Here is a 54723-nt window from a genome sequence, read left to right on the forward strand (position 1 = left end):
CGCGGTAGTCGGCCAGCCATTGGCTGGATACGTTCACATGCGCCGATTGGTTGATCCCGCCCGTCCAGACCCCGTCGGCAAACGCGCCTTCCTCATCGTCATCGAAGGTGATCTGGCCACCGCTGGTCACTTCCACGAAGCGCACGCCGATGACGTCCGACCACAGCTTCAGCGCTTCGCGCGCAAAGGTCTTCCCCTCGGTCGTCAGACCGGTGAGGTTCACGGTCAGGCTGCCGCCCTGGCTCACCGCGAAATGGTGGGAGTCGCCGTACCAATAACCGCTTACGAGCTGGTCGGAAAATTGGTCAACGGTTCCCGTCGGGGGCGGCGTGTAGTTGTTGACCGCGAGTTGATAGGGGCCGACCTCGAGCTGATCGGCCTCGTCGTCATAAGCCGCCACATCGATATAATAGGTGCCGCTCGCCGGGACGGTGAACGCAACGCGCGAGTCCATCGTCCCACCGCTGTCGTCGTTCTCGAACAGCACGTTCCCGGAGGCATCCAGGATCCGTAGGTAGCAGTCGATGGTGGCGGAGGTCAGGGTAACGGTGATCGACTGACCCTGGCTGAGGCTGATGCGGTACCAGTCATGGTCGCCCGCCACTTCCAGGGTGTTGGAAGCTGTTCCGCCGACGGAAATGACGGCCGTGGTTGTTCTGTCCCCCGCGATATCCGCCAACGCCCTTACTCCCGTCCCTGTTGTTGCTGCCCTGCCGCGAGCTCCGCCGCGATCGCCGTGGCGAGCATCCGAAGCGAACGCGCGCCAAGTGGCCGGTCGGAGCTGCCAACGGTGACCGTCCGCAGGCGGCTGCCATCGGCAGCGGTAACGTCGGCTTTAACAAGAAAAGGTGAACGAACGCTCACCGCCACCACCCGGGGCGAGAACTTGCCAAGGTGCGCTTCGAGGATGGAGCACACGGCATCGGCGCCGTTCAGCTCGGCCGGCAGCTGCTCCGCGCCCTGAATCTGGCACCAATCCCCGTCACTTGCCCGATCCATTGCCCAAGCACTCCGGGGAGGTCCGTCGGCGGCGGCCCATAGCAGGGCTGCGGCCGGGCCGATCCATGTGCTCCCCTTTATCATTCCGCGTGGCCTCGGCAGTGTCCGGTGGCAATCACCTTCAAGCTGTTGAGATTAACCGGATCCTAATCGCCCGCTGCCGCACCGTCCAGTGTCGCCTTGACTTCGCCCGGACCCTTCAATAGGGGCGCGTCCGAGCTTTCGAGCATCAGCCAACATCTTTTGATCAGAAACGGGCGGTCCGGCCATGAAGATTCGCAACTCGCTCAAGTCGTTGAAGGACCGCCACCGGGACTGCCGCGTGATCCGCCGGCGCGGGCGGACCTACGTCATCAACAAGACGAACCGGCGCTTCAAGGCGCGGCAGGGCTAAGCTCCGCCGGCAAGGCATGCCGCTGCGGCCTGTCCCAACTCGGTTCATCGCTGGCGTTAAACATCTCGCCGTCATTGGCGGTTAAGCTCTTTGCGTCTATATGGAGGATGCAAGGAGTTGTTCGATGATTACCGTTGTTCGTGCATTGTCGTTGGTGGCCGCTTCGGCGTTGCTCGCCGGTGCGGGTGCGTCTGCGGCATCGGCGCAGAAGACCCCCAACAACTTCCGTTACGAGATCAGGGACGGCAAGCGGGTGCCCAAGCCCGGCAACCGGCTGGTCAAGCCCGACGGCAGTTGGCGCGAAGAATCCCGCCAGGGCTCCTGCGTGACGATCAAGGAAAAGAGCGCGACCGGCGAGTACAAGGAAACCCGCCGCTGCGACTGATCGTCCGGCGGCACTCGGGCGCGTGAGGGCTGGCGCCGTCTAGCCGCTGGCGGGCCTTCTCGGGCTCGGGTTTATCCGGCATCCGGGCAGGCCAAGCTGTTGCATGTCCTTGCACGGCCGGACCTGCGCGCTGCCGTCGGGGCCCACGAAGATCGCCCAGCTGCGGCCGTCGTCGCAACTCGCCGTCCACAGCGACAAGCGCCGATACTCCTGCACATAGCCCGACTGGGTCACCCGGCGGCAGCGCAGGCCGCTGGCCAGGATCGCGCGCTTCAGCCCGATGTCGCGGCCCATGTCGTCGAGCTCGTGCAGCCGGTCCTGCTCGGGCGAGCGCACCACGATCTGCGGTTCGTTGACCGGCTGACCGGGCTCGCCGCGCTCGCCGCCGCACCCCGCCAGGCTCATCGCCAGAACCACGCCCAAGCTGTTCCGCATCGCTGCGCCTCCTATCTTCAATCGTGGTAACGAAGCCGCACGCAGGCGGCTGCATCGCTGGCCCGTCGGCGCGCGTCAGCCACGCTCTCGCCGCGGGCCAGCGCCACGCCCATTCGCCGGTTGGGGAGCGTGCGCGGCTTGCCGAACAGCCGCAGCTCGGCGCCGGTCGCCAGCGCGTCGGCCACGCCGTTGAAGCCGAAAGCATCGCTGTCCTGGGTAGCCAGGATGACTGCGGAGGCGGCCGGGCCCGCGGGGACGATCGGCGCCACCGGCAGTCCGAGGATGGCGCGGAGGTGCAGTTCGAACTGGGTGGGCGACTGGCTCACCAGCGTCACCATGCCGGTGTCGTGCGGGCGCGGGCTGAGCTCGGAAAAGATCGCGCGCTCGCCGGCGATGAAGAACTCGACGCCGAACAGGCCCCGCCCGCCGAGCGCCTCGACCACCCGGCGCGCCTGGTCCTGCGCCGACTGCAGGGTCGCCGCGCCGATCTCCGCCGGCTGCCAGCTCTCGCGATAGTCGCCGCCCTCCTGCCGGTGGCCGATCGGCGCGCAGAAGTGGACTCCGTCCGCCGCCGCCACCGTCAGCAGCGTGATCTCCGTATCGAAGCGGATGAACTCCTCGACGATCACCCGCGGCCGGTCGCCGCGCATGTTGGCAACTGCATGGTCCCAGGCCGCGCCGACCTCCCCAAGCGTGTGCGCGGTGCTCTGGCCCTTGCCCGAAGAGGACATGACCGGCTTGACGACGCAGGGCAGGCCGACCGCTTGCCCGGCCGCCAGCGCCTCCTTCCGGCTCTCGGCAAAGCGGTAGCGGCTGGTCTCAAGCCCCAGCTCCGCCGCAGCGAAGTCGCGGATGCCGTCGCGGTTCATGGTCAGCTGCGCCGCCTTGGCCGACGGCGCAACCCGCCAGCCTTCGCGCTCCAGCGCAGCCAGCGTATCGGTGTCGATCGCCTCGATCTCGGGCACGATCACGTCCGGCCGATGCTTCTCCACTGCCGCCCGCAGCGCCGCGCCGTCGAGCATGGAGAACACCTCCGCCGCATCGGCGACCTGCATCGCCGGCGCGCGGGCGTAGCGGTCGCAGGCGACCACTTCGCAGCCCAGCCGCTTGGCAGCGATGGCGAACTCCCGTCCCAGCTCGCCCGAACCCAGCAGCATCAGCTTTGCGATGAACATGGATGGGCGTTAGCAAGGGTCCGCACCCTCGTCATCCAGGAGCATCCATGCGCCGACTGCTTTGCCTGTCCGCTCTTCTCACCACCGCCGCGGCTCAGGCGCCCAAGCCGCTGACGCCGAGCGAGATCGTTGCCCAGGCGCCCGCGGCCGACTGGCGGACGATCCCGGCAGAAGACCTGCTGGTCATCGATTTCGAAGGCGGCGGGCGGACGATCGTTCAGCTCGCCCCGCAGTTCGCGCCGGTGCACGTCGCCAACATCCGCGCACTGGCTGGGGCTGGCTACTGGCGCGGTGCGTCGGTCTACCGGGTGCAGGACAATTACGTCGCGCAATGGGGGACCAACGACGAGAAGGCGGCCCTGCCGACCGGCGTGGTGAAGCGTCCGCCCGCCGAGTACACCCGTCCGGTGCGCGGGCTGACCATCCGCCGCTTCCCGCATGCCGATCCTTATGCATCGAGGGTCGGGCACGCGAACGGCTGGCCGGTGGCGGTCTATGCCGGCGATCAAGCCAGTCTCACCCATTGCTACGGCACCGTCGGGGTCGGCCGCGACCTCGCACCCGATACCGGCATGGGCGGCGAGCTCTACGCGGTGATCGGCCACGCGCCGCGCCACCTCGAGCGCAACATCGCGACAGTCGGCCGGGTGGTGGAAGGCATCGAGCAGCTGAGCGCCTTGCCGCGCGGAACGGAAGCGCTCGGCTTCTACAAGGAAGGCGCAGTGGCCAAGCGGATCACCGCGGTACGCCTGGCGTCGGCACTGCCCGGCGCCGAACGGCCGAGCTTCCAGTACATGGCCGAGACGGGCCCCAGCTTCGCCGCCTATCTGCAGGCCCGGGCCAACCGCCGCGACGACTTCTACCAGGTACCCGCCGGCGGCGTGGACATATGCAATGCGCCGGTGCCCGTCCGTCGGACACCGGCGCGCTAGGCGTCGCTCGGGTTAGTCTCCCCCTCCGGCCTGGTACGCTGGCCGCACAGGGACTTCGCTGTACGCACCCCTCGAGAGGGCGCCGGGGGGAGAGTGGGGTTAGGCCGCCCAGGCCTGTCCTTGTTCGCGATTGCGATGCTGAATGATGACCGGCGCGCTGTGATGGCGCATGCTGGCTTCGGCCAGCGGCAGGGCCGTGGCGCAGAAAGCACACTCGGCGGAAACCCGCCCGATGATCCAGTGGGTCCGCCCGCAGCCGGGGCAATGGTTCACGTCATGCTCGCGGTACACGGCATGATAGCCGCGGCCGGCCGGGTCGTGCTTCAGCCCCAATTCGCCAAGACTCGGGAAGTTCGACATCGCAGTTATTCCTTTCGGACCCTTTAACGATGGATCGTTCCGGAAAGTTGCAAGGTCCCGGCGCGGGACGGGCGGCTACAAGCTCCGCAACGCTTCGGCCGGACGGGCCCGCAAAGCCGGCCAGGCCGCCGCCACCGCCGTCAGGATCGCGACCGCAACACCGACCAGCGGCAGCGCGGCCAGCCCCGCCCAGCCGGGCCGGAAGGGCAGTTCGAACAGCTGAGTCACGGTCGCCCAGGCGGCCGCGGTGCCGAAGACGAAGGCGGCCAGCGCGACTGCCCCGCTCATCGCGCCGAACTCGATCAGCTGCGCGGTCAGCACCTGCCTTCGGGTCGCGCCGACCAGCTTCAGCAATATGCTTTCGCGGGCACGGCTGGCCCGGGTTGCCGCCACCGCGCCGGCCAGCACCGCCACCCCGATCAGGATGGCGATCGCGGTCGCCAGGGTAATCGCGGCGTCCATCGCCCGCAGGATGGTGGCGACCCGCTCGACCACCTCGGCCACCCGGATGGTGCTGACCATCGGCAGCTCGGCAGCGAGCGCCCGCTCGAACGGCAAGGTCGAACGGCCAGCCCCGGGCGAGACCGTGGCCATCAGCGTATAGGGCGCCTGCTCCAGCGCACCCGGCGCGAAGATGATCGCGAAGTTGAAGCCGAAGCTGCGCCAGTCGATCTCCCGCAGCGACGCGATCCGCGCCTCGATCGGCCGGCCGAGCACCGCCACCGTCATGCTGTCCCCGACCTTCAGATTAAGCGCCCGCGCCGCTTCCGCATCGAGCGAGATCAGCGGCGGCCCGCGATAGTCGGCGGGCCACCAACTGCCGGCGACGACGCGATTGCCGTCCGGCAGCCCGCGGGCGAAGGTCAGCCCGCGGTCCCCGCGCAGCACCCAGGCGCCCTCGGGGATGGACTTCAGCGAAGCCACCGGCTGGCCGTTGAGAGCGGTCACCGGGCCGCGCAGCGACGGCACCATCCGCAGCTCGGCGCCAGGCAGAATGCGCTGGGCCAGCCCGCTGAACTGCCCTTCCGCGCTTGCCGGAATGTCGAGCGTGAACAGCGCGGGCGCCTGTTGCGGCACCGTTCCCCGCAGCTCGGCCGACAGGCTGCGGCCGATCCCGCTCAGCGCGACCAGCAGCGACAGGCCGAGTCCCAGGGCGACGCTCAGCCGCACGGTGGCCGAGCCCGGGCGATGCAGCGCGGCGACTCCCAGGCGGGTGATCGGACCGCCGCGGCCTGCCGACCCGCGCGCGACCCGCCCGACCGCCCAGCCGAGCAGGGCGAAGATCGCTCCCAGCGCCGCTGCCCCGATCAGCGCCTGCACCGTCAGCCAGCGGTCGCCCGCGCTCCATAAGGCCAGCGCGGCGACCGCCGCCGCTGCGAGGGCGGGTACCAGCCACCCGCGCCAGCTCGGTCGGTCCTCGCCGCCGGCATCGCCGCGCAGGATGCGCGCGGGCCGCTCGGCGATCGCGCCGGCGATCGGGCGCCAGGCCGCGGCCACAGTGACTAGCGCACCAAACGCAGCCGACAGCAACAGTGCGCCCCATTGCGGCGCCGGGTCGACCGCGACCGGCAGCAGGTCTCCGGCCGCTCGCCCGACCAGCGCAGGCACAACACTGCCGATCGCCAGGCCAAACGCGATGGCCACCGCCGCCAGTGCCGCCACCGACAGCCCCAGCATCAGCGCCAGGTCGCGCCGGCGCGCGCCGAGGATCTTGAGCACCGCGATGCTCTGCCGCCGCGATGCCGCGAAGGCCGCGGTGGCGCTGGCGATGCCGATGGTGCCGATGCCCAGCGCGCCCAGCGCAATCAACAGCAGCAATTGCCCGACCCGGTCCACGAACCGCCGGGTCCCGCCCGCCGCATCGCCCTTGTCCAGCGCCCGCCAGCCGCCTTCGGGAAATCGCGCCTGAAAGGCCTTGCCCACTTCGATGCCATTGGTAGCGGGCGGCAGCAGGAGGCGGTAACTGCTGGTGTAAAGGCTGCCGGGCTGGATCAGGCCGGTCTGCCGCAGTCCTTCAGGCGTGATCAGCACCGGCGGCGCCAGGGCGAAGCCCGACACGGCAGGCAGCTGGCGGAGGACGCCGCTGACCCGGAATTCGGCGAAACCGAGCCGCACCAGCGCCCCGATCCTGAGGTCGAAGCGCTCGGCCAGTTCCCGCCCGATCGCCGCTTCGCCGTTACGCGGCGCTCGCCCGGCGTCGAACAGCAGCCGGCCCGCCGGCGGCCACCCTGCGGGCACGCCCGACAGCTCGACCAGCGCACTGCCGTTCGCGGTCAGCAGGTTGGACCGCAGCGTTTGGCTTTCCGTCACCGGCCCGAGCTCGGCCATGGCGGCGCGTTCCTCGGAAGTGGCCGCCCGCTGCGCCGTGCTCAGCACCAGGTCCGCGCCCAGCAGCTCGCGGCTGTTGGTGTCGATGGTGGAGCGGATCGCGCTGGCGACGCTGGTCACCGCGGCCAGGCCCGCAACCGCGATCGTCAGGCAGACCAGCAGCAACCCCAGCCCGCCCAGCCCGCCCCGCAGGTCGCGCCGGGCCAGCGCCCAGGCGGTCATCCGTGCGCGATCCGGCCGTCGGCGATCCGCACGATGCGGCCCGCCCGATCGGCCACCGCCAGGTCATGGGTAATCACCAACAGGCCCGCGCCCGCCGCCGCCACCCGCTCGAACAGCAGGTCGACGATCGCCGAACCGGTCTTCGCGTCGAGGTTGCCGGTGGGCTCGTCGGCCAGCAGCAGCTTGGGCCGCGGCGCGGTCGCGCGGGCGATCGCCACCCGCTGCTGCTCGCCGCCGGACAATTGGGTGGGGTAGTGGGTCAGCCGCTCGCCCAGTCCCACGGCCGCGAGTTCCGCCTCCGCCCGTCCGCGCGCTTCCGGCTGCCCGGTCAGCTCCATCGGCACCATGACATTCTCGAGCGCGGTCATGGTCGGCAGCAGGTGAAAGGCCTGAAGCACGACCCCGATCGCCCGGCCGCGCAGCCGCGCCAGCGCATCCTCGTCCAGCACGCCGACATCTTCGCCGAGCACCCGGACGCTGCCGGCGGACGCGCGCTCCAGCCCGCCGATCACCGCCATGAGCGAGCTCTTGCCCGAGCCCGATGCGCCGAGGATCGCAACCGTCTCGCCTTCGTCCAGGCGAAAGTCGATGCCGCGCAGGATCTCGGTCGTCGCCGCGCCGCGGCCTAGGGTCAGACGGATGTCGGACAAGTCGATCAGCGGGTCGGCCATGCGCGGCCTTCAGCTAGGGACGGGACCCCTCATCCGCAATGCCGCACGCTTGCCGCGCTCCGCCGGCAAAGATTGAAGCTCGGCCACGACGACCTAGATTGAGCCGATGTTCAACTGGTACATGCTTGCCGCTTTGGCCGCGCTTCCGGCCGCAGCTCCCGCCCAGGCGCCCGTCTCCGTGCCCGCCGGCGAACCCCTGATCCTGGCATTCGGCGACAGCCTGACCGCGGGCTACGGTCTCGGCCGCGGCCTCGGCTTCGCGCCGCAGCTTGAGGACGCGCTCCGCCGTCATGGCATCAAGGCGCACGTCCACGACGCGGGCGTGTCGGGCGATACGACCTCTGGCGGCCGCCAGCGGCTCGGCTGGACGCTCGATGGACTGCCACGCAAGCCCGATCTGGCGATCGTCGAGCTCGGCGCCAACGACATGCTCCGCGGCGTCGATCCGGCGGTGACGGAAGCTAACCTCGACGCCATGCTCAGCGAGCTTCAGCGCCGCGAGATCCCCGTGCTGCTCGCCGGCATGCTGGCGGCGCCCAATCTCAGCCCGAGTTATCGCCGCCGCTTCGAGGCGATCTACCCGACGCTCGCCCGCAAGTATGACGCGACCCTTTATCCGTTCTTCCTGCAGGGCGTCGCCGGCAACCGCGCGCTGGCCTTGCCCGACGGGGTTCACCCCAACTTCGAAGGCGTGAAACGGGTGGTCACCGGCATCCTGCCGACGGTTCAACGGGCGCTCGCCCGCGTTTCCCGCCGCGCCGCGGCCTAGGCGCCGAGCAGCCCTGACAGGTCGACCGGCTGCGCGAACTCGGCGCCGATCCGCTTGCCTTTGACCCAGCGCACCACTGCGTTGGCCCGCTCGCGGCCCGGCAGGATCAGCCACACCCGCGCGCCCGCTGCGAACTCGCCCCCGGTCTCGGCCATGAAGCCGGTGCTGGAGATGTTGAGCACGGTCGCTTCAGCGCCTTCGCTGCCCAGCTCACGCACCCGTGCGTCGACCGCCACCGGGGCACGCGGCGCGATCCGGCGGTCGTCGGCCGAAGCTTGCTGTGCGATCCGGGCGTCGATCATGACCCTGCTAGGCTCCTCGTCCCTGCACGGACGATCCTCCATCTCGGCCGACGGCCGGAATTGAGCGTACATATCCACCGGATGGTTCCCTTCGCCACCCTTATGGTTGCCGGCGCTTAACAATGGGTATCAAGCGCGCTCCACTGTGGCGCGCGCGACACTGGCGAGGCGCATTCATCGGTTGTATTGGTGGAGGCGGGCACAAGCATCGCGGCGGCTCCAGGTCGCTCCGGCGGGACATTCGAACAGGTTGGGCAGCATGAGCACGCGTTTTCTTCTCACCACGCTCCTGGTTACAGCGGCCGCGGTGCCGGCCTTGGCGCAGGTCGCGGCTCCGCCTTTGGCTCCGCCTCCCGTCATCCAGCCTGCACCGGGTCCAGGCACGGCGGTGCCCGCTCAGCCCGATGCTCTCGCGCCTGCGCCGGTCGAGCTGCCCCCGCCGGCCTGGCCGCTCCCGGTCGCGCAGGAGCTTGCGGCCTACATCCGCACCGTCGGCAGCGAAGGGCTCGACCCGCGCGATTACGGGCCCGACCGGCTCGACGCGGCCATCCGCAGCGGCAATCCGCAGCTGCTGGCCGAGGTCGCCACCCGTACCTTCAGGCAGCTCGCTTCCGACCTCGCGCTCGGCCACGTCCGCGGCTCGGCCCGGCACCAATGGTTCGTGACCGACCCGGACCTGGCGGGCGGGCGCCTCGACCAGCTGCTGATGCAGACCGTGACCCGCGGGGGCGTAACGGAGATGATGCGCGGCCTGCTGCCGACCCATCCGCAATATGGCGCGCTCCGCCATGCGCTGACCGTGGAGCAGGCGGGCGGCGCGGCGGCGATCGGCAAGATTCGGCTGAACATGGACCGCTGGCGCTGGCTGCCGCGCGACCTCGGGCAGCGCTACATCATCGTCAACGTCCCGGGCGAGCATGCCACGCTGGTCGAAAATGCGCAGACCCGCTGGAAGCACCGGGCGATCGCGGGGGCGGTGAAGACCCCGACACCCCAGCTGTCGGTCAACGCCACCGGCGTGATCCTCAATCCCTGGTGGGAAGTGCCCAAGAGCCTGGCCGGCGAGGTCGCGGGCAAGCGCGGCTACGTCGCGGTGAAGGGCAAGGACGGCAAGGTCCAGCGCTGGCGGCAGCCGCCGGGGCCGGGCAACGCGCTCGGCAAGATCAAATTCGTGATGCAGAACCCGCACGCCATCTACCTGCACGACACCAACAACCGCAGCCTGTTCGACGCCCGCGCGCGCTTCCTCAGCCACGGCTGCATCCGCACGGAAAACATCCTCGACCTCGCCGCCGAGCTGCTCAGCGACGATGGCGGCGAGTACAATTCGGCCAAGATCGACGAGGTGCTGGCGAGCGGTAAGACGCTTCAGGCCAACTTCGTGCGACCGGTGCCGGTGTACATCGTGTACTTCAGCACCGCCGCGCTGACCGACGGCCAGCTCGTCCAGTACAATGACCTGTACAAGCGCGACGGGCGGGTGCTGGCGGCGCTGAACGACACGGGCTCGCCGGGCAAGCCGGCGACCAAGACTGCGGCGAAATAAGAATCTCCCTGCCGCGCAGCGGTGGGGAGGGGGACCGTCAGCCGAAGCCGCAGGCGTAGGTGGATGGTGGAGGGGCCAACGCCGGTTCCGACTGCATGACCTTGCCGTCACCCCGGACTTGATCCGGGGTCCGCCTTGTACTTTCCATCAGCGAGGGGAGCCGTCACGGGAGTAAATCCCGTGACGTCGGTCCTGTCGCTCCTACCGTCGCGCAGGCCGGCCGTGGATTCGCGTCTCTCGCCTAAGTCGACGGTCGCTGCGCAACCGCTGCCTTACGCTCGGCGCTACGCCAATTTATCCGCGTAGATCAGCCTTTGCCCGGCCAGCCGGTTCATCACCGCCCACTGGCTCTGCTTGCTGAAGGCGAAGCAGCCCTCCGACCGGCCGAGCTTGCCGTGCTGCGCGACCACGTCGGGCTCGGCGTACCAGGCGTTGTGGATCACGATCGCGCGCGCCTCGGCGTTGTTATTGGACCAATCGAGCCCGCGGACCCGCATGGAGAGGCCGTACTTGCCGTGGTAATAGTCGCTCGTGGCATAGGCGCCATTGCTGCTCGCCTCGGAGCCGGGCGTGTTGGAGAAGCTTTCCAGATACCCGCTGTGCGCCGGATCGGACCCGCGGCCGTGGGCGACCAGGTGGCTTTCGACGCTGCCGTTCAGCATGTTGACCACATGGAAGCGTGCTTCGCGGCTCTTCTGCGAGAAATCGACAATGCCGATGAAGTCGCGGGCGCGGACAGTGCCGCGGGCGAATTCGCGGTCGAGCGCGGCCTTGGCGCGCCCGAACAGCTGCGGGTCGATCCCGGCCGGCGCGGTCGGCGCGACGGGAACGGGCGGCGGCGGCAGGATCGGCGCGGCGGCGAAGATCGCGGCAGGCAAACCGGCGGGATTGGCGGCACTCGAAAGCGTGGCGGCGCCCGCCCCGATCGTGCCCCAGCGCAGCATGTCCCGGCGATTCATCGTCATCCGTGGCCCTCCGTTATTGGAAGAACTCTTTATCTCACAAAGGGTTAACAGGCGATAACCATTATCGGGAGTTGGGCGATCCCGGCGCAGGGAGCGCACAGTTCATCGCAGCACGACAGCTCAAGGCTGGCTTGATCATGCCGGATCACGCTGGTAAGGGCCGCGGCTTCGGTGTGAGCTCTGCTCGCGACGGCAATGTTTGTTGGGCGGTCTCCGCATGCCTCGCGCGTTCCGCCCTGCCGCCGGCACCTGGTCGGCAAACGATCAAAGGAGTTGAACGACTTTTTATGCAGATCATCGTTCGCGACAATAATGTCGACCAGGCGCTGCGCGCGCTCAAGAAGAAGCTGCAGCGCGAGGGCGTCTATCGCGAGATGAAGCTGCGCCGTCATTATGAAAAGCCGTCGGAGAAGCGCGCCCGTGAGCGTGCCGCTGCCATCCGCCGCGCCCGCAAGCTGGAGCGCAAGCGGGCGGAGCGCGAAGGCGTCCGCTAAGCGGCTCGCGTCCGGCGCTTGAGCCGGGCGAATCCACTCTCCTCGATAAGGACCAGCGGCTGATGAGCGCAACCCAGGTGCCGATTCGTCCGGTCGCGCGAGCTACCCGCGTCCGGGTTTTCGGCGGGCTGGTCCTGCTGGTTCTGCTCGGCATCGCGCTAGCCTGGTTCGGCGCGGGCCGGCTGCGCGGCGAGACCACCGCCAGCGGGCTCCAGATCCGCACGGTGGAAGCGGGCAAGGGGCCGCTCGTCCAGGCCAACGACGGCGTGCTGATCGAATATGAAGCGCGCCTGTCCGACGGTACCGTGTTCGACACCACCGAAGGCAAGGGCCCCGTACCGATGATCCCGGGCCAGACCATCCCCGGCTTCGCGGAAGCGCTGCAGAAGATGCAGGGGGGTGGCCGCTACAAGGTCCACATCCCCTCCGCGCTGGCCTACGGCGCCACCCCGCCGCCGGGCGCGCCGATCCCGCCCAACGCCGACCTCGACTTCGACGTGCATGTCGTCCAGGTCGTGCCCAACGCCGCCGCGATGATGGGCGGCATGGCTCCGCCGCCCGGCCAGTAAGCCTTCGGCGGAGCGGCTTCAGCTCCGCTTGTGCACCCGCAACGAACCCCCGGCGCGGTCGGGGCGCAGCGCGCCGAACCAGCTGGCCGGGTTCAGCACCTCGGTGGTGCCGTCCAGGCTGAAGGTGATGAACTCGGCCCGCCCGCCGATATTCTCCCATGGCACCGCTCCACCAAGCCCGTTGACACCCGCGCCCGTCTGAAACCGGCTGTCGGCGCTGCGGTCGCGGTTGTCGCCCATCAGGAACACATGGTCGGCAGGCACGCGCACCGGGCCGTAGTCATCGCCCGGGCTCTCGCCCACGTCGATGGTGTCGTAGGTCGCGCCGTTGGGCAGCGTTTCGCGCACGATCGGCAGGCGGCAGTAGCGCTTGCCGTCAGCGGCCTGCACCCCAAAGCCCATGAACTCGATCCCGCACGGCGCATTGGGGTCGACCGGGATCATGGCATCGGGCCGGATCTCGCGGCGGACGGGCTGCCCGTTGAGGATCAGCCGGCCGCCGCGAACCTCCAGCGTGTCGCCCGGTAGGCCGATCACCCGCTTGATATAGTCCTCGTTGGCGCCGGGCGGAGTGACGATCACGATGTGGCCGCGCTCAGGCAGCCGGCCGAACAGCCGGCCCTCGGTAAAGGGCAGGGTGATTCCCCAGCTTTCGCCCGGCCGGCGCAGCACCAGGCCGCGGAAGATCGCCGCCGGGTTGGGGATGGTGGGCGACACGTACGACCAGCCGTACGGATATTTGCTGACCACCAGCCGGTCGCCTTTCAGCAGCACCGGCATCATCGATTCCGACGGGATGTAGAAGGGCTTGGCGACGAAGCTGTGGAACAGCAGCACGGCCAGCAGGACCAGCGCCAGTCCCTTGATCTCCCGCCACAGGGCGGAGCCCTTGCCGCCGCGCTGCGAAGTTGCGACCGGGCCAGCGGCCGGGGCGTCCATGGTGAGGGCTTCGTCGGGCAATCAACGCTCCAGCTTGCGGGCTTCCAGGATGACAAAGGCCTGCGCCCAGGGGTGATCGTCGGTCATGGTCAGGTGGACTTGGATGGCGTGGCCCGGCGGGGTCAGAGCGTCAAGCCTGGCCCGCGCCCCGCCGGTCAGCGCCAGCGTCGGCTTGCCTGAAGGTTCATTAACCACACCGATATCGCGCATGAACACGCCGCGCTTGAAGCCGGTGCCGACCGCCTTGCTGAACGCTTCCTTGGCCGCGAAGCGCTTGGCTAGCGTCCCTGCGGCGGTGAACGGCCGCCGCGCGGCCTTGGCCTGCTCGGTCTCGGTGAACACGCGGGCGAGAAAGCGCTCGCCAAAGCGGTCGATCGACGCCTGGATCCGCTCGATGTTGCACAGGTCTGAGCCCAAGCCGACGATCACATCAGTAGCCCGAGCTGCACACTGAGAAAGCTGGCAGCAATCATGGCGATGGAGATCAGCAGCCAGCGAAAGCCCTCTCGAATATGATCTTTCCAGACGCTTCGAAGCGCCCGTTCGAGAAAGTGCAGCGTGAGCGCACCTGGAATCAGGCCATAGTGTAAGAGGATAAGCCAGCTATGGCCCTCCGAACGGGTACCCCAACCGAAGTCGAGCGCAGAGAAGAATATTAGCCACCAGAGGGTGCCTAAAGCGAGAACGGCAAAACTGAGTACTGCGAATACAATTCGCGACACGATGAGCACGTTGCTCACCGCGCGCTGTCCATCAGGTCGCGCATCCGCCGCACGCTCGGCTCTAGCCCGGTGAAGATCGCCTCGCCCACCAGGAAGTGCCCGATGTTGAGTTCGCGCACCTGCGGGATGGCAGCCACCGGCACGACATTCTCGAAGGTCAGCCCATGCCCCGCGTGCGGCTCGATCCCGTTCTTGGTCGCCAGCGCCGCGGCGTCGGCCAGCCGCTTGAGCTCCGCCGCCTGCTCCTCCTCCGCGAGGTGCGCGTAGCGGCCGGTGTGGAACTCGACCACCGGCGCGCCCAGGCGGATCGCTGCCTCGATCTGTGCGGGCTCGGGCTCGATGAACAGGCTCACCCGGATGTTGGCCGCGCCCAGCCGGTCGACGAAGTAGGCCAGGTGATTGTGCTGCCCCGCGGCGTCGAGCCCGCCTTCGGTGGTCCGCTCCTCGCGCCGCTCCGGCACGATACAGGCGGCGTGCGGCCGATGCTTCAACGCGATCGCCAGCATCTCCTCGGTGGCGGCCATCTCGAGGTTGAGCGGCACCGGCAGCTCGGCTGACAGCCGCGCGATGTCCTCGTCGGTGATGTGTCGCCGGTCCTCGCGAAGGTGCGCGGTGATCCCGTCCGCGCCCGCCTCCGCGGCGAGCAGCGCAGCCCGGACCGGATCGGGGTAGCCGGCGCCCCGCGCATTGCGCACGGTCGCGACATGGTCGATGTTGACGCCGAGGCGAAGTGCGCCCGTCACGCCCCGGCGCGGCTCCCGGGCTTGACCGCCGGCATCGCCTGCAGCTCGGGCGGCAGAGCGGTCGGCTCGAAGGTTGGAACGTCCAGCCGGATCAGCGGCGTGAACGGCACCCCGAGGTCCGCCGTCCCGCCCGAGCGATCCACAAGCGCCGCCCCGCCGATGACGCGTCCGCCCGCCGCCCCTACCGCCGCGATCGCCTCGCGCGACGATAGCCCGGTGGTCACCACATCCTCGACCAGCAGTACGGCGGCACCCGGCGCCAGGCGGAAGCCGCGGCGCAGCTCGAAGCTGCCGGCCGGCCGCTCCACGAACATCGCCGGCTTGCCCAGCGCCCGCCCCAGCTCATGCCCGATGATCACCCCGCCCATCGCCGGGGAGACCACCACCTCCACCGCGTCGCGCACTTGCGGCGGCAGCCGCTCCGCCAGCGCCCGCGCCAGCCGCTCGGCCCGTGTGCCGTCCATCAGCACCCGCGCGCATTGAAGGTAGCGCGGGCTGCGCAGGCCGGACGACAGGATGAAGTGGCCCTCGAGTAGCGCTTCCGCCGCCCGGAACTCGTTCAAGATCTCGTCGTCCGTCATCCGCTTACCCTCCGCCCGGGGGCTGAATAGGCGTGGCGCTGGCCCTCTACAACCAGTTGCAAAAGGGAACAGACAAGCGCTTGAGGGCGCGGCGGTCCGCTCCTATAAGGCCGCCACTTGTCGGCGCGCGGCTCTGCGTTTGCCGAGCTGCTGGATCGCTGTTCGGGGTTGGAATGAAACGGATCGGATTGTTGTTCGCCCTGGCCGCGGCCGGGCTCACCCCGGCAGCGGCGCAGACCCCGCCGGAGGTCGGCGCGCAGTCCAGCGAGGCCAGCGCGACTACCACCACCGCGGCCCCGGCCAACGCCCAGCCGAACCCCGGTCCGGGCGCGGTCGTCGATCCCACGCCGGGTCCGAGCGCGGTCGCTCCGGCCGCGCCGGGCGCCCCGGCGGTTGCCGGACCGGCGTTCCAGTACGCCGCCCCGGTCGCCGGCATCGGCATGCCCGACGGGCGCATGGGCACCCAGGACCAGTTCACCCCGATCGGGCGCGAAGCCGCGGCGTTCCACAACAACTGGCTGCTGCTGCTGTGCGCGGCGATCAGCCTGTTCGTGCTGATCCTCCTGGTCTACGCCATGATCCGCTACCGCCGCAGCGCGCATCCGGTGCCCTCGCGGACCAGCCACAACACCTTTGTCGAGGTGATGTGGACGCTGGTGCCAGTGCTGATCCTGGTGGCGATCGCCATTCCTTCGATCCGCCTCATCCGCCACCAATATTCGCCGCCGCCGGCCGACCTCACCGTGAAGGTGATCGGCAACCAATGGTATTGGACCTACCAGTATCCAGACAACGGCGGGTTCGAGATCGTGTCCAACATGCTCAAGGAGCGGAACGAGGTCGCGGCCGGCGCCCGCTTCCGCACCGACCGCGACGGACCGCGCCTGCTGGCCGCCGACGAGCGGCTGGTGATCCCGGCGGGCCAGACGGTGAAGTTCATCGTCACCTCCAACGACGTGATCCACAGCTTCTCCATCCCGTCCTTCTGGACCAAGATCGACGCCAACCCGGGCATCCTCAACGAGACCTGGGCCCGGGTCGACAAGCCCGGCGTCTACTTTGGCCAGTGCCAGGAACTGTGCGGCGCGCGCCACGCCTACATGCCGATCGCGGTGGAGGCGGTAACGCCCCAACGCTTCGCCCAATGGGTGGCGAGCAAGGGCGGCACCATGCCCGGCGCACGGCCGGTGCCGGCGCCCGACAGCACGGCGGCGACCACCGTCACTCCCAAGAACGTCGCGCCCGCGCCCGCCCCGACGCCCGCGACCGGCAACCCGACCGGCGCTCCGCCCGCAGCGGCGGGCAACGGTCAGCCCGGCGTCGCCCAGCGCGCCACGGACGGCACCAACTAGAGCCCCAGAGCGGACAAGAGAAACACCATGGCGACCACCGCAGACACCCTCCCGCTCCGGGCTCACGAGACCCACGACGCGCACCACGACGCGGACCACAAGCCGGGCTTCTTCGCCCGCTGGTTCATGTCGACTAACCACAAGGATATCGGCACGCTCTACCTGATCTTCGCGATCATCGCCGGGATCATCGGCGGCGCGGCCTCGGGCATCATGCGCGCCGAGCTGGCCGAGCCCGGCATCCAGATCCTGACCAAGGCCTGGCCGCTCGGTTCGGGCAGCGCCAACTTCGACGAAGCGCTGCACCATTGGAATGTGCTGATCACCGCCCATGGCCTGATCATGGTGTTCTTCATGGTCATGCCGGCGCTCATCGGCGGTTTCGCCAACTGGTTCGTGCCGATCATGATCGGCGCGCCCGACATGGCGTTCCCGCGCATGAACAACATCAGCTTCTGGCTGCTGGTCCCGGCCTTCATGCTGCTGCTCGGCTCGTCGGTGGTGTCGGGCGGCACCGGCCTCGGCGCCGGGACGGGCTGGACCGTCTATGCGCCGCTATCAACCTCCGGCTCGGCCGGACCTGCGGTCGACATGGCGATCTTCGCGCTCCACCTGGCGGGCGCCAGCTCGATCCTTGGCGCGATCAACTTCATAACCACCATCTTCAACATGCGCGCGCCGGGTATGACCCTGCATAAGATGCCGCTGTTCGTGTGGTCGGTGCTGGTCACCGCCTTCCTTCTGCTCCTCGCGCTGCCGGTGCTCGCGGGCGCGATCACCATGCTGCTGACCGACCGCAACTTCGGTACCGCCTTCTTCGATGCCAGCGGCGGCGGCGACCCGGTCCTCTACCAGCACCTGTTCTGGTTCTTCGGCCACCCCGAAGTCTACATCATGATCCTGCCGGCGTTCGGCATCGTCAGCCAGATCGTCGCGACCTTCAGCCGCAAGCCGGTGTTCGGCTATCTCGGCATGGCCTACGCGATGGTCGCGATCGGCGTGATCGGCTTTGTCGTATGGGCGCACCACATGTTCACCGTCGGCCTGGACGTGAACGTGAAGATGTACTTCACCGCCGCCACCATGATCATCGCGGTCCCGACCGGGGTGAAGATCTTCAGCTGGATCGCCACCATGTGGGGCGGCTCCATCACCTTCGAGACGCCGATGCTGTGGGCGATCGGCTTCATCTTCCTGTTCACCGTGGGCGGGGTGACGGGCGTGGTGCTCGCCAATGGCGGCGTCGACACCTACATGCACGACACCTATTATGTGGTGGCGCATTTCCACTATGTGCTGTCGCTGGGCGCCGTGTTCGCGCTGTTTGCCGGCTTCTACTACTGGTTCCCCAAGATGACGGGGAAGATGTACAACGAGTTCCTTGGCAAGCTTCACTTCTACGTAATGTTCGTGGGCGTGAACGTGATCTTCTTCCCGCAGCATTTCCTCGGCCTCGACGGCATGCCGCGGCGCTACCCGGACTATCCGGACGCGTTCGAATATTGGAACAACATTTCCACGATCGGCTACATGATCACGATTGCGGCAATGGGCGTGTTCTTCGTGAACCTGTTCTGGTCGCTGGCCGCGGGCAAGAAGGCTCCCAACAACCCCTGGGGCGAAGGCGCGACGACGCTCGAGTGGACCCTCTCGAGCCCGCCGCCCTACCACCAGTTCGAGACCCTCCCGAAGATCGACTAAGCTTGAGGCACCGAGCAGAAGGCCCGTCTTGCGAGAGCAAGGCGGGCCTTCTGCGTAGAGCTGCCGAAAGCCGGCCGGCCTGCGCCGCAAGGCGGCGACAGGACCGACGTCATGGGATTCACTCCCATGACGGCTCAACGCGAAGTTCGCTTTCAACCCAAAGCGGACATTAGGCCCTGTCTAGAGCACCGAAACTATCCAGCGCTATCGGTCTCGGCATGAAGTGTCCCCTCCTCGTCCTCAGCGCATTAGCTGCTCTCGGCGGCTGCGGTCAGTCGCCTCGCTGTGCCTCCTATGATGCTCAAGGTCTTGTTGAGGCGCTCAAACCGAGAGAGCAGTTCAAGTCGATGCTCACAATGACCGTCGAGCGCACGCAGACGGCTGGCATGGCAGCTGCACGCGATGGCTCCAAGGGACGCGAAAAGCTTGCGCAGGCCGTTGATGCGGCTGTCGAACGTCACGGAGCGGAATGGGAGCGAAACCTCGTCGCAAGCTGGCAAACCTTGAGCGCCGCAGAAGTGCAACAAGTATGCACTGCTCTGAAAGCACGTGACCAAGACACGTTCATGCGGTTTACAAAGCGTGTTGGACCTGTGGTGAAATCGCGGAACGAACCGCTGATGCAACGTGCGGCAGTCGATGTTCTAGACGCCGTGTGGTGAGCGCGTCGTTGAATGTCCGCTTTCCACCCACATCAGACTCACCCGTGCACGATAGGATTTCACCTGCTCCAACCGCGGGCTGGCCCGCCGCACGGCTCTTTCACATCCGCAATCACCACGGCAGCCTGCGCGACGACCGCGACCATCGGAACCATTCGCAAGCGCGAGACCCCCGATCCACAGTCAACCGAGCCAACTAAGGCGCCGTCACTCCACCCGCCGCGCGGCCGTGATCTTCACCGTGGGCTCCAGCATCTGCCCCCGCATCGCGCCCGCACCCTTGGTCGGCGACACCGGGCTGGCCAGGATCGCTTTCACCACCTCAAGCCCCTCGACCACCCGCCCGAACACCGCGAAGTCCCTGTCCAGCGAAGGGATCGGCCCAGCCAGAATGAAGAAGTCCGACTGCGCGGTACCCGGCCCCGCATTCGCCATCGCCACCGCGCCTGCCTCGTGCTTGAGGCCGGTCTCGCTGGTCGGCTCATGCTTTACCGGAGGGTAGAGCAGCCGCGCGTCGCGCACGCCGGCCTGGATCAGCCCGTTGCCGCCTCCGACCGGCATCGCTCGGTAGAAGCCCACCCCGTCCAGCCGCTTCGCATCGATGTAGCGGAGGAAGTTGGCGACGGTCGCCGGCGCGCGCCCGCGATCGAGTGCCAACACGATCCGCCCTTTCTCCGTGTCCAGCGCGACGCGGACCAGATCGTCCTGCCGCGCCTCGGCAGCGGGCGGGGCCGGGACGGTCTGCGCCGCCGCGGGCAGCGGCAGCAGCAGGGCGGCGAGAAGGATGGCGATTCGGATGCTCATGGCGCGGAGCATGCCGCCGCCCACGCCCGCTCGCAACGGCTGTCCGCGCCCGCTATAGCCGCAAACCATGCCCGAACCCGCCGAGCCCTTGTCCGAGTACCGCACCGGCTCCGACCCGCGCACCCTGCGCGACGCGCTCGGCTGCTTCGCGACGGGGGTGACGGTGGTCACCTGCCTCGACGGCAACGGCCAGCCCGCCGGGCTCACCGCCAACAGCTTTACCAGCGTGTCGCTCGACCCGCCGCTGCTGCTGGTGTGCGTCGCCAAGAACGCCGCCAGCGCCGCCGCCCTGATCCGCGCCAGCCACTTCGCAGTGAACGTGCTGCAAACACACCAGCAGCCCGCCTCTATCCGCTTCGCCGCCAAGGGCGAGGACCGGTTCGGCGCGACCCCCTGGAGCCCGGGCGAGTTCGGTCCCCCCGTGCTGCGCGACTCGCTGGGCGTATTCGAATGCGGCGCGCACGCTGTGCACGAGGGCGGCGACCACCACATCGTCGTCGGCGAGGTGCTCCGCGCAAGCTTCGACGCAGGGCTCGACCCGCTGCTCTACTTCCGCGGCCGCTATCGCCGCTTGCATTTCGACTAGGGCGGGCCACCGCTCAAGCCAGCAGGAGAAGCGTCGATGAGCACGGAACCGCACAGGCTTGCCGAGCCGCTCGACGCTGCCGACCCTTACGCCCGCGAGAAGCAGACCTTTCCCATCCTGTCGGCCGAGATGGCCGGCCGGATCGCCCGGTTCGGCGCGGAAGAACAGCTGGCGAACGGCGACCTGCTGTTCCGCCGTGGCGAGCGCTCGGTCGACTTCTTCCTGGTGTTGAACGGCACGGTCGACATCATCGACCATGACGAGCGCGCAGGCGAGCGGATCGTCCACCAGCACCACGGGAGCCAGTTCACCGGCGAGCTCGACTTGTTCAACGACCGCACCATCCTGGTGTCCGGCCGCGCCAACGGGCCGACCCGCGTCGTCCGCGTTCGCCGCCCCGACTTCCGTACCATGCTGACCGCCGAGCCCGATATCGCCGAGATTATCATGCGTGCCTTCATTCTGCGGCGCGTCGGGCTGATGCGGCACGAGCAAGGTGGCGTGCACCTGGTCGGCGCTTCGGGCGACCCGGACTTCATCCGCGTGGACGGCTTCCTCACCCGCAACGGTTACCCGCATATCGTGGAGCCGGAGCCGGGCGTCGCGCCCACCGTGCTGCACGACGGCGAGCGTCTGGTCCGCCCTTCCAACCGCTGCCTGGCTGACCGGCTCGGGCTGACCGTCCCGCTCGACCCCGAGCGGCGCTACGACCTGGCGGTAGTGGGGGCGGGGCCGAGCGGACTGGCGGCGGCGGTCTATGCCGCGTCCGAAGGGCTGGACACCGTCATCCTGGAAACGGTCGCGCCCGGCGGCCAGGCCGGAACCAGCAGCAAGATCGAGAACTATCTCGGCTTCCCGACCGGTATCTCGGGCCAGGCGCTGGCCGGGCGGGCGCAGGTCCAGGCGCAGAAGTTCGGCGCGCGGCTGGCGGTCGCGCGGTCGGTCGAGCGGGCCGAGCGGGACGCGGAAGGCTTCGTCCTCACCCTCGACTGCGGCGGCGAGATCCGCACCCGGGCGATCGTCGCTGCGACCGGTGCCCGCTACCGCAAGCTGTCGGCGCCCGGCATCGAGCGGTTCGAGGGCTCGGGCGTCCACTACGCCGCCACCGCCATGGAGGCGAACCTCTGCGCCGGCCGACCCGTGGTGATCGTCGGCGGCGGCAACTCGGCCGGCCAGGCGGCGGTGTTCATGGCGCAGCACGTCGCCCATGTGCACCTGCTGGTCCGCGGCGACGGCCTTGCCGCCACCATGAGCCGCTACCTAATCGACCGGATCGACGCGGGCGAGCGCATCAGCCTGCACCGCTATTGCGAAGTCGAGGAGGTCGGCGGCGAGCGGGGTATGGAATGGCTCCGCTGGCGAGTCCGCGGGCAGGAGCCGGAAACGGTTGAGGCCGCGGCCCTGTTCGTGATGGTCGGCGCCGCGCCCAACAGCGAGTGGCTCACCGGCCTGGCGGAGACCGACGACAAGGGTTTCGTCTGCACCGGCAACGCCGGCAGCCCGTTCATGACCACCGCGCCGGGCCTGTTCGCGGTCGGGGACGTGCGCTCAGGCTCGGTGGAGCGGGTCGCCTCGTCGGTCGGGGAGGGCTCGGTGGTCATCCAGTTCGTTCACCGCTACCTCGAGGAGCTGAGCCGTGGCGACCACCGGACGCACGAAGCGCAGGCGGTCGCGGCGGAGTAGCGTCCGGCGAGGCTCAGTGCGCGGCCACGGTCTCGCTCTTCTTGCGCGGGATCAGGTGCAGCACCCCCACGATCGCGCCGCCGACGATCAGGCCCGCGATAGCGCCACCCAGCGCGTTGCCGAGCCATTCCCAAACGGGCACCCAGAAGCCCAGCGCCTCGGCCATGCCGTGCGCCGCGTCGTGGACCAGGTGCGGGATGGTCCCGAAGCCCAGCTCCTCCATCCCGTGCAGCAGGATCTGCCCGCCGACCCACAGCATCGCCGCGGTTCCCAGCGTGGCCAGCCCGGTCAGCAGCTTGGGCACGGCGCGCACCAGCAGGCGGCCGAACGCGCGGGCGAAACCCGGCCCGCGGGTCGACATGTGCAGCCCGATATCGTCCAGCTTCACGATCAGCGCGACCACCCCGTAGACGCCGACGGTGATGGCGATCGCCACCGCCGCCAGCGCCGCGGCCTGCATCGGCAGGCTGTTCGCCTCCACTTCGGCCAGCGCGATCGCCATGATCTCGGCCGACAGGATGAAGTCGGTGCGGATCGCGCCCGCGACCTGCCGGTCCTCCAGCTCGCCCGGGTCGACCGAATCGAGCAGCTCGACCTTCGTCTGCTCGTGGTGGAACAGCTTTTCCAGGATCTTCTCGGTCGCCTCGAACGCGAGGTAGGCGCCGCCGATCATCAGCAGCGGCGTGATCAGGAACGGCGCAAAGGCGGCCAGCAGCATGGCCACCGGCAGCAGGATCAGCAGCTTGTTCTTGAGGCTGCCGAGCGCGATCTTGCCGATGATCGGCAGCTCCCGCTGCGGCGACAGGCCGGTGACGTAGCGCGGGGTCACCGCCGTATCGTCGATCACCACGCCCGCCGCCTTGAAGCCGGCGCGCCCCGCGGCGGCGCTCACGTCGTCCACCGAAGCGGCGGCAAGCTTGGCGATCGTCGCCACGTCATCGAGCAGCGCAGCTAGTCCGGACGGCATGGTGGCTCCCTGTTGTGTCGCGGCTGGTTAGGCAACTTGCCCCGCGGGCGCAATTCGCGCATCCGCCCGGCCATGCTTGCCATGGACCTGATCCGCCGCGACCGCGAAACCGTTGAACGCGCCATCCGCGACAAGGGTGTCGAGCTCAGCCTCGACGAGCTCCTTGCACTCGATGGCGAGACGCGGGCCGTCAAGACCGAGATCGACCAGCTCCGTGCCGAGCGCAACGCCATCTCCGCCGGCTTCAAGAGCGCCGCACCCGAGGAGAAGGCGGAACTCGGCCGCCGCGCCAAGGAGGCCGGGGCGCGCGCGACCGAATTGGAGCGCACCCTGGCCGACAAGGACGAAGCCCTGCGCGGCCTCATGCTCCGCCTCCCCAACATCCCCTACGAAGGCGCCCCCGTCGGCCCGGATGAGAGCTTCAACCAGGTCGTCCGCATCGAAGGCGCCCCGCGCACCTTCGACTTCGAGCCGCTCGACCATGTTGCGCTGATCGAGCGCAACGGCTGGGCCGACCTCACCCGCATCGTCCAGGTCTCGGGCTCGCGCCAATATTGCCTCAAGGGTCGCTTGGCGCTGCTTGAAGGCGCGCTGATGAATTGGGCGCTGGCCAGGATCGCGAACGCTGGCTTCACCCCGATCACCGTTCCCGCGCTCGCCCGCGTCCAGGCCTTCCTGCAGCAGGGCCAGTTCCCCGGCCACGAGGAAGAGGTCTACCAGCTGCCCAAGGACGAGCTGTGGCTGGCCGGCACCGCGGAGGTGGCGCTGACCTCGCTCCATTCGGGCGAGATCCTCGACCTGTCGAGCGGCCCGGTCCTCTATGCCGGCACTTCCCCCTGCTTTCGCCGCGAGGCCGGGAGCGCCGGCCGCGACGTGCGCGGGCTGCTCCGCGTTCACCAGTTCCTCAAGGTCGAGCAGTACGTCATCTGCGAGGCGGACGAGGCGGTCTCGGCCGAGTGGCACGCCCGGTTGCTCGGCCTGGCGGAACAGCTGCTGCGCGAGCTGGAGGTCCCCTATCAGGTGATCGAGACCTCGACCGGGGACATGGGGCTGGGCAAGTACCGGATGAACGACATCGAGAGTTGGGTACCCTCGCTTGGCAAGTACCGCGAGACCCACAGCTGCTCGACCTTGCACGACTGGCAGGCCCGCCGCGCCAACCTCCGCTACCGCGACGCCGATGGCAAGGTGCGCTTCGCCCACACCCTCAACAACACCGCGCTGGCCTCCCCACGCATCCTGGTGCCGCTGCTGGAGAACCACCAGACGCAGGACGGCCGCGTGCGGCTGCCGGAGGCGATCCGGCCGCTGCTGGGTGGTGCGGAATATCTTTAGCGCTCCTGCGGAAGCAGGAGCCCGATTTTCAACGCGAAGGCGCGAAGCAGAAAGGAAGACGCGAAGAGGATCGCACCCTTCGCGTCTTCCTTTCTGCTCCTTTGCGCCTTCGCGTTGAAACAATAATGGCCTGACTGCGTCGGGCAGACCGATGACCCGCGACCCTGACACCATCCCGCCCTCGCAACTGGCCAAGCTAAACGAACTCGGCGCGCTGCTCCCCCGCATGTGGAAGAGCTTCGGCCACCTCGGGCCGCGCGGCCCGAAGGACGGCCCGCGCTGCCTGGTGATTCCCGGTTTCCTCGCTCACGACCGCACCACCGCCGCCCTCCGCCAAGCGTTCGGCGCGGCGGGCTGGCGCACCTACGGCTGGGCCAATGGCCTCAACACCGGCGCCAAGGCCGGCACCATCGAGCAGCTGCGCGAGCGGCTGCGCTCGCTGGCGGGCAGAGGTCCCGTGCTGGTGGTCGGCTGGAGCCTGGGCGGCGTGTTCGCCCGTGAGCTGGCGCGCGAAGTGGCCGAACAGGTGCTGGCGGTGGTGACGCTCGGCTCGCCCTTTTCCGGCGACCCCCACTGGAACAACGTCTGGCGGCTGTACGAGCTCGTCGCCGGCCACAAGGTCGACGCGCCGCCCGTCATGCGCATCCACGACAAGCCGCCGGTGCCCACCCTGGCGCTATGGTCGCGCAAGGACGGGCTGGTCGCGCCGCGAGCCGCCTACGGCCTGCCGGACGAGAGCGACAAGGCGGTGGAGATCGGCTGCAGCCACATGGGCTTCGCAGTCACCGAGGGCGGCACCCGCCGGGTGGTCGAGGAAACGACGCGCTTCCTCAGCGAGCAGGGGCTGGCGGTTCCGCGCTGAGGATCGCATCGACCGCTGCATCGACCCCGTCGGCCACGAAGTACATCGGCTGCATCGCGTCGTGCCGATAGGGGGTGGCGGTCGCTTCGGCCACGCTGAACCGCCGCCGCTCGATCGCGCCATCCTCCAGGCTCGCCCGCGCTTCGCCGAAGCTCGACGCCAGCCCGGCACCAAGGATCTTCACCTCGCCCCCTTCGCGGCACAGTCCGAACTCGACCGTGTACCAGTAGAGCCGCGCCACCCACTCGCCCCTGCCGGCGGCGATCGCCTGGAGACCCGTCCGCCCGACCTGCTCCATCGCCGCCGCCATGCCGGGGTGCGCCAGCATCGGCACATGGCCGAAGATGTCGTGAAAGCAGTCGGGCTCCTCCAGATAGTCGAGCTGCTCCCGCCGGCGGATGAAGTTGCCGATCGGGAACACGCGCTCGCTCAGCATGGCGAAGAACGCCTCGTCGGGCACCAGCCCGGGCACTGCTACCGTCTCCCAGCCGCTCCGCGCCTGCAGCCGCGCGTTCAGCCGTTCGAGCTCGGGCACGCCCGGCGCTCCCATGTCGAGCAGGTCCAGCCCGTCCAGAAAAGGCATCACCACCCGCGTCCGCAGCAGCTCCACCTGCCGCGCGTAGAGCGTGTCCCAGACCGCATGGTCCTCCGCGCTGAAGCGGTCCCAGCCCTGGTCCACCACATGGGCCTGCCATGCCGGCTTCTCCAAAGTGCTGGTTTCATCGAACTGCTGGAACATGGGCTTAAGTCCTCTCGGGCACAAAAAACCCCGCCGGATTGGTGTCGGGCGGGGCGGTCAGGTCGCGTATGATAAGCGCGCGTCAGCCGGTCCCCACCTCTTGGCGGTAATAGTAGGCAGCGGCAGCAACGGTGCGCGTCATCACCGGCTCCTTATTCGCTCGCGCGGCTGAACGCCAGATGGCGATTTCGCTAGCGCCCCATTCCAGCGGCGAGCGCGTCGAGCGCCCGCGCCAGCTCCCGATCCTTGTCGGTGATCCCGCCGGCATCGTGGGTGGTCAGGCGGAAGTCGACCCGGTTCCAGCGCGAAGTGAACTCCGGGTGGTGGTCGACCTTCTCCGCATGCAGCGCGACTCGGGTGAGAAAGGCAAACGCCGCCCCGAAATCGCGAAAGCGGAAGCTCTTGGCCAGCGCGTCGTCCTGCTCGGTCCAGCCGTCGGGAGTGTCCATCGGCCATGCCTTGCGCCAGTCGGCCAGCCTTGAAAAGCCCGCTTCGGGGGAGCAGGGGAAAGGCAAGAAACAAGGAGTGCCCCGCCATGGCTACCGCCACCGCCGAACTGACCCCGCTTGGGCTCGAGAACCCGATGGGCACCGACGGCTTCGAGTTCGTCGAATATGCCGCGCCCGATCCTGAGCTGCTGCGTTCGCTGTTCGCCAAGCTCGGCTTTCCGGCGATCGCCCGGCACCGGACCCAGGACATCACGCTGCACCGCCAGGGCGACATCAACTTCCTGATCAACGCCCATGACGAAAGCCACGCCGCCGACTTCGCGTCGGAGCATGGTCCGTCCGCCGTGGCCATGGCCTTTCGCGTGCACGATGCGCCCGCGGCCCATGCGCGGGCACTGGAGCTGGGCGCTACCGACATGACGGCGCGCGGCCTCGGCTGGCCGGCGATCGAGGGCATCGGCGGCTCGCTGCTCTACCTGATCGACCGCTACGGCGACGCGGGCAGCGCCTACGAAGACGACTTCACCTTCGAACCCGGCTGGCAGGAGCGGATAGGGGAGGCGCATAGCCACCTCACTTACCTCGACCACCTGACCCACAACGTCCAGCGCGGCCGGATGGCGCACTGGGCCGACTTCTACGAGCGGCTCTTCAACTTCCGGGAGATCCGCTACTTCGACATCGAGGGCAAGGTCACCGGCCTATTCTCCAAGGCGATGACCAGCCCGGACGGCAAGATCCGCATCCCGCTGAACGAAAGCCAGGACGACAAGAGCCAGATCGAGGAGTTCCTGCGCGAGTATAAGGGGGAGGGCATCCAGCACATCGCGCTCGGCTCCACCGACATCTACGCCTCGGTCGACATCCTGTCCGCGCGCGGCATTCCGTTTCAGGATACGCCGGAGACCTATTACGACCTGCTGGACGAGCGGGTGAAGAACCACGGCGAGCCGCTGGACGAGCTGAAGAAGCGCCGTATCCTGGTCGACGGCGCGCCGACCGAAGGACAGGGCCTGCTGTTGCAGATTTTCACTCAGAACGTGATCGGCCCCATCTTCTACGAGATCATCCAGCGCAAGGGCAACGAAGGCTTCGGCGAAGGCAACTTCAAGGCGCTGTTCGAGTCGATCGAGCTTGATCAAATGAGAAGAGGCGTCATCTAAGAACGGATGACCGAAGCCTTCATCTGCGACGCCGTTCGCACCCCGATTGGCCGCTACGGCGGAGCGCTCAGCAGCGTGCGCGCCGACGACCTCGCCGCCGTGCCGATCCGCGCGCTGATGGAGCGCAATCCGCATGTCGACTGGGGCGAGCTCGACGACATCATCCTCGGCTGCGCCAACCAGGCCGGCGAGGACAACCGCAATCTCGCGCGGATGGCCGGGCTGCTCGCAGGGTTGCCGCATTCCAGCGGCGGAGTGACCCTCAACCGGCTGTGCGGCTCCGGCCTCGACGCGGTGGCGATGGCCGCCCGCGCGATCCGCGGCGGCGACAAGGACCTGCTCATCGCCGGCGGTTCCGAGAGCATGAGCCGTGCGCCCTTCGTTATGCCCAAGGCGGAGAGCGCGTTCGACCGGCGTGCCGAGATCTACGACACCACCATCGGTTGGCGCTTCGTCAATCCCAAGATGAAGGACGCCTACGGCGACGATACCATGCCGAGCACGGCCGAGAACGTCGCCGAGGAGTATCAGATCACCCGCGAGGACCAGGACGCCTTCGCCCTGCGCAGCCAGCAGAAGAGCGCTACCGCTCAGGCCAACGGCCGGCTCGCCGCGGAGATCGTCGCGGTCGAGATCCCCAGTCGCAAGGGCGGGCCCACGCGCGTCGACCGGGACGAGCATCCGCGTCTCACCGGGCTGGACAAGCTCGCCGCTCTGAAGCCCATCGTCCGCAAGGACGGCAGCGTCACCGCGGGCAATGCCTCAGGCGTCAATGACGGCGCCGCCGCGCTGATCATCGCCTCGGAAGAAGCCGCCAAGCGCAACGGCCTGACCCCGCGCGCCCGAGTGTTGGGAGCGTCGGTGGCCGGGGTGCCGCCGCGGATCATGGGCATCGGCCCGGCGCCAGCGTCGGAGAAGCTGCTGAAGCGCCTCGGCCTGTCCTTCGATCAGCTCGACGTCATCGAGCTCAACGAAGCCTTCGCCGCCCAGGCGCTCGCCGTCACCCGCCAGCTCGGGCTGCCCGACGACGACGCCCGCGTGAACCCCAATGGCGGCGCCATCGCCCTCGGCCATCCGCTCGGCATGTCGGGCGCCCGCCTGGCGCTGACCGCGACCGAGGAGCTGGGGCGCAACAGCAGCAAGTACGCCTTGTGCACCATGTGCATCGGCGTCGGCCAGGGCATCGCGCTGGCGATCGAGCGGGTCTGATGCAGCCGATTTGGGATGTGTTGGCTGAGGTGCCCGACCCCGAGATTCCTGCGGTCTCGGTGGTCGACCTCGGCATCGTCCGGTCGGTCGAGGCCGGCCGGGTGGTGATCACACCCACCTACTCCGGCTGCCCGGCCACCCACGCGATAGAGCAGAGCATCCGCGAGGCGCTCGACGCCGCCGGCTATCGCCAGATCCGCATCGACACCGCCATCGCCCCGCCCTGGACCACCGAGTGGATCACCGCGGAAGGCCGTGACAAGCTGCGCCGCTACGGCATCGCGCCGCCCGAGCCCTCAGGGGAGGTCCACTGCCCGCAATGCGGCTCGGCCGACATTCAGGAGGTCAGCCGCTTCGGCTCCACCCCCTGCAAGAGCCAGTTCCGCTGCCTCAGCTGCCTGGAGCCGTTCGACCGCTTCAAGTGCCACTAGGCGCAGCGGCTCAGCCGCATTGCGCCCGGTGCAGCAGCTTGTGGTCCGCCAGCACCAGCGCGACCATCGCCTCGACCACCGGCGCCCCGCGGATGCCGACGCAGGGGTCGTGCCGCCCGCCGATGCCGATGCTCGACGTCGGCTTGAACGCGACCTGCAGCACGATCGGCTGTCCGGTCGAGATACCCCCATCAATTCCGCTCGCTTTCATCGCCGCCAGGCTCGCCCGCCCGCTCGCCCGGCCGGCGGCGAACCCTTCGCCGATCTCCACGCCCTTGACCGCGTTGATCCCCATGCACGCCGCCGCGAGCTCCGCGTCCAGCTTGGCATAGACCGGCGCGCCCCAGCCCGCCGGCACGCCGGTCGCCACGCATTCGATCACCGCGCCCAGGCTGTCGCTGCTTGATCGAGCTTCGTCCAGCAGCGCATCCCAGCGCGCGGCGTCCGCCTCGCCGCCGATCTCCGCCACCCGCGCTTCGATCGTGACTTCCGGCACGATCAACCGCGCCACCGCGCCAGCAGCGACCCGCGCCGCCGTTTCCCGAGCCGACGCCCGCCCACCGCCGCGGGGATCGCGCAGACCGTACTTGGCCTCATACGCCGCATCGGCATGACCCGGCCGCGGCGGCAGCCCCGCATAATCCTTAGAGCGCGCGTCCACATTCTCGATCATCATGCTGATCGGCGTGCCGGTCGTCCGCCCTTCGTACACCCCCGACAGGATGCGCACGCGGTCCGGCTCCTGCCGCGGCGAGACGTTGCGCCCCGTGCCCGGCCGCCGCTGGTCGAGCCAGCGCTGCACCCAGGCTTCGTCGAGTCCCAGCCCCGGCGGGCAGCCGTCCACCACCGCACCGATAGCCGGTCCATGGCTCTCGCCCCAGGTCGTGAAGCGCAGCGCCCGGCCGAAGCTGTTCCAGCTCATCGCAGCTCCTCGATCCCCGCGCCGATCCCGCGCATCGCTTCGCGAAAGCCCGGAAAGCTCGTGGCGATCATCTCGGCCTCGTCGACCTCGACCGGCTCCGCGGCGCCCAGCCCGAGCACCAGGTGCGCCATGGCGATGCGGTGGTCGCCCTCCGTCCGCACCGCCGCGCCTCCGCGCACCGGCCCGCCCCGAACGACCAGCGCATCCCCGTCCGCCCGCGCCTCGACCCCGCACGCGCTCAGCCCTTCGGCCATCAGCGCCAGGCGGTCGCTCTCCTTGTGCCGCAGCTCGTCGAGCCCCTCGATCCGGGTCTCGCCCCGCGCACAGGCCGCGACCACCGCCAGGATCGGGATCTCGTCCACCATCGACGGGATCTCCTCGGGCGTGAACTCCGCCCCGAAGATCGGCCCGAACCGCACCCGCACGTCGCCGATCGTCTCGCCCTGGCTGCCCCGCACATTGTCCAACCGCACGTCGGCGCCCATCCGCTGCAGCGCCATGATGAAGCCGGAGCGCAGCGGGTTGAGCAGCACGCCCTCCGTCCTCACCTCCGAGCCCGGGACGATCGCCGCGGCGGCCCAGGCGAAGGCGGCGGCGGAGGGGTCGCCGGGCACGCTCACCAGCCGGCCCTCAAGTTTCCGCGCGGCCCCGAGCCGGGTCACGCGCCCGTCCGTCTCGACCTCCGCACCGAAGTGGCGAAGCATGATCTCGCTATGGTTGCGGCTGGGCAGGGGCTCGATCACCGTGACCGGCGCGTCGCTGCCGAGCCCCGCCAGCAGCACCGCCGATTTCACCTGCGCCGAGGCCGGCACGTTGAGGTGCTCGATGCTCCTGAGCCCGCCGCCGTGCATCGTCAGCGGAAGCGTGTCGCCGCCTTCGAAGCGCACGCCCATCGACTCCAGCGGCCTCCGCACCCGCCCCATCGGCCTGCGGCTGAGTGACTCGTCGCCAACAAAGGTGGCAGTCAGGTCAAACCCCGCCGCCGCACCCATCAGCAGCCGCGCCGCGGTGCCGCTGTTGCCGCACTCGATCGGCGCATCGGGCGAGCGCCACGGCGCCCCGATGACCCGCCACCGCCCCGGCCCGAACCGCTCCACCCGCGGCCCGAGCGCGCGCACCGCCGCGGCGGTGGCCTGCACGTCCTCGCTCTCCAGCAGGCCCGAGATCACGGTCTCGCCCTCGGCCAACCCGCCCAGGATCAGCGCTCGGTGCGACACCGACTTGTCGCCGGGCACCGCGAAGCGCCCGGACAGCGGATCACCGTGGTGCGCGCGCAGCTTCAGACCGCCAGCGCCTTGCCGACTTCAACCTGGCCCTGCTCGAGCCCAGACGCAGGAACCGTCGCCGTCGCAGGATCGCCGATCTCGCCCAAGCGATCGAGGATTGCCTGCGCCGCGTGGAGATCGTCCATGCCGGCGATCGAGATGCCGCGGGTCAGCGTCACCTGCGCCTGCTCGATCCCCTGCGCCCCCGCGCACAGGATCGTCCGGTTGGGCGCATCTTCCGCCACTAGCGCCAGCAACGCGGGACTCACGTACTCGGGCTTGAGCAGCTCCAGCGCCTGGGGCGGCAGCAGCTGCTCGGTCATCGCCGTGCGCGCGGTCGGGGCCAGGCAGTTGACGCGGATGTTGGTCTTGGCGCCCTCCAGGCTGAGCGTCTGCATCAGCCCGACCAGCGCCATCTTCGCCGCGCCATAGTTCGACTGGCCGAAGTTGCCATACAGCCCGCTCGAGGAGGTGGTCATGACGATCCGGCCGTAGCCGCGCTCGCGCATGCCGTCCCATACCGCCTTGGTACAGATCACCGAGCCCATCAGGTGCACGTCGACCACCAGCCGGAAGTCGGCCAGCTCCAGCTTGCTGAAGCTCTTGTCGCGCAGGATGCCGGCATTGTTGACCAGAATGTCGACCGCGCCCGCCCGGGCCACCATCTCCGCCACCGCCGCTTCGTCGGTGACCGAAGCGCCGGTCGCCTCGGCCTGGCCGCTGGCGCTGCGGACTTCCTCGACGACCGCCTCGGCCGCGGCGAGGTTCTGCGGCACGTCGTTGACGATCACCCGTGCGCCCGCCCGCGCCAGCAGCAGCGCGTGGGTGCGGCCCAGGCCGCCGCCCGCGCCGGTGACGATCGCTGTCCTGCCTTCAAGCGAAACGGCCATGCTGCTCCTCTTGGCTGCCGGGCAGGGCAGTAGCGGCCTTCATCGCCAAGACAAGTTCACGTAAGCCGTCGGCATCCGCGCCCAGCCGCACCAGCGCCGAGCCGGCGATCACCCCCGCTGCGCCTGATGCTAGCGCTTCCCCGACCTGGTCCGGGGTCGAGATGCCGAAGCCCAGCACCGGCGGCGGAGCGCCCGCCTCCCGCAACAGCCCAAACAGCTGGTCATGGTCGAGCGCTAGGCGATCGCGGGTGCCGGTCACTCCGGCCCGGGCGACGCAATAGGTATAGCCCGACGACAGTTCGGCGATGCGGCGGATCACCGGCTCGGGCGTGTTCGGCGCGGCGATCATGACGTAATCGAGCCCCGCCGCCCGCGCCGCGGCGGCATAGGGCTCCGCCTCCAGGCTCGGCACGTCCGCGACCAGGATCGAGTCGGCGCCAGCGGCGGCGGCATCCGTCATGAACCGCTCCCGCCCGCGCGCCGCCAGCAGGTTGGCGTAGGTGAGGATGCCCACCGGCACCGCCGGGTGCTTGGCCCGGAACTGCGCGATCAGCCCGAAGCAATCGTCGACCCGCACGCCGGCCCCGAGCGCGCGTTCCGCCGCGGCCTGGATCACCGGCCCGTCGGCGACCGGGTCCGAGAAGGCAATGCCGACCTCCATCATGTCGGCTCCGCCCTCGACCAGCGCGTCGAGCAGGGCCGCGCTGGTTGCCACGTCGGGGTCGCCGAGCATCAGGAAGCCGCCGAATGCCCCCTCGGCCCGCTGGTGCAGGCGAAGAAACATCTCCTCGTAGCGGCTCACGCCTCCGCGCCCTTCAGCAGCTTGACCGCCTGCGCCATGTCCTTGTCGCCGCGGCCCGACAGGTTGACCACGATCACCGTCTCCTCGGTCGCGGCCTCCGCCAGCTCCAGCGCGTGGGCGAGGGCATGGGCGCTCTCGAAGGCCGGGATGATGCCTTCCGTTTGCGCCAGCGCCTGGAACGCCGCCAGCGCGTCGCCGTCCTCCACTCCGACGTAGCTCGCCCGGCCGGTTTCCTTAAGGTGCGCATGCTCCGGCCCTACCGCCGGATAGTCGAGCCCAGCGGAGATCGACCAGCTGTCCGCCACCTGCCCGTCCGAGTCCTGCAGCACCAGCGTCTCGGTCCCATGCAGGATGCCGTGCGAGCCGCGCAGGATGGTCGCGCCATGCTCGTGGCCGTTGAGGCCCTTGCCCGCCGCCTCGACCCCGATCAGCGCCACGTCTTCGTCGGGTACGAAGTCGCTGAACATGCCGATCGCGTTCGACCCGCCGCCCACGCAGGCCACCACTGAGTCGGGCAGCCGTCCCTCGACCTCCAGCGTCTGGGCCCGCGCCTCGCGGCCGATTACCCGCTGGAACTGGCGGACCATGGTCGGAAAGGGGTGGGGGCCCGCGGCGGTGCCGAGCAGATAGTGGGTTTCCGGGAAGCTCGCGGTCCAGTCGCGCAGCGCTTCGTTCACCGCATCCTTGAGCGTCCGCCCGCCGCCGGTCACCGGGATCACCCGCGCGCCCATCAGCTCCATTCGGAACACGTTGAGCTGCTGCCGCTCAACGTCGTCGGCGCCCATGTAGATCTCGGTCTCCAGCCCGAACAGCGCGCCGGCCAGCGCGGTGGCGACGCCATGCTGCCCCGCCCCCGTCTCGGCGATCAGCCGGCGCTTGCCCATACGCTTGGCGAGCAGCCCCTGCGCCAGCACCTGGTTGGTCTTGTGTGCGCCCCCGTGCAGCAGGTCCTCACGCTTGAGGTAGATGCGCGCCGGCGTGCCCGCGGCGAGGTTGCGGCAGCGGGTCAGCGGGGTCGGCCGCCCGGCATAGGTGGCCAGCAGCTCCTGCAGCTCGGCCCCGAACTGCGGGTCCTCCTCCGCCTCCAGGAACGCCGCCTCCAGCTGCTCCAGCGCCGGCACCAGGATCTCGGGCACATAACAGCCGCCGTAGCGGCCAAAGCGTCCGTCGTGCTTCATGCCGCTCTCCGGTCCAGTGGCCGCAGCCTGTCGAACAATGCCTGCACCTTGACCGGGTCCTTGCGCCCGGGGGCGGCCTCCACCCGTGAGCCGACGTCGATGCCGTAGACGCCCGTCGCCTGCGCGTCCCGGGCGTTGGTCGGACCAATGCCGCCCGCAAGAAAGGCCTGCGGCAGCCGCCGCTCCTGGCTGAGCGGCGCCCAGTCGAAGGCCTGCCCTGTGCCCCCGGGCCCGTTGTCGAACACCGGCCGGTCGCCGCCGCGGTCCTGGCCGGGCGCACAGGCGGTCCAGACCTCGCCGTCGAAGCCTGCCCTGATCCGGTCGATCGTTTCCGGCTGCTCCCGTCCATGCAGCTGTACCGCGGCCAGGTCGAGGTCGTTCGCCGCGGCAATGACGTAAGGCGCCGGCGCATCGCGGAACACGCCGACCGGCTTCACCCCGGCCTTGCGGGCCGCCTCGGCCAGCGCTCTGGCCAGCCGCGGCTCGATCGCACGGGGAGTGTCGGGCACGAACACAAAGCCAGCATGGCTCGCGCCGGCCAGGGCCGCGGCCCAGACATCGTCCGCGCGGGTCAGGCCGCACAGCTTCACCCGGCCGTGCACCAAGGCGCGGGCCGCCTCGTCGATGTCCTCGGCCGCCATCAACGACGAGCCGACCAGGAAGCCGTCCGAAAGGGGCGCAAGCCGCTCCACGTCCGCGCGGCTGCCGATCCCGGACTCGCTCACCAGCAGCACATCGTCGGGCACACGCGCAGCCAGCCGCTCGGTCACCGCCAGGTCGGTCTTCAGCGTCTTCAGGTCGCGATTGTTGATCCCGATCACTGCGGCGCCAAGCGCCAGCGCCCGCTCCAGCTCGGCCTCGTCATGCACCTCCACCAGGGCGGTCATGCCCAGCCGCTCGGCTTCCGCCAGCACCTTGCGGGCGGCCGCGTCGTCGAGCACGGACAGCATGCACAGCACGGCATCGGCCCCGTGCAGCCGCGCCTCGGCGACCTGCCGGGCATCGACGATAAAATCCTTGGCCAGCACCGGCCCGTCGAACTGCGCCCGCACCGCGCGCAGGTCTTCCAGCGATCCCCCGAAGAAGGGCGTATCGGTCAGCACGCTGATCGCGTCGGCCACGGGCGCATAGGCCCGCACCGCCGCTTTGAGCGTATGCCGGGCTTGGTGCCCCGATGGCGAGGCTCGCTTCACCTCGGTGATGAAGCGCGCCCCCGGCCGGGCCAAGGCTTCGCGGAGGCTGCGCCGCGTCGGCTCAGCTCCGGCCCCGTCGAAACCCGCCAGGCGCTGCGCCACGTCCGCCCGTTTGCGCTCGACGATCGCGCTGAGCACGTCAGCCACGGCTGGCCTCCACATAAGCGGCGAGCACCCGACCGCCGCGCCCGCCCAGCAGGGCGTCGCGCGCCATGCCGACGCCCTCGCCGAAGCTCGCTGCGCGCCCGGCCGTCATCAGCAGCGCGCCCGCGTTCAGCGCGACGATGTCCTGCTCCGGCCGTGTCCCGCCGCCGCCGAGCAGCTGCCGCAGCCGTTCGGCATTTTCCGCCGCATCGCCGCCCGTCACCGTGCTCAGCGGCGCGCGCTCGACCCCCGCCTCCTCCGGCGTGAGCTCGACTTCCGACAGCAAGCCGTGCGCCAGGCGGATGGCCCGTGTCTCCCCGTGCAGCGCCACCTCGTCCAACCCCGATCCGTGTACCACCAGCGCCCTTTCCACCCCCACTGCCTGCAGCACCTGCGCGATCCGCCGCAGCAGCTTGGGATCGGCGACGCCCAGCAGCTGAACGGGCGGGCGGGCCGGATTGATGCATGGGCCGAGCAGGTTCATCACCGTGCGCACCTCCAGCTGCCGCCGCACCAGGGCCGCATGCTTCATCCCGGGGTGGTAGGCGGGCGCGAACAGGAAGCAGAAGCCCGTCTCGTCCAGCAGCCGCCGCGCCTCTTCCGGCGCGACCTCCACCGGCGCGCCCAGCGCTTCCAGCACGTCGGCCGACCCGCAGCGCGAGCTCACCGAGCGATTGCCGTGCTTGGCGATCGGCAGCCCGCACGCCGCCACCACGAACGCCGCCGCGGTGGACACGTTGATCACCCCCGACCCGTCCCCGCCCGTGCCGCAGCAGTCGGCGAAGAGATAGTCCGGCCGCGCGAACGGCAGGGCCGCCGCCGACAGCGCCTGGGCCGCGCCGACCATCTCCTCCGCCGTCTCGCCCTTCATCCGGAGCGCGATCAGCATGCCCGCGATCTCCGCCGGCTCCAGCCGCCCAAGCACCAGCCGCTCGAACAGATGCTCCGCATCCTCCGCCGTCAGGTCCTCGCCGGTCAGCAGCCGGGGCAGGGGATTGGGCACCGGCCCATGATCGGCGGGCGGAGCGGCGGCCGGCAGCGGCAGGGCAGCGAAAGCGGCGTCGGGCATGGGAGAACCTCGGGGCAAAGAAAAACCCGCCGAAAGGGCGGGTCGCGGTTGGCTGGGGAGGAAACTGCTTCGATCAGCTCACCGCCAACGCCATCGCGCGCCGCCCATTGCGGTCCGCCACCAGCGCGGGGCAGCGCTGGTCGAGTAAGCGTAAGAGGCAGCCGGACCGACCATCGCCGCCTCCCTCCCGCTTAAGCGCCCGCTTGTCAACGGCCCCGCGCCGCACTCGCCGCACGCCGCATCCCTAGGGGCTGTCCTACAACGAACCAACCAGGTTACAACCGGCCGGCAAAGGAGCACCCACCATGCTCGCCGCCGCCGCCGCCAACCACGCCGACCCGCTGATCAAAGTCACCTGCGACCGCTGCCGCGCCAACGGCGAGGCCGGCACGGACGAGTTCGCGGACTTGGCTGAGCTGCTCCGCTTCGCCCCCGTGCCGCGCAAGGCCAAGCGGTTCGACGGCTGGACCCCTGAGCGGCAGCAGGCGTTCATCGTCGCCCTGGCCGGCTGCGGCTCCGTCCGCCGCGCCTGCCACGCCATCGGCATGGCCCAGTTCGGCGCGGAGCAGCTGCGCAAGGCCGACGGCTCCGACGACTTCAACCTCGCGTGGGAGCGCGCGCTCGACATCGCCGAGGAAGACCGCGCCGCGCGCCTGGCGCAGGGCCTGGCCGACGCCCGTCCCCGCGGCCGCCCGCCGGCCCAGCGCGGCAACTTCACCCGCCCCGCGCCCGCCGAGCCCGAGCTTCCTGAGCCCGACGCCGACCCGCGCGCCGAATGGTTCGACCGCATCCTCGACAACTATGTCCGCAAGCTCTGCGCCGAGCGGCAGGCGCGCCTTGAAGGCCGGATCGCCGCCGCCGACTTCGCGCTCCGCCAGATCACGGTCATCGAGCTGTGCCTGGAGCTCGGCACCGTCGACCTCCTCGGCTTTCTCCGCGAAACCCGGCTCGGCCACCGCCTTACCGACATCGCCGACACCCCCGCCACCCGCCTGCTGGACGGGATCCGCCGCGAGCACTGGCGCCTCGCCGGCGAGCCGCCCCGCCCCGAGCCCACGCCCGGCCAGCTGCTCGGAGACCACGGCACCCACCGCACCTACCGCAGCGAAGGCGTCAGCGGCGGCCCGGACGTGGACCTCAACAAGGAGCGGGCGAAGTGGGCGGAGCAGCATCGGTGGGATGCGGAGGCTCACATACAATGGGAAGCTCACGCCCGCCGCGAGTATGAAGCCCGAGCGCCGCGGCCAAGGCGAACGACGGCGCAGCCGACGCTTCGACTTGACCAAGAGCCGCGCAGGGCCGGCCAGCCTGCCGGCGGAGCCGGACAGGACTGACGTCACGGAAGCGAAGCTGAACGAAGGACAATTCACTTCGTGACGGCCCTTCTTCCCTTCCCCTCACCACCCCAACCCGAAAGCCCCAATCATGCCAACCCACCGGAGCCCACCGCCCCCAACACCCGCAGCTTCACCCTGAACAGCGGGGAAGCCCACGACCTCCTCTGCCGCCGCGAGCGCAGCATGCTCCCCCGCCTGCCGCGGCCCGAGCGCACCCCCGTCATCCGCGACCTCAGCACCCCGCCGAGCAAGGACGGGCAGGGCAGGCCGGAGCTCGGCTGAGCGCCGCGGCTAAGACGAACGACGGCGCAGCCGACGCTTCGGCTTAGCCAAGAGCCGCGGAGCGGCCGGCCGGGCTGCGGCGCTAGCCGACAGCTTCGACGTCAGGGGATTCACTCCCGTGACGGCTCCTCTCGCCCAACAATCCCCAGCTATCGCGCGCGACGCCTTGCGAGCGTTCCTCGTTTGTTCCTACCACGCGCAAGTGCGAATCACCCGGGAAGAGCTGATCTGGAAAGCCCTGCTCGCCATTGACGAGCTTTACCAGCGCGCCCTGCGCGGCGAGCAGATTCCCAAGTCGCTGCTGCTGCGCTTCTCGCTCGCATTCACCCTTGCTTCTTCCCTGGCGCAGAAAGAAGCGCCTAGCCCTCGTCGCCCATCCGCAGCGCAGCAATGAACGCCTCCTGCGGGATGCTCACGCTCCCATACTCCCGCATCTTGGCCTTGCCCTTTTTCTGCTTCTCCAGCAGCTTGCGCTTGCGCGTCGCGTCGCCGCCGTAGCACTTGGCGGTGACGTCCTTGCGCATGGCGCTGATGGTTTCGCGGGCGATGACCTTGCCGCCGATCGCGGCTTGGATCGGGATCTTGAACAGGTGGCGGGGGATCAGCTCCTTCAGCCGCTCGACCATCCCGCGGCCGCGGGCCTCGGCGGTGGCGCGGTGGACGATCATGCTCAGCGCGTCGACCGGCTCCTCGTTGACCAGGATGCTCATCTTGACCAGGTCGCCCTCGCGGGTGCCGATCTGGTGGTAGTCGAAGCTGGCATAGCCCTTCGACATGCTCTTCAGCCGGTCGTAGAAGTCGAATACCACTTCGTTCAAGGGCAGCTCATAGGTCAGCTGCGCCCGCCCGCCGACATAGGTCAGGTTCTTCTGAATGCCGCGGCGGTCCTGGCACAGCTTCAGGATGGGGCCGAGATATTCGTCGGGGGCATAGATGGTCGCCTCGATCCACGGCTCCTCGATGCTCTCAATCCGGTTGGGGTCGGGCATGTCGGCCGGGTTGTGCAGCTCGATCGTCTGCGCCGGCTCGTTCTTGCTGTGGCTCAGGACCATCTTGTAGACGACGCTCGGCGCGGTGGTGATGAGGTCGAGGTCGTATTCGCGGGTCAGCCGCTCCTGGATGATCTCCAGGTGGAGGAGGCCGAGGAAGCCGCACCGGAAGCCGAAGCCCAGCGCCGCGCTGGTCTCCATCTCGAAGCTGAAGGAGGCGTCGTTGAGGCGCAGCTTGTAGAGGCTGTCGCGGAGCTTCTCGAACTCGGCGGCGTCGGTCGGGAACAGGCCGCAGAAGACCACCGGCTGCACTTCCTTGAAGCCGGGCAGGGCTTCCGCGGCGGGGCGGCGGGCGTCGGTCACCGTGTCGCCGACGCGGGCCTCGCTGATCTCCTTGATCTGGGCGGTGATGAAGCCGATCTCGCCGGGGCCGAGTTCGGCCAGTTGCTCGATTTTGGGGCGGAAGCAGCCGACGCGGTCGATCAGGTGAGTGGTGCCCGCGGCCATGAACTTGACCTGCGCGCCGCGGCGGATCACCCCGTCCATCACCCGGACCAGGATCACGACGCCGAGGTAGGGGTCGTACCAGCTGTCGACCAGCATCGCCTTGAGCGGCGCTTCCGGGTCGCCCTTCGGCGGCGGGATCTTGTCGACGATCGCTTGCAGCACCTCGTCGATGCCGATGCCGGTCTTGGCGGACGCCAGCACCGCTTCGGAGGCGTCGAGGCCGATCACTTCCTCGATCTCGTGGCGGACGCGCTCGGGCTCGGCGGCGGGGAGGTCGACCTTGTTGATGACGGGCACGATCTCATGGTCGTGCTCGATCGACTGGTAGACGTTGGCCAGCGTCTGCGCTTCCACCCCCTGCGCCGCATCCACGACCAAGAGCGCCCCCTCGCACGCGGCCAGACTGCGGCTGACCTCGTAGGCGAAGTCGACATGGCCGGGCGTGTCCATTAGGTTGAGGGTGTAGGTGTTTCCGTCAGCGGCTGGCCATTCGAGCCGCACGGTCTGCGCCTTGATGGTGATCCCGCGCTCCTGCTCGATCTCCATATTGTCCAGCATCTGCCCCCGAACCATCTCCCGCTCGGTCAGCCCGCCGGTGCGCTGGATCAGGCGGTCGGCCAGCGTCGACTTGCCGTGGTCGATGTGCGCGATGATCGAGAAATTGCGGATGGTGGATAGAGGGGTCATCGCGCGGGCCGCTAGCAGGTCGCGTGCGCCCTGTCAGCCGCGTGCCGCCCGTCGATCTTTGCGGCGCGTTGGTCGAATCAGGTTGCGCCGTCCGCACAAGGACTTAGCAAGCAGGAGCGAACTGCCTGCTGGAGCATCGACTCTCTATGACCAAGCTGAACCGCCTTGCCTTCCTTCTCGCCGGTGCTTCGGCGCTCGCCGCTTGCGCCACCACCGCGCCCCGCACGGTTGCGGAAGCGTCTGCACCGGCCGCGTCTGCCGCCCCTGCGGAGCCCGCGTCCGTCAGCACGCTGGTCAGTCAGGTCGCCATTCCCAATCAGGTGTTCCAGCTCGAGAACGGCTTGACTGTGGTCGTCCACGAGGACCGCAAGGCGCCGGTGGTGGCGGTCAGCACTTGGTACAATGTCGGCTCCAAGGACGAGCCCCGCGGCAAGACCGGCTTCGCCCACCTGTTCGAGCATCTGATGTTCAACGGCTCGGAGAACCTGCCGGGCGACTTCTTCGAATATCTGCAGCAGATCGGCGCAACCGACTACAACGGCACGACGTGGTTCGACCGCACCAACTATTTCCAGACGGTGCCGCGCGGCGCGCTGGAGCGAGCGCTGTTTATGGAAAGCGACCGCATGGGCTACCTCCTGGGCGCGGTCACCCAGGAGAAGCTGGATAACCAGATCGGCGTTGTCCAGAACGAGAAGCGGCAGGGCGACAATCAGCCGGGTGGGCTGGTCGAGTATGAGGTGCTCGCCAACCTCTTTCCCGAAGGCCACCCCTATCATCACAGCACCATCGGCTCGATGGCCGACCTCAGCGCCGCCAGCCTGGCCGACGTGAAGAGCTGGTTCCTCGACAATTATGGCCCCAACAACTCGGTGCTGGTGCTGGCTGGCGATATCAACGCTGCCGAGGCCCGGCCGCTGGTCGAGAAGTATTTCGGCGCGATCAAGCGCGGTCCGGTGAACACGCCCGCGGCGGCGGACGTGCCGACGCTGGCCGCGCCCAAGTCGATCGTGATGAAGGATCGCGTCGCCGCGACGCAACTCCAGCGCTACTGGGCGGTACCTGGCCTGCTGTCCGATCAGCTTGCGACGCTGGACCTGGGCGGCGCCATCCTTGGCGGGCTGGCCAGCTCACGGCTCGACAACATCTTGGTGCGCGACGAGAAGCTGGCGGTGGCGGTCAGCGCCGGGCTGCAGCCGTTCCATCGCGTCGGCCAGTTCGAGATCAACGTGACGGTCAAGCCCGGCGTGGACCCGGCGGTGGTCGACCGGCGCCTTGACCAGATCATGGCCGAGTTCCTGGCCAGCGGCCCGACGGAAGATGAGGTCCGCCGCGCCGCCACCCGCGACGTGGCCGGGCGAATCCGCGGGCTGGAGCAGGTCGGCGGCTTCGGGGGCAAGGCGGTCGCGCTGGCCGAAGGCCAGGTCTACGCCGGCGACAGCGACTTCTACCAGCGCACGCTACAGCAATATGCGGCCGCAACGCCGCAGCAGATTCAGGCAACCATGCAGCAGTGGTTGAGCCGCCCGTCGTTCAACGTGCGGCTGGAACCGGGCGATCGCCCGCCCTACGTCGAGGCTGCGGCGCGCCGTCAGGCCAAGCGGAAGGCGGATATCGCGACGCCCAAGACGGTCCGGCCGATCCCGACCCTGGCGCAAACCCCCCCGCTCGACTTCCCGGCGGTGCAGCACGTCAAGCTGTCGAACGGCATGGAGGTGCACTACGCGCAGCGCTCGGCCGTGGCGGTGACGCAGATGGCGCTGGCGTTCGACGCGGGCTTCTCCGCCGATGCGCCGAATGCGAGGGGGCTGCAGAACCTCACGCTCTCGCTGCTCGACGAGGGCGCGGACGGCAAGACCTCGCAGCAGATCGCCGAGGAGCAGGAGCGGCTCGGCGCCGAGCTCAACACCAGCGGCACCGCGGACCGCAGCCTGGTGACCCTGTCGGCGCTGTCCGCCAACATTGGTCCCTCGCTCGACCTGCTCGCCGACGTGGTGCAGCGGCCGACCTTCGCGCCGGCCGAACTCGACCGGGTGCGCACCCAGACGTTGACCGCCATCTCGCAGGCGCAGAAGGAGCCCAACTCCATCGCTTCGCGAGCGCTGCCGGCGCTGCTCTACGGTGCCAACCACCCTTATGCGACGACCGGCCTCGGCCAGGCGGCGACGGTGCAGGCCGCCACGCGCGACCAGCTGGTTGGTTTCCAGCAGCAATGGCTGCGGCCGGACAATGGCGAGGTCTTTGTCGTATCCAACCTGCCGCTGGCCGAGCTGATGCCCGAACTGGAGGCACGCTTCGGCACTTGGCAGGCCCCAACCGCGGCCAAGGGAGCGAAGAGCTTCACCGCTCCGCCCGCCCGTCCGACCAGTCCGCGGATCGTGCTGATCGACCGGCCCGGCTCGCCGCAGTCGGTCATCCTGGGCGGCCAGGTCACGCCGATCGATCCCATGAGCGACATCGTTCCGGTCAGCGGCGGTTCGGAGGTGCTTGGCGGCAACTTCCTGTCGCGGATCAACATGGACCTGCGCGAGACCAAGGGCTGGTCCTACGGCGTGCGCGGCAGCATCGGGCTCAACGTCCATGCCGTGCCTTACCTTATCAACGCGCCCGTGCAGTCGGACCGCACCGGCGAGTCGATCCAAGCACTCAACGCCCAGATCAACGATATCCTGGGCACCAAGGGCGTTACTCAGGACGAGCTTACCCGGCTGATCTCGAACAATGTCGATGCTCTGCCCGGCCGCTTCGAAACCAGCGCGGCGGTGCTGCAGGCAATGATCAGCAACGACCTCTACAAGCGGCCGGACGACTATTATGAGCAGCTGGCCGGCAAGTACCGCGGACTATCCCGTACCGGGCTCGACCAGGCCTTGCGCGGTGCGGTCGATCCGCGCGGGTTCGTGTGGGTGGTAGTCGGCGACGCGGGCAAGGTGCGACCTCAGCTGGACCGGCTCGGCCTGCCGATCGAGGTCGCTCAGCCGCAGTAAGCTTCATCCCGGACTTGGTCCGAGACCCGCCCGCACTGCTGGCGGACGTCACTGGAGTTAATCTCGTGACGTCGGTCCTGTCGGCTGCGCCGCAGGCCGGCCGACACGCGCGTTCTGCGCGCGTAAGCTCCCGTTTGCTTTGCAAACCCTTACGTTCTGACGCGCGTGACATGCCCCATCTTGCGTCCGGGCCTCGGCGCACCCTTGCCGTAGAGGTGCAGGGATGCGCCTGGTTCCGAGACGAGCTCCGGCCAGCGCAGCACATCGTCGCCGATCAGATTGTCCATCGTCACGGCCCGGCTGCGCAGCGCCGTCGAACCCAGCGGCAGGTTGCAGATGGCGCGGATGTGTTGTTCGAACTGGGAGGTGGCGGCGCCTTCGATGGTCCAATGGCCGCTGTTGTGCACGCGCGGCGCGATTTCGTTGACCAGCGGACCTTCGGGGCAGGCGAAGAACTCCACCGTCAGCACGCCGATATGCCCAAGCGCCTCCGCGATCCCCGCTGCCATGGCCCGCGCGGACGGACCATGCTCAAGCACCGCGGAGCTTGCGGGCACCGATGAACGCCGCAGGATGCCGTCCTCGTGCCGGTTCTCCGGCAAGTCGAAGAAGGCGATATTCCCATGCTTGCCACGCGCCACTACCACCGAGAACTCAGCCTGAAAGGCGACCCCCGTCTCCGCCACCGCAGGCTGTTCGCCGATCGCTCCCCACGCAGACGCGGCCTCTGCGGGCTCGCGGACCCATGCCTGGCCCTTGCCGTCGTACCCGTAGCGGCGGGTCTTCAGGACCAGGGGGCAGCCGAGTTCAGCGACTGCAGCCTGCACGTCCTGGAGCGAGTCGGCCCGGCGCCATGGCGCCACGCGAGCGCCGGTCCGCTCGATGAAGCTCTTCTCCTCGGCGCGATCCTGGGCGACCTCCAATGACCGTGTGCCCGGCCGGAGCTTGTCGCCCAGGTGGGTCAGCGGCGCTGCCGGCAGGTTCTCGAACTCGTAGGTGACGACGTCGACCGAGTCGCCGAACCGGCGCAGCTCGTCCACGTTGCTGAAGTCGCCGCGCGTGAACTCGGCCGCGATGTCCGCCGCCACCGGGCGCTCATGCGGATCGTAGATGTGGCAGCGGTAGCCGAGCTGCGCCGCCGCCACGCTCAGCATCCGGCCGAGCTGGCCACCGCCGACGATGCCGATCGTTGCGCCGGGCTCGATCACTCGGGTTCCTCGGCGATCCCGTCGGTCTGCTCCTGCCGCCAGCGCTCGAGGCGTTCGGCAAGCGTGGGATCGGCCAGAGCCAGGATGGCTGCGGCCAGCAGGGCAGCGTTCACCGCGCCGGCCCGGCCGATGGCCAGCGTTCCCACGGGCACTCCGGCCGGCATCTGGACAATCGAGAGGAGGCTATCGACGCCGTTCAGAACCTTGCTTTCAACCGGCACGCCGAGGACCGGCAGGCTCGTCATCGCCGCCGCCATGCCCGGCAGGTGGGCGGCGCCGCCCGCGCCCGCAATGATGATCCTTAATCCACGTTGTTTCGCTTGCCCGGCGTAGCGGTACAGTCGATCGGGAGTGCGATGTGCCGACACGATCCGCGTCTCGTAAGCGATCTGCAGCCCCTCCAGCGTCTCCGCAGCGTGGCGCATGGTATCCCAGTCAGACGCGCTCCCCATGATGATGCCTACCGCCGCGCTTGTCATTCCCGTGTTCCGCCCTCGCTTCACCGGCCGAGCGGGAGCTTTAGGAAGGCGGCGGCAGAGGTGCAATCGCGAGCGATTCCACAAGTGGAGGAACCCGCGCTATAGTGGCGCGTATCGTTGGGAGCTCGGCCATGACAGACCCCTCTGATGCCCCCGCCCTGGTTCAGGAGATCGGACGCTTGCGCGCCGAGGTCGCTCGGCTTGAGCAGCGAATCGAGCAGCTCGACCTGTTGGCTCATTACGACAGCCTGGTGCCGTTGCCGAACCGGCGCGGGTTCCTGCGCGAGCTGGAGAAGCGAATTGACCGCGCAAACCGCTACGGCGACCAAAGTGCGGTGCTGTTCGTGGACGTGGACGGCCTCAAGGTCCTGAACGACAGCTTCGGCCATCATGCCGGCGATGCCGCGCTGCTGCATGTCGCCAATCTGCTCGCTGCCGGCACCCGGCAGAGCGATTGTGTTGCCCGCTTCGGCGGCGACGAGTTCGCCATCCTCTTGGAGCATGCCGACGGCGCAGAGGCTGCGGAGACCGCTACCCGGCTGGTGGACCGGATCGCCAGCACGGACTTCGAGCATGATGGTCACGCAATTCCCTTGTCCGCGGCGATCGGGATTGCCTTGATCGAGCGTGGCGACCGGTGCGAAGCCGTGATCAACCGCGCCGACCGCGCGATGTACGAGGAAAAGGCGGCGGCTTAGCAGCGGGCCTGCCGCCCACTGGCTAGCGCTCGCTCAGATAGTAGCGGTCGACCCGCCTCAGCTGCTCGTCCAATTCGTACACGATCGGCTGACCGGTCGGGATTTCCAGACCGACGATGTCCTGATCGCTGATGCCGGACAGCTGCTTCTCGAGTGCGCGGAGCGAATTGCCATGCGCAGCGACAATCACCCGCTTGCCGGCCTTCAGCGCCGGCGCGATCTCCGCCTCGAAGTAGGGTAGAGCGCGGGCAATGGTGTCCTTCAGGCTCTCCGTCTGCGGAACCGCGACCTCGGCGTAGCGTCGGTCGTGCTGCAGGCTCGCGTACGGACTGTCCTCCTCCAGCGGCGGTGGCGGGATGTCAAAGCTTCGCCGCCAGATCTTGACCTGTTCCTCGCCGACCTTGGCCACCGTTTCCGCCTTGTTGAGGCCGGTCAGCCCGCCATAGTGCCGCTCGTTGAGGCGCCAATCCTTGGTCACCGGCAGCCACAGCCGGTCCATCTGCTCCAGCACCAGATTGAGGGTCTTGATCGCCCGCTGCTGCACCGAGGTGAAGCAGCAGTCGAAGTCGAAGCCCTTGTCGCGAAGCAGCTCGCCCGCGGCGGCGGCCTCCGTCTTGCCTGCCTCCGTCAGGTCGACGTCCCACCATCCGGTAAAGCGGTTCTCCAGGTTCCATTGCGATTGCCCGTGACGAAGCAGGACGAGGATGGGCATCGGGTCAGGCCTTCAGTTCGAACAGGACGGCATGAAGCGCGTCCAGGCAGGACTCACCGAGATACTTCGACCGTTCCGCGCTCCACCCGCGCAGCGGATCAGGCAGATCGAAGTTGTCCTTGAACGGCATCTCAAGCGTCATCGATAGGCAGCCGTAGCGCTCAGCCAATTGGGTGGTCGACATGCTCATGTTCGCCTGGCCGGGCGCCGGGATCGCATAGCCCTGGGCGGTCTGGAAGTCGGGCGACAGCCGCTCCAGCGTGTCGCTGTACAGCTTGAACAAGCGGGTCTGCCGCTCGGTCAGCGAGGGAATGCCCTCGAACCCGGCCAGGAAGTTGGCGGGGATGGCCTCGTCGCCGTGGATGTCCATCGCGAAGTCGGGCGGCTGGCGATCCATGGCGTCGCGAACGCATAGAACTTCGGGGCTCTTCTCGGCCGAAGGCGCGTGCCATTCTCGGTTGAGGTTGGTGCCGATCGCGTTGGTGCGCAGGTGGCCGCGCTCCGACCCGTCAGGGTTCATGTTAGGAACGATGTGAAAGGTGACTTCGCGGCGGAGCACCCGGGCGACCGGATCGTCCGGGTCCGCTAGCTTCTCCAGCGCGCCTTCCATCCACCATTCGGTCATGCTCTCGCCCGGATGCTGGCGGCCGTAGAGCCAGGCCGTGAGCGGGCCGTCGCCGATCGTCAGGCAATCGATGTCGTGGCCGTCCAAGCTCTTGCCGAGGCTCCGATATCCCACGCCGGGGAGGCTCGCGATGGTCGCAACCAGGTCGTGGTGCCGCTCCATCGAATAAGGGGCGAAGTAGGCCAGCCAGACGAGATCGCTCTCAGGCTTGAAGCGGATGGTGAGGACGCCGTCCGCGTAGCCGGTGCCGTCCACCAGCAGCCAGTCCTCGCGGTCGTAGGACATCCGCGCCTTGTAGTCGGGCCAGCCATGCGGATAGGCGCTGCCGCCGCAATTGAGGATGCGCAGCACCAGATCCTGGTCGCGGGCGCCGGCAATCTTGAAGTGGAACCATTGGTAGAAGTCGGCCCCGCGGTCCACCACGATCTCCAGGTCGACCCGAACGCCGTTCTGGCTGACGACCCGGATATTGCCGGAGTCGAACGCACTCGAAATGGTTATCGCCATGGGCCCCATTGCTGCTGTTGGTAAGCAAGAGCGCGGCTCTTAGGCGCGACCGCTTGCGTCGTGAAGGCCGAAACGTCTAGCGGGTCTGCAGGGGCGGCCTTGAGGAGCAAACGCGCGCATGACAACGATCCGTCCCACCGTAATGGTCACCGGCGGCGCCGGCTATATCGGCAGCCACGCGGTGCTCGCGCTGCGGGACGGCGGCTGGGACGTCGTGGTGGCGGACGATCTGTCCAACGGCCGCCGCGAGACCGTGCCGGAGGGTGTGCCCTTTCTCCACGCCGACATCGCCGATCGCGCGGCCGTGGAGCCGTTCCTGCGTGAGCACCAGGTGCGGGCCGTGATGCACTTCGCCGGCTCGATCGTGGTGCCGGAGAGCGTCGAGAACCCGCTCAGATACTACGGCAACAACACGGTCGCGACGCACAGCCTGATCGCTTCGGCCGTGGCGAGCGGGGTCAAGCACATCTTGTTCTCCTCGACCGCCGCCACCTACGGTGCGCCCGAGCGGGTACCGATCGAGGAAACCGATCCCACCCGCCCGATCAACCCCTACGGCTCGTCCAAGCTGATGACGGAGACCATGCTGGTGGACTGCGCCGCGGCCCACGGCTTCAACTATGGGGCGCTCAGATACTTCAATGTCGCGGGCGCCGACCCGCAAGGACGCTCGGGCCAGGTCGGCCGCGGCTCGACCCACCTGCTCAAGGTTGCCTGTGAGGCGGCTGTCGGCAAGCGGGCCCATGTGGACGTATTCGGGACCGACTATGCAACACCCGACGGCACCTGCATCCGCGATTACATCCATGTGTCCGACCTCGCCGACGCCCATGTGGCGGCGCTCGAGCAGCTGATCGCCGAGCCGGAAGCGAGCTTCACCCTCAACTGCGGTTATGGCCGCGGCTTTTCCGTGCTGGAGATGCTGGACGCGCTCGACCGGGTGAACGGCACGCCCGTGCCGCGGCGGATGGGGCCGAGGCGCGCGGGCGATCCGCCGCAGCTGGTCGCTTCCAACCGCCGCCTGGTCGAACGGCTCGGCTGGAGCCCGCGCCACGACGCTATCGAGCACATCATCGGCACTGCCCTCGCATGGGAGCGCCGGCTGCCCGAAACAGGAGCTTCATGACCCTTCGCTCATGGGCGCTCGCGCCGCTCGCCGCCGTTCTGGTCGGGGCCGCGCCTGCGCCCGACGCCGAACTCGCCGCTTCGGCCGATCGCGTCCGGGCCCATGTCGAGTTCCTGGCCAACGACCTGCTGGAAGGCCGCGGCCTCGGCACCCGCGGGCATGAGCTTGCCGCGCTTTACGTCGCCAGTCAGTTCCGCAGCCTGGGTCTGCGCCCGGGCGGCGAGCGCGGCGGCTGGTACCAGCGCGTGCCATTCCGCCGCGCCGCGCACGAGGGCGTTCCAACGGTCACGCTGACGGCCGGGGGACGGACCGACAAGCTGCGTTGGGCCAGCGACGTTGCCGTGCGGCCAAGCCTGACCGAGCGGCAGCGCGACATGCGATCGGCGCTGGTGTTCGCCGGTTACGGCATTGCCGATCGGGCACTCGGCACCGACGATTTCCGCGGGCTGAACCTGCGCGGCAAGACCGCGGTGGTGTTCGCCGGGACCCCGGCCGGCCTCAACAGCGAGGTTGCCGCCCACCTCGGCTCGCAAAAGGCGCGCATGGCGGCGGCGGCGGGAGCGATCGGGTTGATCGAGATCCCGGTCCAGCCGAACGGCCAGACCCGCCTCGGCCAGTTCGCGGGAAGTCCTGCCGTCGACTGGGTTGCCGGGGGCACGGCGGGCAGCACTCCGTCCGGACTGCGCTTCCGCATGGCGCTGTCCGAACAGGCGGCCGCGCGTCTCTTCACCGGTGCCCGCGCTAGCCTGGCTCAGGTCCGGGCGCAGGCAGCGCCCCGCGGCGCCCGGCCGACCGGCTTTCCACTCACCGCCAGCCTCACGGTGCGCGCCAACTCGCAGTGGGAGGACTTCACCAGCCCGGCGGTGCTCGGCCTCATCCCGGGCAGCGACCCGCGGCTCGCGTCCGAATATGTGCTGCTGACCGGGCACCTCGACCACCTCGGCATCAAGAAGGACGCCAAGCCGGGCGAGGACAGGATCTACAACGGCGCGCTCGACAACGCGGCCGGCATCGCCACCATGGTCGAGGCCGCGCGGGCGTTCACCTCGGCGGGCACCCGGCCGCGCCGTTCCGTCCTGTTCATCGCGCATACCGGCGAGGAGCTGGGCCTGCTCGGCGCCGACTATTGGGCGGCAAACCCGACGGTGCCGATCGGGCAGGTGGCAGCGGCGGTGAACCTCGACATGCCCGTGCCGCTCTACCCGTTCAGCGACGTGGTGGCGTTCGGCGCCGATCATAGCACGGTCGCCCGCACGGTCGCCGCTGCGGGCCGGACGATGAACGTCGCGGTATCGCCCGATCCGATGCCCGAGCAGTCGATCTTCGTCCGCTCCGACCATTACCCGCTCGCCCGCCGCGGTGTGCCTGCGATCCTGCTGTTCACCGGCTACGGCAGTGGCGGCAAGCCAATCTGGGACAAATTCTTCGACGAGCGTTACCATAGCGTCCGAGACGACCTTAGCCAGCCGATCCTGTGGGACGCGGCGGCGCGCTATGCTCAGCTCAACTACCGCATAGCCCGCCGCCTGGCCGACGACCCGCAGCGCCCACGCTGGTACGCAGGGAGCTACTTCGGCGAGGCCTTCGCGCCGGGCCAGCCGAAGGCGACGCGGTAGCCGGACCGTTCCCGGCGAACCCGCTAAGTGGCGAATTCCGGATCCAACCGGTACGCCTTCCGCAGCAGCGCCGGCCAGGCGAGCAGCTTGGCCGCGACCTTGAGCCCGGCGGCGCCTTGCTGTGCCGCGACTTCGGGCGTGCCCTGGGGCGGGTGGTTGCACTGGTCGGCAGCGGATAGAGCGTAGACCTGGGCCTGGCAGGCGCGCTCCAAGAAGTAGATGCGGATGAACGCCTCGCCGACCGTTTCGCCCACGCTCAGCGTGCCGTGGTTGCGGAGCAGCATGGCGTTGCGGCTGCCGAGGTCGGCGACGATGCGCTCGCGTTCTTCCAGGTCGGTTGCGACGCCCTCGTAGTCGTGGAAGGCGAGGTCGCCGCCGATCAGCATGGCGGTCTGGGTCAGCGGCAGCAGCCCCTCCTCGTGCGCCGCGACCGCCTGGCCGAACGGCGTGTGGAGGTGAATCACCGCCTGCGCATCCTCGCGCGCCATGTGGATTGCGGAGTGGATGGTGAAGCCCGCGGGGTTGGTGATGAAGGGCGTGGGGTCGACCGGGCTGCCGTGGAGGTCGACCTTGACCAGGCTCGATGCGGTCACCTCCTCGAACATCAGATTGTAGGGGTTGAGGAGGAAGTGGTGCTCAGGGCCGGGAATGCGGACGCTGAGGTGGGTGAAGATGAGGTCGTCCCAGCCGTAATGTGCGACCAGCCGGTAGGCCGCGGCCAGGTCGATGCGGAGCTTCCACTCCTCGTCGCTGACCTTGCCAGCTAAGCTCGGGATCTCGACCGACTGAAGCGCTTGGGTCCGCTCCATCCCGGCGGTAGTGCTGTCGACGCGGTTCATGGCGCTGTCTCCTCGGGAGCGTGGCGGTCGGGGTGCGCATCCTGAAACGCTTGAAGGCGGCACGCGTTCGCATCGGCGCGGGTGAGAGTCGGGTAGGGCTCCAGCGGTACCTGAAAGCGGCGTGCATTGTAGAGCTGCGGCGCCAGGCAGATGTCGGCCATGCTGAGCTGGTTTCCGTAGAGGAAGCTGCCCGCTTGCGGCGCGGCAAGCTGCTCGAGCGCGTCGAGACCCTCCGCCACCCAGTGTCGGTACCAGGCGTGGACCGCGTCCTGCTCCTGCCCGAGCGTGCCTTTCAGATACTTGAGCACACGTAGGTTGTTGAGCGGGTGGATGTCGCACGCGACCGTCAGCGCGAGAGCAAGGACGTGGGCTCGGCCCGCCGGATCCTTGGGACCGAACGGCGGGTCGGGATCACGCGCGTCCAGATAGTCGAAGATGGCGAGGCTCTGCGCCAGCTTAAGGCCGTCGATCTCGAGCAACGGCACGAAACCCTGCGGATTGAGCGCGCGGTAGGCTTCGGAGCGCTGCGCGCCGTCAACTAAGCTGACCGGGTGGGGTTCGTAAGCGACACCCTTGAGGTTCAGCGCGATGCGAACGCGGTAGGAGGCGGAAGAGCGGAAATAGTCGTGAAGGACAGGATGAACCATGTCGGAGCTCTACTCCGGCCGGAGAAACGGCGCCACGATCTCCGGCCGAATGCGCTGCGGGCGGCCGGTTGCCTTGTCGAGCATCGCCCAGCCGGTGCGCGCGCGGACGCACAGCTTTCCATCGGGATCGGTGAACTCCATGAAACGGTCGAACCGCGCGCCGCGCGGCGCCTCGTCGACCCAGGTGCGGGCAGTGATCGTTTGTCTTTCGAGCGCCGGCCGGAGATAGTCGATCTCATGCCGAACCACGAGCCAGATGTACGCGTCGCGATACTCGGGCGGCGCCGCATCGTACCAGTGCGCGGTGGCGACCTGCTGGATCCACTGCACCCATACGGCATTGTTGACGTGCCCGAGCTCGTCGATGTGCTCGGGCAAAGCCAACAATCCCATGCGGAACTCGGGCGTCACTCCCTGGCGGCACCCAGTTGCGTCAGCACAAAGGCATAGGCCTCGGCCGTTTCCCGTAGCGAGTCCCAGCGGCCCGACTTGCCGCCGTGGCCCGCGCCCATGTTGATCTTGAGCAGTAGCGGGTTGCTGTCGGTCTTGGTGGCACGGAGCTTGGCCGCCCATTTGGCCGGCTCCCAATAGGTCACCCGCGGGTCGTTGAGGCCGCCGGTGATCAGCAGCGGCGGGTAGTTCTGCGGCCTGACCTGGTCGTAGGGCGAGTAGCTGCGGATCAGCTCGAACGCCGCCTTGTCGGTGATCGGATTGCCCCATTCGGGCCACTCGCCCGGGGTGAGCGGCAGGCTGTCGTCGAGCATGGTGTTGAGCACGTCGACGAAGGGCACGTCCGCAACCACCGCGCCGAACAGCTCGGGATTGCTGTTGACCACCGCGCCCATCAGCTCGCCGCCGGCCGAGCCGCCCTGCGCGCCGATCTTGCCGGGTGAGGTATAGCCGGCGGCCACCAAGCCCTTGGCCGCATCCACGAAATCGTTGAAGGTGTTGGTCCGTTTGGTCAGCTTGCCGTCCAGAAACCACTGGTAGCCGAGATCGTCGCCGCCGCGGATGTGGGCAATGGCGAAGGCCACCCCGCGATCGACCAGGCTCAGCCGCGTCGTCGAGAAACCGGGCGGGATGGCGTAGCCGTAGGCGCCGTAGCCGTACAGGAACAACGGCTGGCTGCCGTCCTTGCGGAACCCCTTCTTGGTGACAACCGAGACCGGCACCCGCTTGCCGTCGCGGGTCGGCAGCATCAGTCGCTCGGTGACGTACTGCGTCGGGTCGTAGCCGGACGGGATCTCCTGCACCTTGAGCGGCTTCAGCTGGTCGGCCTTCGGGTCGTAGTCGTACACGGTGGCCGGCGTGACCATCGAGCTATAGCTGAGGCGATAGGCGGCGGGGGCGAACTCGGGATTGCTGCCGAAGCCGGCTGAGTAGCTGGCCTCCTTGAACGGGATGCGCTCCTGTGCGCCGCTCGCATAATCCCTGAGGATCAGCTGATCGAGGCCGTCGACGCGCGTCGTCAGCACCAGGTGGTCGCGGAAGCTGGTGACCCCCCGCAGGTAGGTGCGGTCCGAGCCGGGGATCACCTCGGTCCACTCCGCTGGGCGGCTCGGGTGGGCCGAGGCGACGCGGAAGTTGACGTGATTGTCGTTGGTCAGGATCCACAGCTTCCCGTGCGCCGCATCGACATCATACTGGCGGTCCTTCTTGCGCGGGCTGATCAAGGTCAGCGGCTCCGTCGGGTCGCCCGCCGAGACGAAGCGCACCTCGCTGGTGGTGTTGTCGCCGCTTGAAATGAAGATCAGGCTGCGATCCTGGCTTCCAGATACGCCGACGGAGAAGCCCTTGTCCCGCTTCTCCTGGTAGAGTGTGCGAGCCTGCGCAGCGGGCGCGCCGACGCGGTGGTAGCGGGCGCGGTAGCTGCGCCAGTTCTTGTTGACCTCGGTGAAGACCAGGCCGCGGCTGTCATTGGTCCAGACGGGCTGGCCGATGCCGACTTCGGTGACGGTCTCCAGGTCCTTGCCGCTGGCGAGGTCGCGCACCCTGAGCTTGAAGCGTTCGGAGCCGTTGTCGTCGACCAGCACCGCCGCGAGCTTGCCGTCCGGGCTGGTCGCCATGCCGCCAAGCCGAAAATACTCCTTGCCCTCGGCCTCCTTCACCTCGTCGAAGATCAGCTGGTCGGGGCCGCCCGCAACTGGCTTGCGGTACCATTGCCGGTATTGGGCGCCGGGTTTGAACGCCCACCAATAAAGGTAGTCGCCGTCCTTGACCGGAACGGAGGAGTCGTCCTCCTTCTGCCGGCCCTTCATCTCCTGAAACAGCGTCTCGACCAGCTGCTCGTGCGGCTTCTTCCAAGCCTCGAAGTAGGCATTCTCAGCCTTGAGGTAGGCGAGCACGTCAGGGTCGTCGATCTTGGGATAGGACTGGTCCTTGAGCCAGTGATACGGGTCCTCGATGCGAATGCCGTGGCGATCGTAGCTGTAGGGGCGCTGCTCGGCCTTGGGCGGCGCGGGAAGTTCGGCGGCTCGGTTCATTGGCGCTTTCTGGGCTGTGGCTGGAACGGCCGCGAGCAAGGCTGCGGCGGCGATCGG

At 68.8% G+C, this 54723-nt stretch carries 58 protein-coding genes; 24 read left to right on the forward strand and 34 right to left on the reverse strand.

Translation table 11 applies throughout. From position 1 onward, the window contains the following. The coding region (locus tag QZX62_RS11095; protein WP_294174458.1) for a pre-peptidase C-terminal domain-containing protein at positions 1–679 on the reverse strand (679 nt) is incomplete at its 3' end. 5 nt (positions 680–684) lie between these two features. Then, entirely contained in the window at positions 685–999 is a 315-nt protein-coding gene (locus QZX62_RS11100; protein ID WP_294174459.1) for a hypothetical protein, read from the reverse strand. Between the two features lie 268 nt (positions 1000–1267). On the opposite strand from QZX62_RS11100, the gene ykgO reads away from it, so the two are divergent. Together ykgO and QZX62_RS11110 are read left to right on the forward strand one after the other, a co-directional pair. Then, entirely contained in the window at positions 1268–1393 is a 126-nt protein-coding gene (gene ykgO / locus QZX62_RS11105; RefSeq protein ID WP_029941846.1) for a type B 50S ribosomal protein L36, read from the forward strand. A gap of 124 nt (positions 1394–1517) precedes the next feature. After that, positions 1518–1778 (forward strand): hypothetical protein, encoded by a 261-nt coding sequence (locus tag QZX62_RS11110; RefSeq protein ID WP_294174478.1) that lies wholly within the window; start codon positions 1518–1520, stop codon positions 1776–1778. Between the two features lie 39 nt (positions 1779–1817). Here the strand turns inward: QZX62_RS11110 and QZX62_RS11115 are convergent, their stop codons facing one another. Both QZX62_RS11115 and purT read right to left on the reverse strand, forming a co-directional pair. Then, positions 1818–2213 carry a hypothetical protein gene (locus tag QZX62_RS11115; protein ID WP_294174479.1) on the reverse strand — a complete coding sequence of 132 codons (396 nt, stop codon included), beginning with the start codon at positions 2211–2213 and terminating at the stop codon, positions 1818–1820. A gap of 17 nt (positions 2214–2230) precedes the next feature. Further along, positions 2231–3388 carry a formate-dependent phosphoribosylglycinamide formyltransferase gene (gene purT / locus QZX62_RS11120; RefSeq protein ID WP_294174481.1) on the reverse strand — a complete coding sequence of 386 codons (1158 nt, stop codon included), beginning with the start codon at positions 3386–3388 and terminating at the stop codon, positions 2231–2233. A gap of 47 nt (positions 3389–3435) precedes the next feature. On the opposite strand from purT, the gene QZX62_RS11125 reads away from it, so the two are divergent. Continuing rightward, entirely contained in the window at positions 3436–4320 is an 885-nt protein-coding gene (locus QZX62_RS11125; protein ID WP_294174482.1) for a peptidylprolyl isomerase, read from the forward strand. Positions 4321–4419: 99 nt separating this feature from the next. Here QZX62_RS11125 and QZX62_RS11130 read toward each other — a convergent pair whose 3' ends face one another. From QZX62_RS11130 to QZX62_RS11140, 3 genes are all read right to left on the reverse strand, one after another. Continuing rightward, the gene (locus QZX62_RS11130) at positions 4420–4680 is read right to left on the reverse strand and encodes a hypothetical protein (protein WP_294169544.1); all 261 of its coding nucleotides are present in this window, start codon (positions 4678–4680) and stop codon (positions 4420–4422) included. A 75-nt stretch (positions 4681–4755) separates the two neighbouring features. Further along, positions 4756–7230, reverse strand: coding sequence for an FtsX-like permease family protein (locus QZX62_RS11135; protein ID WP_294174484.1), 2475 nt, complete (start codon positions 7228–7230; stop codon positions 4756–4758). Continuing rightward, positions 7227–7901 carry an ABC transporter ATP-binding protein gene (locus tag QZX62_RS11140; protein ID WP_294174485.1) on the reverse strand — a complete coding sequence of 225 codons (675 nt, stop codon included), beginning with the start codon at positions 7899–7901 and terminating at the stop codon, positions 7227–7229. Before QZX62_RS11140 ends, QZX62_RS11135 begins: the two co-directional genes overlap by 4 nt. 106 nt (positions 7902–8007) lie before the next feature. Between QZX62_RS11140 and QZX62_RS11145 the strand changes: the two genes are divergently transcribed. Further along, the gene (locus QZX62_RS11145; RefSeq protein WP_294174486.1) at positions 8008–8670 is read left to right on the forward strand and encodes an arylesterase; all 663 of its coding nucleotides are present in this window, start codon (positions 8008–8010) and stop codon (positions 8668–8670) included. Here QZX62_RS11145 and QZX62_RS11150 read toward each other — a convergent pair. Then, a complete protein-coding gene (locus QZX62_RS11150; RefSeq protein WP_294174487.1) occupies positions 8667–8972 on the reverse strand; it encodes a PilZ domain-containing protein in 306 nt (101 codons plus the stop codon). The two genes, QZX62_RS11145 and QZX62_RS11150, sit on opposite strands and share 4 nt — an antisense overlap. A 259-nt stretch (positions 8973–9231) precedes the next feature. Between QZX62_RS11150 and QZX62_RS11155 the strand changes: the two genes are divergently transcribed. Beyond that, positions 9232–10518 (forward strand): L,D-transpeptidase family protein, encoded by a 1287-nt coding sequence (locus QZX62_RS11155; protein WP_294174488.1) that lies wholly within the window; start codon positions 9232–9234, stop codon positions 10516–10518. Positions 10519–10802: 284 nt separating this feature from the next. Here the strand turns inward: QZX62_RS11155 and QZX62_RS11160 are convergent, their stop codons facing one another. Further along, positions 10803–11483, reverse strand: a complete 681-nt coding sequence (locus QZX62_RS11160) for a murein L,D-transpeptidase catalytic domain family protein (protein WP_294174489.1) — start codon at positions 11481–11483, stop codon at positions 10803–10805. Between the two features lie 287 nt (positions 11484–11770). Between QZX62_RS11160 and rpsU the strand changes: the two genes are divergently transcribed. Both rpsU and QZX62_RS11170 read left to right on the forward strand, forming a co-directional pair. Next, positions 11771–11977: a 30S ribosomal protein S21 gene (gene rpsU, locus QZX62_RS11165; RefSeq protein ID WP_294174490.1), complete on the forward strand. Its 207-nt coding sequence runs from the start codon at positions 11771–11773 to the stop codon at positions 11975–11977. A gap of 62 nt (positions 11978–12039) precedes the next feature. Then, positions 12040–12546, forward strand: coding sequence for an FKBP-type peptidyl-prolyl cis-trans isomerase (locus QZX62_RS11170; RefSeq protein WP_294174491.1), 507 nt, complete (start codon positions 12040–12042; stop codon positions 12544–12546). Positions 12547–12564: 18 nt separating this feature from the next. On the opposite strand, the gene lepB is transcribed toward QZX62_RS11170, so the two are convergent. The 5 genes from lepB to pyrE are packed head-to-tail and all read right to left on the reverse strand — an operon-like array spanning position 12565 to position 15531. Then, positions 12565–13506 carry a signal peptidase I gene (gene lepB, locus QZX62_RS11175; RefSeq protein WP_294174492.1) on the reverse strand — a complete coding sequence of 314 codons (942 nt, stop codon included), beginning with the start codon at positions 13504–13506 and terminating at the stop codon, positions 12565–12567. Further along, positions 13507–13914 (reverse strand): holo-ACP synthase, encoded by a 408-nt coding sequence (gene acpS / locus QZX62_RS11180; RefSeq protein ID WP_294174493.1) that lies wholly within the window; start codon positions 13912–13914, stop codon positions 13507–13509. Beyond that, complete coding sequence (locus QZX62_RS11185) at positions 13911–14225, reverse strand: hypothetical protein (protein WP_294174494.1); 315 nt, start codon at positions 14223–14225, stop codon at positions 13911–13913. The genes acpS and QZX62_RS11185 overlap by 4 nt, the downstream gene beginning before the upstream one ends. After that, complete coding sequence (locus QZX62_RS11190; protein WP_294174495.1) at positions 14222–14950, reverse strand: pyridoxine 5'-phosphate synthase; 729 nt, start codon at positions 14948–14950, stop codon at positions 14222–14224. Before QZX62_RS11190 ends, QZX62_RS11185 begins: the two co-directional genes overlap by 4 nt. Continuing rightward, positions 14947–15531, reverse strand: coding sequence for an orotate phosphoribosyltransferase (gene pyrE, locus QZX62_RS11195; RefSeq protein WP_294174496.1), 585 nt, complete (start codon positions 15529–15531; stop codon positions 14947–14949). The genes QZX62_RS11190 and pyrE overlap by 4 nt, the downstream gene beginning before the upstream one ends. A gap of 173 nt (positions 15532–15704) precedes the next feature. On the opposite strand from pyrE, the gene coxB reads away from it, so the two are divergent. The 3 genes from coxB to QZX62_RS11210 all read left to right on the forward strand — a co-directional run bounded on the left by coxB (position 15705) and on the right by QZX62_RS11210 (position 19246). Next, on the forward strand, positions 15705–16883 hold the full coding sequence (gene coxB, locus QZX62_RS11200; protein ID WP_294174497.1) for a cytochrome c oxidase subunit II: 1179 nt from the start codon (positions 15705–15707) through the stop codon (positions 16881–16883). Positions 16884–16910: 27 nt separating this feature from the next. Then, positions 16911–18584: a cytochrome c oxidase subunit I gene (gene ctaD / locus QZX62_RS11205; protein WP_294174499.1), complete on the forward strand. Its 1674-nt coding sequence runs from the start codon at positions 16911–16913 to the stop codon at positions 18582–18584. A 218-nt stretch (positions 18585–18802) separates the two neighbouring features. Next, positions 18803–19246, forward strand: a complete 444-nt coding sequence (locus tag QZX62_RS11210; RefSeq protein ID WP_294174501.1) for a hypothetical protein — start codon at positions 18803–18805, stop codon at positions 19244–19246. 207 nt (positions 19247–19453) lie between these two features. Here the strand turns inward: QZX62_RS11210 and QZX62_RS11215 are convergent, their stop codons facing one another. Beyond that, entirely contained in the window at positions 19454–20050 is a 597-nt protein-coding gene (locus QZX62_RS11215; RefSeq protein ID WP_294174503.1) for a peptidylprolyl isomerase, read from the reverse strand. A gap of 67 nt (positions 20051–20117) precedes the next feature. Here QZX62_RS11215 and QZX62_RS11220 point away from each other — a divergent pair, with 67 nt between their 5' ends. Both QZX62_RS11220 and QZX62_RS11225 read left to right on the forward strand, forming a co-directional pair. Further along, positions 20118–20636, forward strand: a complete 519-nt coding sequence (locus QZX62_RS11220) for a flavin reductase family protein (protein ID WP_294174505.1) — start codon at positions 20118–20120, stop codon at positions 20634–20636. 36 nt (positions 20637–20672) lie between these two features. After that, positions 20673–22319 carry a cyclic nucleotide-binding domain-containing thioredoxin-disulfide reductase gene (locus QZX62_RS11225; protein ID WP_294174507.1) on the forward strand — a complete coding sequence of 549 codons (1647 nt, stop codon included), beginning with the start codon at positions 20673–20675 and terminating at the stop codon, positions 22317–22319. A 13-nt stretch (positions 22320–22332) separates the two neighbouring features. On the opposite strand, the gene QZX62_RS11230 is transcribed toward QZX62_RS11225, so the two are convergent. Beyond that, positions 22333–23286: a DUF808 domain-containing protein gene (locus QZX62_RS11230; RefSeq protein WP_294174508.1), complete on the reverse strand. Its 954-nt coding sequence runs from the start codon at positions 23284–23286 to the stop codon at positions 22333–22335. Between the two features lie 72 nt (positions 23287–23358). On the opposite strand from QZX62_RS11230, the gene serS reads away from it, so the two are divergent. Together serS and QZX62_RS11240 are read left to right on the forward strand one after the other, a co-directional pair. After that, a complete protein-coding gene (serS, locus tag QZX62_RS11235; protein WP_294174509.1) occupies positions 23359–24621 on the forward strand; it encodes a serine--tRNA ligase in 1263 nt (420 codons plus the stop codon). Positions 24622–24772: 151 nt separating this feature from the next. Next, positions 24773–25483, forward strand: a complete 711-nt coding sequence (locus QZX62_RS11240; protein WP_294174511.1) for an alpha/beta fold hydrolase — start codon at positions 24773–24775, stop codon at positions 25481–25483. Here QZX62_RS11240 and QZX62_RS11245 read toward each other — a convergent pair. Then, the gene (locus tag QZX62_RS11245) at positions 25452–26222 is read right to left on the reverse strand and encodes a phenylalanine 4-monooxygenase (protein WP_294174513.1); all 771 of its coding nucleotides are present in this window, start codon (positions 26220–26222) and stop codon (positions 25452–25454) included. The genes QZX62_RS11240 and QZX62_RS11245 overlap by 32 nt on opposite strands. A 191-nt stretch (positions 26223–26413) precedes the next feature. Beyond that, entirely contained in the window at positions 26414–26671 is a 258-nt protein-coding gene (locus QZX62_RS11250; RefSeq protein WP_294174514.1) for a 4a-hydroxytetrahydrobiopterin dehydratase, read from the reverse strand. 86 nt (positions 26672–26757) lie between these two features. On the opposite strand from QZX62_RS11250, the gene hppD reads away from it, so the two are divergent. The 3 genes from hppD to paaD are packed head-to-tail and all read left to right on the forward strand — an operon-like array spanning position 26758 to position 29474. Further along, positions 26758–27834, forward strand: a complete 1077-nt coding sequence (gene hppD, locus QZX62_RS11255) for a 4-hydroxyphenylpyruvate dioxygenase (protein WP_294174516.1) — start codon at positions 26758–26760, stop codon at positions 27832–27834. Between the two features lie 6 nt (positions 27835–27840). After that, positions 27841–29043 carry a 3-oxoadipyl-CoA thiolase gene (gene pcaF, locus QZX62_RS11260; protein WP_294174520.1) on the forward strand — a complete coding sequence of 401 codons (1203 nt, stop codon included), beginning with the start codon at positions 27841–27843 and terminating at the stop codon, positions 29041–29043. Further along, on the forward strand, positions 29043–29474 hold the full coding sequence (gene paaD, locus QZX62_RS11265; protein WP_294174521.1) for a 1,2-phenylacetyl-CoA epoxidase subunit PaaD: 432 nt from the start codon (positions 29043–29045) through the stop codon (positions 29472–29474). Before pcaF ends, paaD begins: the two co-directional genes overlap by 1 nt. 10 nt (positions 29475–29484) lie before the next feature. Here the strand turns inward: paaD and QZX62_RS11270 are convergent, their stop codons facing one another. The 7 genes from QZX62_RS11270 to trpD are packed head-to-tail and all read right to left on the reverse strand — an operon-like array spanning position 29485 to position 36937. After that, a complete protein-coding gene (locus QZX62_RS11270) occupies positions 29485–30396 on the reverse strand; it encodes a chorismate synthase (RefSeq protein WP_294174523.1) in 912 nt (303 codons plus the stop codon). Continuing rightward, positions 30393–31679 (reverse strand): 3-phosphoshikimate 1-carboxyvinyltransferase, encoded by a 1287-nt coding sequence (aroA, locus tag QZX62_RS11275; RefSeq protein WP_294174578.1) that lies wholly within the window; start codon positions 31677–31679, stop codon positions 30393–30395. The genes QZX62_RS11270 and aroA overlap by 4 nt, the downstream gene beginning before the upstream one ends. Beyond that, entirely contained in the window at positions 31676–32551 is an 876-nt protein-coding gene (locus QZX62_RS11280; RefSeq protein ID WP_294174524.1) for an SDR family NAD(P)-dependent oxidoreductase, read from the reverse strand. Before QZX62_RS11280 ends, aroA begins: the two co-directional genes overlap by 4 nt. Continuing rightward, the gene (gene trpA, locus QZX62_RS11285; protein ID WP_294174525.1) at positions 32535–33353 is read right to left on the reverse strand and encodes a tryptophan synthase subunit alpha; all 819 of its coding nucleotides are present in this window, start codon (positions 33351–33353) and stop codon (positions 32535–32537) included. Before trpA ends, QZX62_RS11280 begins: the two co-directional genes overlap by 17 nt. Next, entirely contained in the window at positions 33350–34531 is a 1182-nt protein-coding gene (gene trpB / locus QZX62_RS11290) for a tryptophan synthase subunit beta (protein WP_294174526.1), read from the reverse strand. The genes trpA and trpB overlap by 4 nt, the downstream gene beginning before the upstream one ends. Continuing rightward, positions 34528–35871, reverse strand: coding sequence for a bifunctional indole-3-glycerol-phosphate synthase TrpC/phosphoribosylanthranilate isomerase TrpF (trpCF, locus tag QZX62_RS11295; RefSeq protein ID WP_294174527.1), 1344 nt, complete (start codon positions 35869–35871; stop codon positions 34528–34530). The genes trpB and trpCF overlap by 4 nt, the downstream gene beginning before the upstream one ends. Continuing rightward, a complete protein-coding gene (gene trpD / locus QZX62_RS11300; protein ID WP_294174528.1) occupies positions 35864–36937 on the reverse strand; it encodes an anthranilate phosphoribosyltransferase in 1074 nt (357 codons plus the stop codon). The genes trpCF and trpD overlap by 8 nt, the downstream gene beginning before the upstream one ends. A 305-nt stretch (positions 36938–37242) precedes the next feature. Between trpD and QZX62_RS11305 the strand changes: the two genes are divergently transcribed. From QZX62_RS11305 to QZX62_RS11315, 3 genes are all read left to right on the forward strand, one after another. Further along, positions 37243–38271 carry a hypothetical protein gene (locus tag QZX62_RS11305; RefSeq protein WP_294174530.1) on the forward strand — a complete coding sequence of 343 codons (1029 nt, stop codon included), beginning with the start codon at positions 37243–37245 and terminating at the stop codon, positions 38269–38271. A gap of 39 nt (positions 38272–38310) precedes the next feature. Beyond that, complete coding sequence (locus tag QZX62_RS11310; protein WP_294174532.1) at positions 38311–38556, forward strand: hypothetical protein; 246 nt, start codon at positions 38311–38313, stop codon at positions 38554–38556. Positions 38557–38674: 118 nt separating this feature from the next. Then, complete coding sequence (locus tag QZX62_RS11315; RefSeq protein ID WP_294174533.1) at positions 38675–38950, forward strand: hypothetical protein; 276 nt, start codon at positions 38675–38677, stop codon at positions 38948–38950. Here QZX62_RS11315 and lepA read toward each other — a convergent pair. Continuing rightward, positions 38916–40739 carry a translation elongation factor 4 gene (gene lepA, locus QZX62_RS11320; protein WP_294174534.1) on the reverse strand — a complete coding sequence of 608 codons (1824 nt, stop codon included), beginning with the start codon at positions 40737–40739 and terminating at the stop codon, positions 38916–38918. The two genes, QZX62_RS11315 and lepA, sit on opposite strands and share 35 nt — an antisense overlap. Positions 40740–40885: 146 nt before the next feature. Here lepA and QZX62_RS11325 point away from each other — a divergent pair, with 146 nt between their 5' ends. Continuing rightward, positions 40886–43726 carry a pitrilysin family protein gene (locus QZX62_RS11325; protein WP_294174536.1) on the forward strand — a complete coding sequence of 947 codons (2841 nt, stop codon included), beginning with the start codon at positions 40886–40888 and terminating at the stop codon, positions 43724–43726. Between the two features lie 149 nt (positions 43727–43875). Here the strand turns inward: QZX62_RS11325 and QZX62_RS11330 are convergent, their stop codons facing one another. Together QZX62_RS11330 and purE are read right to left on the reverse strand one after the other, a co-directional pair. Then, the gene (locus QZX62_RS11330) at positions 43876–44934 is read right to left on the reverse strand and encodes a 5-(carboxyamino)imidazole ribonucleotide synthase (RefSeq protein WP_294174538.1); all 1059 of its coding nucleotides are present in this window, start codon (positions 44932–44934) and stop codon (positions 43876–43878) included. Beyond that, positions 44931–45413, reverse strand: a complete 483-nt coding sequence (gene purE / locus QZX62_RS11335) for a 5-(carboxyamino)imidazole ribonucleotide mutase (RefSeq protein ID WP_294174540.1) — start codon at positions 45411–45413, stop codon at positions 44931–44933. The genes QZX62_RS11330 and purE overlap by 4 nt, the downstream gene beginning before the upstream one ends. 131 nt (positions 45414–45544) lie before the next feature. Here purE and QZX62_RS11340 point away from each other — a divergent pair, with 131 nt between their 5' ends. After that, positions 45545–46111 carry a GGDEF domain-containing protein gene (locus tag QZX62_RS11340; protein WP_294174541.1) on the forward strand — a complete coding sequence of 189 codons (567 nt, stop codon included), beginning with the start codon at positions 45545–45547 and terminating at the stop codon, positions 46109–46111. Positions 46112–46133: 22 nt separating this feature from the next. On the opposite strand, the gene gpmA is transcribed toward QZX62_RS11340, so the two are convergent. Continuing rightward, the gene (gene gpmA / locus QZX62_RS11345) at positions 46134–46823 is read right to left on the reverse strand and encodes a 2,3-diphosphoglycerate-dependent phosphoglycerate mutase (protein ID WP_294174543.1); all 690 of its coding nucleotides are present in this window, start codon (positions 46821–46823) and stop codon (positions 46134–46136) included. 4 nt (positions 46824–46827) lie between these two features. After that, positions 46828–47955 (reverse strand): M14-type cytosolic carboxypeptidase, encoded by a 1128-nt coding sequence (locus QZX62_RS11350; protein WP_294174544.1) that lies wholly within the window; start codon positions 47953–47955, stop codon positions 46828–46830. A 118-nt stretch (positions 47956–48073) separates the two neighbouring features. Here QZX62_RS11350 and galE point away from each other — a divergent pair, with 118 nt between their 5' ends. Both galE and QZX62_RS11360 read left to right on the forward strand, forming a co-directional pair. Next, positions 48074–49081 carry a UDP-glucose 4-epimerase GalE gene (galE, locus tag QZX62_RS11355; protein WP_294174546.1) on the forward strand — a complete coding sequence of 336 codons (1008 nt, stop codon included), beginning with the start codon at positions 48074–48076 and terminating at the stop codon, positions 49079–49081. Further along, on the forward strand, positions 49078–50697 hold the full coding sequence (locus tag QZX62_RS11360; protein ID WP_294174548.1) for a M28 family peptidase: 1620 nt from the start codon (positions 49078–49080) through the stop codon (positions 50695–50697). Before galE ends, QZX62_RS11360 begins: the two co-directional genes overlap by 4 nt. Positions 50698–50720: 23 nt before the next feature. Here the strand turns inward: QZX62_RS11360 and QZX62_RS11365 are convergent, their stop codons facing one another. From QZX62_RS11365 to QZX62_RS11380, 4 genes are read right to left on the reverse strand one after another with little or no spacing between them, the layout of a single operon-like run. After that, the gene (locus QZX62_RS11365) at positions 50721–51506 is read right to left on the reverse strand and encodes a class II aldolase/adducin family protein (protein ID WP_294174579.1); all 786 of its coding nucleotides are present in this window, start codon (positions 51504–51506) and stop codon (positions 50721–50723) included. A 26-nt stretch (positions 51507–51532) separates the two neighbouring features. Next, on the reverse strand, positions 51533–52183 hold the full coding sequence (gene maiA, locus QZX62_RS11370; RefSeq protein WP_294174549.1) for a maleylacetoacetate isomerase: 651 nt from the start codon (positions 52181–52183) through the stop codon (positions 51533–51535). A 9-nt stretch (positions 52184–52192) separates the two neighbouring features. Further along, positions 52193–52576, reverse strand: a complete 384-nt coding sequence (locus QZX62_RS11375) for a thioesterase family protein (protein ID WP_294174580.1) — start codon at positions 52574–52576, stop codon at positions 52193–52195. 14 nt (positions 52577–52590) lie between these two features. After that, complete coding sequence (locus tag QZX62_RS11380) at positions 52591–54666, reverse strand: S9 family peptidase (protein WP_294174550.1); 2076 nt, start codon at positions 54664–54666, stop codon at positions 52591–52593. Between the last annotated feature and the right edge of the window lie 57 nt (positions 54667–54723).

The sequence above is a fragment of the uncultured Sphingomonas sp. genome, from assembly GCF_902806265.1.
Classification (GTDB): domain Bacteria; phylum Pseudomonadota; class Alphaproteobacteria; order Sphingomonadales; family Sphingomonadaceae; genus Sphingomicrobium.

Coding starts and splice junctions, on each gene's coding strand:
- trpD (WP_294174528.1), bottom strand. CDS start 36,937: ATGCCCGACGCCGCTTTCGCTGCCCTGCCGCTGCCGGCCGCCGCTCCG.
- QZX62_RS11375 (WP_294174580.1), bottom strand. CDS start 52,576: ATGGGATTGTTGGCTTTGCCCGAGCACATCGACGAGCTCGGGCACGTC.
- QZX62_RS11215 (WP_294174503.1), bottom strand. CDS start 20,050: ATGAGCATCCGAATCGCCATCCTTCTCGCCGCCCTGCTGCTGCCGCTG.
- QZX62_RS11220 (WP_294174505.1), top strand. CDS start 20,118: ATGCCCGAACCCGCCGAGCCCTTGTCCGAGTACCGCACCGGCTCCGAC.
- galE (WP_294174546.1), top strand. CDS start 48,074: ATGACAACGATCCGTCCCACCGTAATGGTCACCGGCGGCGCCGGCTAT.
- gpmA (WP_294174543.1), bottom strand. CDS start 46,823: ATGCCCATCCTCGTCCTGCTTCGTCACGGGCAATCGCAATGGAACCTG.
- QZX62_RS11365 (WP_294174579.1), bottom strand. CDS start 51,506: ATGGAGCGGACCCAAGCGCTTCAGTCGGTCGAGATCCCGAGCTTAGCT.
- QZX62_RS11340 (WP_294174541.1), top strand. CDS start 45,545: ATGACAGACCCCTCTGATGCCCCCGCCCTGGTTCAGGAGATCGGACGC.
- QZX62_RS11225 (WP_294174507.1), top strand. CDS start 20,673: ATGAGCACGGAACCGCACAGGCTTGCCGAGCCGCTCGACGCTGCCGAC.
- purE (WP_294174540.1), bottom strand. CDS start 45,413: ATGACAAGCGCGGCGGTAGGCATCATCATGGGGAGCGCGTCTGACTGG.
- purT (WP_294174481.1), bottom strand. CDS start 3,388: ATGTTCATCGCAAAGCTGATGCTGCTGGGTTCGGGCGAGCTGGGACGG.
- QZX62_RS11160 (WP_294174489.1), bottom strand. CDS start 11,483: ATGACGATGAATCGCCGGGACATGCTGCGCTGGGGCACGATCGGGGCG.
- QZX62_RS11135 (WP_294174484.1), bottom strand. CDS start 7,230: ATGACCGCCTGGGCGCTGGCCCGGCGCGACCTGCGGGGCGGGCTGGGC.
- rpsU (WP_294174490.1), top strand. CDS start 11,771: ATGCAGATCATCGTTCGCGACAATAATGTCGACCAGGCGCTGCGCGCG.
- ykgO (WP_029941846.1), top strand. CDS start 1,268: ATGAAGATTCGCAACTCGCTCAAGTCGTTGAAGGACCGCCACCGGGAC.
- QZX62_RS11230 (WP_294174508.1), bottom strand. CDS start 23,286: ATGCCGTCCGGACTAGCTGCGCTGCTCGATGACGTGGCGACGATCGCC.
- QZX62_RS11305 (WP_294174530.1), top strand. CDS start 37,243: ATGCTCGCCGCCGCCGCCGCCAACCACGCCGACCCGCTGATCAAAGTC.
- QZX62_RS11280 (WP_294174524.1), bottom strand. CDS start 32,551: ATGGCCGTTTCGCTTGAAGGCAGGACAGCGATCGTCACCGGCGCGGGC.
- coxB (WP_294174497.1), top strand. CDS start 15,705: ATGAAACGGATCGGATTGTTGTTCGCCCTGGCCGCGGCCGGGCTCACC.
- QZX62_RS11325 (WP_294174536.1), top strand. CDS start 40,886: ATGACCAAGCTGAACCGCCTTGCCTTCCTTCTCGCCGGTGCTTCGGCG.
- pcaF (WP_294174520.1), top strand. CDS start 27,841: ATGACCGAAGCCTTCATCTGCGACGCCGTTCGCACCCCGATTGGCCGC.
- serS (WP_294174509.1), top strand. CDS start 23,359: ATGCTTGCCATGGACCTGATCCGCCGCGACCGCGAAACCGTTGAACGC.
- QZX62_RS11130 (WP_294169544.1), bottom strand. CDS start 4,680: ATGTCGAACTTCCCGAGTCTTGGCGAATTGGGGCTGAAGCACGACCCG.
- QZX62_RS11125 (WP_294174482.1), top strand. CDS start 3,436: ATGCGCCGACTGCTTTGCCTGTCCGCTCTTCTCACCACCGCCGCGGCT.
- QZX62_RS11155 (WP_294174488.1), top strand. CDS start 9,232: ATGAGCACGCGTTTTCTTCTCACCACGCTCCTGGTTACAGCGGCCGCG.
- QZX62_RS11170 (WP_294174491.1), top strand. CDS start 12,040: ATGAGCGCAACCCAGGTGCCGATTCGTCCGGTCGCGCGAGCTACCCGC.
- QZX62_RS11140 (WP_294174485.1), bottom strand. CDS start 7,901: ATGGCCGACCCGCTGATCGACTTGTCCGACATCCGTCTGACCCTAGGC.
- QZX62_RS11210 (WP_294174501.1), top strand. CDS start 18,803: ATGAAGTGTCCCCTCCTCGTCCTCAGCGCATTAGCTGCTCTCGGCGGC.
- hppD (WP_294174516.1), top strand. CDS start 26,758: ATGGCTACCGCCACCGCCGAACTGACCCCGCTTGGGCTCGAGAACCCG.
- QZX62_RS11145 (WP_294174486.1), top strand. CDS start 8,008: ATGTTCAACTGGTACATGCTTGCCGCTTTGGCCGCGCTTCCGGCCGCA.
- QZX62_RS11110 (WP_294174478.1), top strand. CDS start 1,518: ATGATTACCGTTGTTCGTGCATTGTCGTTGGTGGCCGCTTCGGCGTTG.
- pyrE (WP_294174496.1), bottom strand. CDS start 15,531: ATGACGGACGACGAGATCTTGAACGAGTTCCGGGCGGCGGAAGCGCTA.
- QZX62_RS11350 (WP_294174544.1), bottom strand. CDS start 47,955: ATGGCGATAACCATTTCGAGTGCGTTCGACTCCGGCAATATCCGGGTC.
- QZX62_RS11380 (WP_294174550.1), bottom strand. CDS start 54,666: ATGAACCGAGCCGCCGAACTTCCCGCGCCGCCCAAGGCCGAGCAGCGC.
- QZX62_RS11115 (WP_294174479.1), bottom strand. CDS start 2,213: ATGCGGAACAGCTTGGGCGTGGTTCTGGCGATGAGCCTGGCGGGGTGC.
- QZX62_RS11360 (WP_294174548.1), top strand. CDS start 49,078: ATGACCCTTCGCTCATGGGCGCTCGCGCCGCTCGCCGCCGTTCTGGTC.
- QZX62_RS11245 (WP_294174513.1), bottom strand. CDS start 26,222: ATGTTCCAGCAGTTCGATGAAACCAGCACTTTGGAGAAGCCGGCATGG.
- QZX62_RS11270 (WP_294174523.1), bottom strand. CDS start 30,396: ATGAGCTGGAACAGCTTCGGCCGGGCGCTGCGCTTCACGACCTGGGGC.
- QZX62_RS11150 (WP_294174487.1), bottom strand. CDS start 8,972: ATGATCGACGCCCGGATCGCACAGCAAGCTTCGGCCGACGACCGCCGG.
- QZX62_RS11240 (WP_294174511.1), top strand. CDS start 24,773: ATGACCCGCGACCCTGACACCATCCCGCCCTCGCAACTGGCCAAGCTA.
- trpB (WP_294174526.1), bottom strand. CDS start 34,531: ATGAAGCACGACGGACGCTTTGGCCGCTACGGCGGCTGTTATGTGCCC.
- QZX62_RS11250 (WP_294174514.1), bottom strand. CDS start 26,671: ATGGACACTCCCGACGGCTGGACCGAGCAGGACGACGCGCTGGCCAAG.
- ctaD (WP_294174499.1), top strand. CDS start 16,911: ATGGCGACCACCGCAGACACCCTCCCGCTCCGGGCTCACGAGACCCAC.
- QZX62_RS11100 (WP_294174459.1), bottom strand. CDS start 999: ATGGATCGGGCAAGTGACGGGGATTGGTGCCAGATTCAGGGCGCGGAG.
- lepA (WP_294174534.1), bottom strand. CDS start 40,739: ATGACCCCTCTATCCACCATCCGCAATTTCTCGATCATCGCGCACATC.
- maiA (WP_294174549.1), bottom strand. CDS start 52,183: ATGGTTCATCCTGTCCTTCACGACTATTTCCGCTCTTCCGCCTCCTAC.
- paaD (WP_294174521.1), top strand. CDS start 29,043: ATGCAGCCGATTTGGGATGTGTTGGCTGAGGTGCCCGACCCCGAGATT.